This window comes from Peribacillus sp. QJM3NY_7 (assembly GCF_056173225.1).
Genome location: NZ_CM149663.1, coordinates 340,514 through 398,184, shown reverse-complemented (window position 1 = coordinate 398,184; position 57,671 = coordinate 340,514). Strand labels below are relative to the sequence as shown.

The 57,671-nt window shown below is 39.3% G+C and carries 44 protein-coding genes (2 of these 44 running past the window's edge); 9 read left to right on the top strand and 35 right to left on the bottom strand.

Annotated elements, in window-relative coordinates; all coding sequences use genetic code 11:
- The 5 genes from essC to AC0VX1_RS02000 all read right to left on the bottom strand — a co-directional run.
- A protein-coding gene (gene essC, locus AC0VX1_RS02020; protein ID WP_475469689.1) for a type VII secretion protein EssC crosses the window boundary here: on the bottom strand, positions 1 to 2,926 show its 5' portion. It extends 1,556 nt beyond the left edge of the window; the window shows 2,926 of its 4,482 coding nt (coding positions 1-2,926); its start codon is at positions 2,924 to 2,926; the stop codon falls past the left edge of the window.
- 30 nt (positions 2,927 to 2,956) lie between these two features.
- The gene (gene essB / locus AC0VX1_RS02015; protein WP_475469688.1) at positions 2,957 to 4,300 is read right to left on the bottom strand and encodes a type VII secretion protein EssB; all 1,344 of its coding nucleotides are present in this window, start codon (positions 4,298 to 4,300) and stop codon (positions 2,957 to 2,959) included.
- Between the two features lie 70 nt (positions 4,301 to 4,370).
- On the bottom strand, positions 4,371 to 4,610 hold the full coding sequence (gene yukD / locus AC0VX1_RS02010; RefSeq protein WP_053537134.1) for an ESX secretion system protein YukD: 240 nt from the start codon (positions 4,608 to 4,610) through the stop codon (positions 4,371 to 4,373).
- 96 nt (positions 4,611 to 4,706) lie between these two features.
- Positions 4,707 to 4,997, bottom strand: coding sequence for a WXG100 family type VII secretion target (locus AC0VX1_RS02005; protein ID WP_034306171.1), 291 nt, complete (start codon positions 4,995 to 4,997; stop codon positions 4,707 to 4,709).
- A 541-nt stretch (positions 4,998 to 5,538) separates the two neighbouring features.
- Complete coding sequence (locus AC0VX1_RS02000) at positions 5,539 to 6,453, bottom strand: nucleoside hydrolase (RefSeq protein ID WP_413024205.1); 915 nt, start codon at positions 6,451 to 6,453, stop codon at positions 5,539 to 5,541.
- 310 nt (positions 6,454 to 6,763) lie between these two features.
- Between AC0VX1_RS02000 and AC0VX1_RS01995 the strand changes: the two genes are divergently transcribed.
- Positions 6,764 to 6,946 (top strand): hypothetical protein, encoded by a 183-nt coding sequence (locus tag AC0VX1_RS01995; protein WP_413024191.1) that lies wholly within the window; start codon positions 6,764 to 6,766, stop codon positions 6,944 to 6,946.
- Positions 6,947 to 7,027: 81 nt separating this feature from the next.
- Here the strand turns inward: AC0VX1_RS01995 and AC0VX1_RS01990 are convergent, their stop codons facing one another.
- From AC0VX1_RS01990 to hutP, 5 genes are all read right to left on the bottom strand, one after another.
- Positions 7,028 to 8,755 (bottom strand): glycine betaine ABC transporter substrate-binding protein, encoded by a 1,728-nt coding sequence (locus tag AC0VX1_RS01990; RefSeq protein WP_413024190.1) that lies wholly within the window; start codon positions 8,753 to 8,755, stop codon positions 7,028 to 7,030.
- Between the two features lie 4 nt (positions 8,756 to 8,759).
- Positions 8,760 to 9,965, bottom strand: a complete 1,206-nt coding sequence (locus tag AC0VX1_RS01985) for a quaternary amine ABC transporter ATP-binding protein (RefSeq protein ID WP_098185611.1) — start codon at positions 9,963 to 9,965, stop codon at positions 8,760 to 8,762.
- A 993-nt stretch (positions 9,966 to 10,958) separates the two neighbouring features.
- On the bottom strand, positions 10,959 to 12,356 hold the full coding sequence (locus AC0VX1_RS01980) for an amino acid permease (RefSeq protein ID WP_475471684.1): 1,398 nt from the start codon (positions 12,354 to 12,356) through the stop codon (positions 10,959 to 10,961).
- A 325-nt stretch (positions 12,357 to 12,681) separates the two neighbouring features.
- Positions 12,682 to 14,199 carry a histidine ammonia-lyase gene (gene hutH, locus AC0VX1_RS01975; protein ID WP_034306584.1) on the bottom strand — a complete coding sequence of 506 codons (1,518 nt, stop codon included), beginning with the start codon at positions 14,197 to 14,199 and terminating at the stop codon, positions 12,682 to 12,684.
- Positions 14,200 to 14,313: 114 nt separating this feature from the next.
- The gene (gene hutP, locus AC0VX1_RS01970; RefSeq protein ID WP_413010952.1) at positions 14,314 to 14,763 is read right to left on the bottom strand and encodes a hut operon transcriptional regulator HutP; all 450 of its coding nucleotides are present in this window, start codon (positions 14,761 to 14,763) and stop codon (positions 14,314 to 14,316) included.
- A gap of 239 nt (positions 14,764 to 15,002) precedes the next feature.
- On the opposite strand from hutP, the gene AC0VX1_RS01965 reads away from it, so the two are divergent.
- Positions 15,003 to 15,185, top strand: coding sequence for a hypothetical protein (locus tag AC0VX1_RS01965; protein ID WP_475469687.1), 183 nt, complete (start codon positions 15,003 to 15,005; stop codon positions 15,183 to 15,185).
- Positions 15,186 to 15,225: 40 nt separating this feature from the next.
- Here AC0VX1_RS01965 and pbp4b read toward each other — a convergent pair whose 3' ends face one another.
- Positions 15,226 to 16,599 carry a penicillin binding protein PBP4B gene (gene pbp4b, locus AC0VX1_RS01960; protein ID WP_475471683.1) on the bottom strand — a complete coding sequence of 458 codons (1,374 nt, stop codon included), beginning with the start codon at positions 16,597 to 16,599 and terminating at the stop codon, positions 15,226 to 15,228.
- Positions 16,600 to 17,274: 675 nt separating this feature from the next.
- On the opposite strand from pbp4b, the gene AC0VX1_RS01955 reads away from it, so the two are divergent.
- The 3 genes from AC0VX1_RS01955 to AC0VX1_RS01945 are packed head-to-tail and all read left to right on the top strand — an operon-like array spanning position 17,275 to position 21,177.
- On the top strand, positions 17,275 to 18,849 hold the full coding sequence (locus AC0VX1_RS01955) for a spore germination protein (RefSeq protein ID WP_336058552.1): 1,575 nt from the start codon (positions 17,275 to 17,277) through the stop codon (positions 18,847 to 18,849).
- 26 nt (positions 18,850 to 18,875) lie between these two features.
- The gene (locus AC0VX1_RS01950; protein ID WP_475469686.1) at positions 18,876 to 19,979 is read left to right on the top strand and encodes a spore germination protein; all 1,104 of its coding nucleotides are present in this window, start codon (positions 18,876 to 18,878) and stop codon (positions 19,977 to 19,979) included.
- Positions 19,963 to 21,177, top strand: a complete 1,215-nt coding sequence (locus AC0VX1_RS01945; protein ID WP_475469685.1) for a Ger(x)C family spore germination protein — start codon at positions 19,963 to 19,965, stop codon at positions 21,175 to 21,177. Before AC0VX1_RS01950 ends, AC0VX1_RS01945 begins: the two co-directional genes overlap by 17 nt.
- Positions 21,178 to 21,276: 99 nt before the next feature.
- On the opposite strand, the gene AC0VX1_RS01940 is transcribed toward AC0VX1_RS01945, so the two are convergent.
- From AC0VX1_RS01940 to AC0VX1_RS01915, 6 genes are all read right to left on the bottom strand, one after another.
- Positions 21,277 to 24,462 (bottom strand): biotin/lipoyl-containing protein, encoded by a 3,186-nt coding sequence (locus tag AC0VX1_RS01940; protein WP_475469684.1) that lies wholly within the window; start codon positions 24,460 to 24,462, stop codon positions 21,277 to 21,279.
- A 37-nt stretch (positions 24,463 to 24,499) separates the two neighbouring features.
- Positions 24,500 to 25,192: a coiled-coil domain-containing protein gene (locus AC0VX1_RS01935; protein WP_413010938.1), complete on the bottom strand. Its 693-nt coding sequence runs from the start codon at positions 25,190 to 25,192 to the stop codon at positions 24,500 to 24,502.
- A gap of 1,604 nt (positions 25,193 to 26,796) precedes the next feature.
- Positions 26,797 to 28,200, bottom strand: a complete 1,404-nt coding sequence (gene gnd / locus AC0VX1_RS01930) for a decarboxylating NADP(+)-dependent phosphogluconate dehydrogenase (RefSeq protein WP_239860029.1) — start codon at positions 28,198 to 28,200, stop codon at positions 26,797 to 26,799.
- A 77-nt stretch (positions 28,201 to 28,277) separates the two neighbouring features.
- Positions 28,278 to 29,624, bottom strand: coding sequence for a GntP family permease (locus AC0VX1_RS01925; RefSeq protein ID WP_475469683.1), 1,347 nt, complete (start codon positions 29,622 to 29,624; stop codon positions 28,278 to 28,280).
- Positions 29,625 to 29,642: 18 nt separating this feature from the next.
- Positions 29,643 to 31,187, bottom strand: coding sequence for a gluconokinase (gene gntK, locus AC0VX1_RS01920; protein ID WP_057276084.1), 1,545 nt, complete (start codon positions 31,185 to 31,187; stop codon positions 29,643 to 29,645).
- Complete coding sequence (locus AC0VX1_RS01915; protein WP_048687535.1) at positions 31,180 to 31,911, bottom strand: GntR family transcriptional regulator; 732 nt, start codon at positions 31,909 to 31,911, stop codon at positions 31,180 to 31,182. The genes gntK and AC0VX1_RS01915 overlap by 8 nt, the downstream gene beginning before the upstream one ends.
- 1,394 nt (positions 31,912 to 33,305) lie before the next feature.
- Between AC0VX1_RS01915 and AC0VX1_RS01910 the strand changes: the two genes are divergently transcribed.
- A complete protein-coding gene (locus tag AC0VX1_RS01910) occupies positions 33,306 to 34,232 on the top strand; it encodes a cation diffusion facilitator family transporter (protein WP_475469682.1) in 927 nt (308 codons plus the stop codon).
- 610 nt (positions 34,233 to 34,842) lie between these two features.
- Here the strand turns inward: AC0VX1_RS01910 and AC0VX1_RS01905 are convergent.
- From AC0VX1_RS01905 to AC0VX1_RS01875, 7 genes are all read right to left on the bottom strand, one after another.
- The gene (locus tag AC0VX1_RS01905) at positions 34,843 to 35,940 is read right to left on the bottom strand and encodes an MFS transporter (protein WP_475469681.1); all 1,098 of its coding nucleotides are present in this window, start codon (positions 35,938 to 35,940) and stop codon (positions 34,843 to 34,845) included.
- Between the two features lie 307 nt (positions 35,941 to 36,247).
- The gene (locus AC0VX1_RS01900; protein ID WP_475469680.1) at positions 36,248 to 37,258 is read right to left on the bottom strand and encodes a carbohydrate kinase family protein; all 1,011 of its coding nucleotides are present in this window, start codon (positions 37,256 to 37,258) and stop codon (positions 36,248 to 36,250) included.
- Positions 37,259 to 37,311: 53 nt separating this feature from the next.
- Complete coding sequence (locus tag AC0VX1_RS01895) at positions 37,312 to 38,775, bottom strand: glycoside hydrolase family 32 protein (protein ID WP_475471681.1); 1,464 nt, start codon at positions 38,773 to 38,775, stop codon at positions 37,312 to 37,314.
- Between the two features lie 21 nt (positions 38,776 to 38,796).
- On the bottom strand, positions 38,797 to 40,038 hold the full coding sequence (locus AC0VX1_RS01890; protein WP_413024369.1) for an MFS transporter: 1,242 nt from the start codon (positions 40,036 to 40,038) through the stop codon (positions 38,797 to 38,799).
- Positions 40,039 to 40,158: 120 nt separating this feature from the next.
- On the bottom strand, positions 40,159 to 41,007 hold the full coding sequence (locus AC0VX1_RS01885) for a carbohydrate ABC transporter permease (protein ID WP_034306216.1): 849 nt from the start codon (positions 41,005 to 41,007) through the stop codon (positions 40,159 to 40,161).
- Positions 41,007 to 41,951, bottom strand: coding sequence for a carbohydrate ABC transporter permease (locus AC0VX1_RS01880; RefSeq protein WP_034306219.1), 945 nt, complete (start codon positions 41,949 to 41,951; stop codon positions 41,007 to 41,009). Before AC0VX1_RS01880 ends, AC0VX1_RS01885 begins: the two co-directional genes overlap by 1 nt.
- Before the next feature lie 11 nt (positions 41,952 to 41,962).
- Positions 41,963 to 43,261, bottom strand: a complete 1,299-nt coding sequence (locus AC0VX1_RS01875; protein ID WP_475469679.1) for an ABC transporter substrate-binding protein — start codon at positions 43,259 to 43,261, stop codon at positions 41,963 to 41,965.
- A 429-nt stretch (positions 43,262 to 43,690) separates the two neighbouring features.
- On the opposite strand from AC0VX1_RS01875, the gene AC0VX1_RS01870 reads away from it, so the two are divergent.
- On the top strand, positions 43,691 to 44,665 hold the full coding sequence (locus AC0VX1_RS01870; RefSeq protein ID WP_413005020.1) for a LacI family DNA-binding transcriptional regulator: 975 nt from the start codon (positions 43,691 to 43,693) through the stop codon (positions 44,663 to 44,665).
- Positions 44,666 to 45,001: 336 nt separating this feature from the next.
- Here the strand turns inward: AC0VX1_RS01870 and AC0VX1_RS01865 are convergent, their stop codons facing one another.
- The 5 genes from AC0VX1_RS01865 to AC0VX1_RS01845 all read right to left on the bottom strand — a co-directional run bounded on the left by AC0VX1_RS01865 (position 45,002) and on the right by AC0VX1_RS01845 (position 49,422).
- Positions 45,002 to 46,555 (bottom strand): YndJ family protein, encoded by a 1,554-nt coding sequence (locus tag AC0VX1_RS01865; RefSeq protein WP_475469678.1) that lies wholly within the window; start codon positions 46,553 to 46,555, stop codon positions 45,002 to 45,004.
- On the bottom strand, positions 46,524 to 47,135 hold the full coding sequence (locus AC0VX1_RS01860; protein ID WP_475469677.1) for a DUF4166 domain-containing protein: 612 nt from the start codon (positions 47,133 to 47,135) through the stop codon (positions 46,524 to 46,526). The genes AC0VX1_RS01865 and AC0VX1_RS01860 overlap by 32 nt, the downstream gene beginning before the upstream one ends.
- Positions 47,135 to 48,049 carry a DoxX-like family protein gene (locus AC0VX1_RS01855; RefSeq protein WP_475469676.1) on the bottom strand — a complete coding sequence of 305 codons (915 nt, stop codon included), beginning with the start codon at positions 48,047 to 48,049 and terminating at the stop codon, positions 47,135 to 47,137. Before AC0VX1_RS01855 ends, AC0VX1_RS01860 begins: the two co-directional genes overlap by 1 nt.
- 396 nt (positions 48,050 to 48,445) lie before the next feature.
- Positions 48,446 to 48,571, bottom strand: coding sequence for a hypothetical protein (locus AC0VX1_RS01850; protein ID WP_262983613.1), 126 nt, complete (start codon positions 48,569 to 48,571; stop codon positions 48,446 to 48,448).
- Complete coding sequence (locus AC0VX1_RS01845; RefSeq protein ID WP_475469675.1) at positions 48,571 to 49,422, bottom strand: SDR family NAD(P)-dependent oxidoreductase; 852 nt, start codon at positions 49,420 to 49,422, stop codon at positions 48,571 to 48,573. Before AC0VX1_RS01845 ends, AC0VX1_RS01850 begins: the two co-directional genes overlap by 1 nt.
- 291 nt (positions 49,423 to 49,713) lie before the next feature.
- On the opposite strand from AC0VX1_RS01845, the gene AC0VX1_RS01840 reads away from it, so the two are divergent.
- Positions 49,714 to 50,364: a TetR/AcrR family transcriptional regulator gene (locus AC0VX1_RS01840; RefSeq protein WP_063574439.1), complete on the top strand. Its 651-nt coding sequence runs from the start codon at positions 49,714 to 49,716 to the stop codon at positions 50,362 to 50,364.
- Between the two features lie 261 nt (positions 50,365 to 50,625).
- Here AC0VX1_RS01840 and AC0VX1_RS01835 read toward each other — a convergent pair whose 3' ends face one another.
- The 5 genes from AC0VX1_RS01835 to AC0VX1_RS01815 all read right to left on the bottom strand — a co-directional run bounded on the left by AC0VX1_RS01835 (position 50,626) and on the right by AC0VX1_RS01815 (position 54,684).
- On the bottom strand, positions 50,626 to 50,811 hold the full coding sequence (locus AC0VX1_RS01835; protein ID WP_034306238.1) for a hypothetical protein: 186 nt from the start codon (positions 50,809 to 50,811) through the stop codon (positions 50,626 to 50,628).
- Between the two features lie 469 nt (positions 50,812 to 51,280).
- Positions 51,281 to 52,021 (bottom strand): SDR family oxidoreductase, encoded by a 741-nt coding sequence (locus AC0VX1_RS01830; RefSeq protein ID WP_411739393.1) that lies wholly within the window; start codon positions 52,019 to 52,021, stop codon positions 51,281 to 51,283.
- A gap of 52 nt (positions 52,022 to 52,073) precedes the next feature.
- Positions 52,074 to 53,198, bottom strand: coding sequence for an NADH-dependent flavin oxidoreductase (locus AC0VX1_RS01825; protein ID WP_475469674.1), 1,125 nt, complete (start codon positions 53,196 to 53,198; stop codon positions 52,074 to 52,076).
- 236 nt (positions 53,199 to 53,434) lie between these two features.
- Positions 53,435 to 53,809, bottom strand: a complete 375-nt coding sequence (locus AC0VX1_RS01820; protein WP_411739391.1) for a MerR family transcriptional regulator — start codon at positions 53,807 to 53,809, stop codon at positions 53,435 to 53,437.
- Positions 53,810 to 54,234: 425 nt separating this feature from the next.
- Entirely contained in the window at positions 54,235 to 54,684 is a 450-nt protein-coding gene (locus AC0VX1_RS01815) for a CBO0543 family protein (RefSeq protein WP_475469673.1), read from the bottom strand.
- Positions 54,685 to 55,282: 598 nt separating this feature from the next.
- Between AC0VX1_RS01815 and AC0VX1_RS01810 the strand changes: the two genes are divergently transcribed.
- Entirely contained in the window at positions 55,283 to 56,668 is a 1,386-nt protein-coding gene (locus AC0VX1_RS01810) for a cytochrome P450 (RefSeq protein ID WP_369316820.1), read from the top strand.
- Positions 56,669 to 57,288: 620 nt separating this feature from the next.
- On the opposite strand, the gene AC0VX1_RS01805 is transcribed toward AC0VX1_RS01810, so the two are convergent.
- Positions 57,289 to 57,671: the 3' portion of a CoxG family protein gene (locus AC0VX1_RS01805; RefSeq protein ID WP_225989259.1), read on the bottom strand. It continues 52 nt past the right edge of the window; 383 of the gene's 435 nt are visible here — the last part of the coding sequence; its start codon lies beyond the right edge, outside the window — the gene reads right to left on this strand; it ends in the stop codon at positions 57,289 to 57,291.

The following is a 57,671-nucleotide window of genomic DNA, read 5'->3' as shown; positions in this document are numbered from 1 at the left end:
ATTGATTCATCGTCAGGCTTCTTTCAGGGTTTCTTGATAAACGATCTGAAAGAGGCGGCAGCCATGGGCTTGCCAACTTCTTAATCTCCATTTCTTCCTGTATCGCCACAATTCGATCCGCCACGGCTTCAATTTCACTAATCTTTTCTTTCCTCTTATTAGTGACCTGTTCCGATACATTTGAGATTTGAACAAGACCGAGGTCTGTGACAAGTGCCACTTCATCCTCAGATCCAACCGTATCCTCTAAATATGGGGCACCGCTCCATGCAGACTGGAACAATTCATAAACCTCGTTATTTCCAACCTGCAAATATCCCCGTCCAGTGACAGTAATATTTGCTGCATCGCTATTTTTAAGAATTTCCTTACTATCACTGGCATCCTGCACTTTCAAGGAAATTTTAAAACGGGCATTGCTCCAAATCTGGTTATCAATTACACCGCCCGGCTTTTGTGTAGCAAGAATTAAATGAACTCCCAAGCTTCGTCCAATTCGCGCCGTACTAACTAATTCGCGGATGAAATCGGGTTCTTCATTTTTAAGTTCCGCAAACTCATCTGATATCAAAAATAGGTGCGGTAACGGTTCATCCGCTTTGCCTTCTTTGTATAAGTCCGTGTAATCGTTGATATGATTGACTTCGTATCGATCAAACATGCGCTGGCGCTTCTTCAATTCACTATTGATGGATGCTAGTGCCCTGGCACTGAAGTTCTTGCTGCCCTCAATATTCGTAATGACTCCCAGCAGATGCGGAATCTGCCTGAATGGCTGTGCCATTCCCCCGCCTTTATAATCTATAAGCAAAAAGGCAACTTCATGCGGATGATAATGAACGGCTAATGATAGGATGTAGGTTTGCAGTAATTCACTTTTCCCCGATCCTGTCGTTCCGGCAACCAATCCATGGGGGCCATGCGCCTTTTCATGCAAGTTCAATTCAACCCTATCCGTTTTCCCTTTCAATCCAATCGGAACTGCCAAGGATTTGGAAGACTGATTGGTCCGCCAGTTTTGGCTGATAGGCAGCTCTTCCACTTCACGAGCTTTCAATAATTCAAGGAATGAAACCGTTTCTGGTATGGAGTTGTTCATGCCTTTTTGATGGTCTAATGAACGGAGCGTACGTGCATAACGCTCATTTCCTTCTTTTGAATGTGCATCAAGTTTAAATGGAGTATGAACGGCCTTCGTTTGCTGGATGAGAATCTCACCCTCAAAATCATTGATGTACTTCACAAGCGTATGGACATTTTCCGTCAAACTTTCTTTTGCATCCGCTGCAAAAATCGTCGAGATACCTAAATCGTCCGTTTTACCTTCTAAATATTCCAATATGACATGTTCAGCTATTAAATTACGATCCGTGACAATAAAGACAAAGTGGGGAGTGAATCGCACTTTCCCTTTGTTCTCATCCAAATCTCTTTCCCTCAATAGCTGATAAATCGAGGTCAGGAGCTGGTCACGTGATTGCTCATTATATATAAATCCTTTTGCGTAGGCATGCGGCAATTGAAAATGAGGGAGCCATTTCATCCATTCCCATTCCTGATAATCCTTTTCCGGAAAGATGGCGACAAATCGAACATCATGATAACTATGAAAAAAGGCCAGTTGCCCAATCAATTGCTGCAGCTCTCGTTTAACAATCGATTCCTTTCCGACCAGGCCCATCGATCCGCTTGATAAATCGATCGATAACGGAAGATCTTCCAGGTTTTTGTATACATCCACAAGTTCCTGCGACTGCTCAAGTAAATCATCTATATCCCGATTGGACATATCGCTGCTATTTACCGACACTTGATAACTTGAGGGTATGGTCGCCGTTCCGATTTTAAAGTGCAGGGCATCTTCACTTTCCAGAGTTCGTTCCCATATACGATCGCTAATACTATCAGTTAGAAGCTTCATCCTTTCAAAGGAGGGGTAATGATAGAACAGCACATTCTTTTGTTTTTCAGACAGCTCTTGCAGTTCTTCCCTCTTCTGCTCTAGATACCTGGTATATACACGTTGGCGTTTTTCTTCTCTGAATTTTTGCTTCTTTTTGTCTTTAAAGTATTGTACCGTCGAGGTAACTAAAGTCGTCGTGAACATCACAATCGATATGATGATGAAAATGCCCCGCGGCTGAATGACCGTGATGACCCCCATGACGATCAGCATCATTAAAGGCGGCATAAGGATTAACCATAACCCTCTATTATTATCTTCCGCCTCTTGGCTCGGAAAAGAAATCGTCACTTTCTCATCCGGCAATTCGTAGATCATCCTTGGTGTCCGGCGATACTGTGGATAGTTTTTTTTCATTTCAGAGATTGGCTTCTTCATTTTAGCTAAAGATGTTTCATAGCTCTCGGCGCTATGAATCATCAATAAGTCGCCTTCAATCAACCTCAGCACCATATGCGGCCAGCAAACCAGATCACCATTTTGAATGGGAACAGGCTTCGTTACCCTTTCACCGTTCAGGAATATCCTGCTATTTCCCACTGGCATAAGGTGCCACTGCCCTTTATGCAGCACAAGGGAAAAGTCATTGCCGGAAACGGGTCCTTCTTTACGGATAGTCGCTCCCTCCTTGGCCGATAAAGTGATTTCTTTCAAGTTGCCTATATAATAGAGGCTTTCTTCCAATTCCCCTGACGTATAAAAAATCTCGACCGTTTCTTCTCCTTCTTGAAAGGTGAAGCTATGGAATGGCTTTACATCGCCAAGCTTCTTGTCCTCTCTAAACACCTCATATTCATCAAGTCCCTCATTTTTTTTCAGCTTGATAGGACCTTGTTCAAAAGGAATGGAATAAACGGTGATCGTATCCTGTTTTGATGGCCCAATCGAAATTGGACCGTTATGATTATCCTTGATCGTAAAGGATTGGTAGGTCCCACTAGAATAAATCCATAATAAACTCATTAAATCTCACCTCCGCAAAAGGCCCATTGCTCACTCTTTGCTTTTCTCTTTTTCTTCAGTTAATTTTTTGGAGGAATCCTTACTTTCTTCTTTTCCCCCAGAAGCAGGTTCATTTTCCGCTTCTTCTTTTACAGCAGGTTTTGCTTCCTCTGCGCCTTTATCCTCTATATTCGAGTCTGTTGCAGCAGGGTTCTGATCTTGCTGTTCCTCCATTTGCTTATCCAATTCCTTTTTTTCCTTTTCATATTGGGATAGCTCGGTATCGACTTCTTTAATTTGCGTTTCCTTTTCTTCCCCAGATAGGCTATCGTCCAACTTAATCTGTTCTTTCTGGTTTACCAGCCCGTACATAATCAATTCGCGATCCTCCATGATTCTCGCCAAATCGATCGCTTCCTCGCTCATGCCCCTGCCTATATAAATCCAATATAGGAGATACTGACTATCCGTTTGCAACGAGATTGCATTTTCCACATTTTTCCTAGCTACCCCCTCCAACGGTTCATAAGTGACGTAGGACTTCGCCAGTTCATATTGAACGACATATGGCATCTTTTTCGGATCGTAGTTTTCCAAACGGTCAATGACTTCACTGTATTTTTGTTTTAAGAAGCTTTCACCGCTTTCTACATATGCATCCTGCTTAGGTTGGGAGAAGAATAGTGTGTAAATCGCAAACAATAGCAGTGGCACTAGAACGATCACCGTACCCCAAAGTGTATAACGGCCCGTTTTCCATTTCTTTTCAGGAATATGTACAAATGCTTTTTCTTCCTTCTCTAAAGCTTCTATCCGGTTTTGAATGACCGTGGAAAGTTCATCCCAAGTCCCTGATGACAATATACTTTGTGATTCGTTCGATAGTTTCAGTGTTTTATGGTAAAGCAGATACTCTTCGAATGTATGCTGCCCATCCACAAGCGCCGAAATCGTTGCCTTCGTTTCTTTAAATAACTCATCTTGATTATGCTCATAAGGAGGCAAACTGTCTTTTACCCCATAATGCAGGAAATATGGGGTAAAGCTTGAATCGAAAACGATATTTTCCGGACAAACGACTAGTTGCAGGCGATTCAATTCATGATTCCTTATTTTCTTTTGGATCTGATAAGACGATAACCATTTACTCAATGGATTTTTATCTTTAGCTTTGGAAAAAACAAAAAAAGAGGCTGGTGGATTTACTCTGATCTTCACCTCGTCCTCTGTCACTTCTATATGTTTCTGGAGAGCATCATCCGCTTCATGAATAAGCTGTAATTCCAGTGGGTCCTGCATCGGTAGTTTTGCCCGTTGGAAAACGAACGAATGCCCCTTATCATCCTTCATTATTGCAGCTTCTGTTTTTTTCTCCAGATATGGTTTCTCATCCATTTTATGTAACTCCTTTACCCCTGCTAAAGGGCTTTAGACTTTTTTCCTATAAAGAGTCCACACCTATCCATTAGAGGATCTCAAGGCGGTCCCCCGTCGTAATTCCGCTATCAAGCAGGGTTTCATAACCTGAACATACGAACTCTTTATTCTGGACCCGCACCCAATAGCCTTCTTTAGGTGCACTGGCAATATCTTTTACCTGCCATATTATCTCCACAACCTTCTTGATGGAGCGGTAATTTGACACTTGCAAATCAAATACTTCCCCTGTATACCTGTTTAAATCGATCGTTAGTTGAATATATATGGAATCCACCTCTTTTAAAGCAAAAAAGCACCACGATTCTTCAAAAAGAGTCGCGGCGCTTTTTCCTAGAAATTCTTTTTCTCATTTACCTAATGATTATCCGCGAATTTGACTAGCAATCTGATTATCTGTGTCTTCAAGGATTTGAGCTGATTTATTCAATTGTTGAGAAACTTCATTCAACAAGCGAGCCATATCCATGAATGAAGGCTTTAATTCTTCGTACTGACCTACGAAAGCCTCACTGGAAGAACCTTCCCAAATACCAGTTAAATGATCTCTCATTCTATCTAAACGACCAATCATATCAGTTACTTGTTGGCTCTCATTATCATATTGTCTAGCTACATCTTTCAGTTCCGAAGGTGTTACGCGAATTTGTGACATAGAAAAAACCCTCCTTTTATCTTATATAGTACATTTTAATGGAACCATACATTTTCTGCCATATAAATAAGCGCAAAGTCGAAAAATGGTAAATTATAATTATGCAAAAAAACCTAAATATGGCATTATGAAAGTCTATGTACCTGTTTTCCCAAACCTTTAAACCCATTTTTTAATTATTTTTTAATATTTTACTTTTTTATGGTAAAAAAAGTACCTTATACCCAATATTTCTGAACCATTATCCATTAATATGGTTTTCACCATGATATTAGTGACTTTCGACTTTCTTTTCTACGAAATTAATCAAACGTTTGATTAAAGTCTGAAAAGCAATTTTTATGATTGATTGAATATAAACCATTTACAAAACATAATGAATGGAGGACCTTTTTTACCATGCTACTTTCAACTTTATTTTGACAGGTATCCTTGTCATATAGCGAGAATCGATATATCCAACAGAAACAGGCCAGCTCTTGCCAATGATTTTTTTGGAATATCCTTCATGTTACATTCATGATTCAATTACGTTACTTAATCATATAACCCGTTCCAAAAAGTGTTTCAAAAACCGCTCACTTTCCACATTCGTACAGACACGGATTCTAGGTTCGCCATCCTTTTGACCGATTGTCCTGCCTGCTTCTTCACCCTCGGTCACCACCTTGACGTTCATCCATTCTGTCCTGACAAAACTTGAATCAATCGCAACCCCGACTGCAAGTGGATCATGAAGGGCGCAGCCACCCAAACCTGGATGGGAGTTTTCATATGCTTTCATATAATAATCGGTTATTTCCGCTAAAAATTCGGCGCTTTCCTTACCAGTGGCACGCCAATCATCAAGCTTCGATTTCAGTAGGTATGTTTGCAGCGTCACATCAAGCCCCACTAGGGTGATCGGCAGTCCTGAAGTCAATACCTGATGTGCCGCTTCAGGATCTGATATTATGTTCGCTTCAGCATAAGGGGTTACATTTCCTGGTACATTTACGGCACCGCCCATAATTACGACCTCTTTTACAAGCGACATGATCATCGGCGCTTTATTGATCGCCAATGCGATGTTAGTCAGTGGTCCAACTGCAATGATCGTAATTTCATGCGGTCGGCTTTGCACTTGATCGATAATGAAATCTGCTGCATTTCCTTGTGATGCTTTGATGGTTGGTTTAAACCGAAGGGTATTTCCTAACCCGTCTTCCCCATGAACATGCTTGGGATACCGCTTCTTCCTTCCGCGCACCAAAGTTTGGTCAGCACCTTCATATACCGGTATGCGCCTATTTAATTTCTCCAAGACGGCAAGTGTATTACGGGTCGAATCAACAACGGGCACGTTACCAAAGCAAGTGGTGAATCCGAGCACTTCCAATTCAGGGGAATTTAAAGCATATGCCATCGCCATGGCATCATCTATCCCCGTATCTACATCAAATATGATTGGTTTCAATATTTCCACACCTTCCAAAATCACTTTTTGCTTTATCAAATCATTGCTTCTCTTATCTCTTCCTTATGTATAAAGAAACACTGTTATCCACTGAATTTTAACATTCAACAATAGCCCAGTTCCACTGAAATTTAGGAATACTCATAATTCACAAACAAATGACAAGTACAGTCGGTACTTGTATCTACCAGTAAAAATAGTTGACCGTCCATAAATATCAATGATATAAAAAGTGAAAAGAAGATGTTGTGCCACGAACTAGTTATGAATACATGCGTTACGAATTTATGATATCCAAGGTGGAAAAAGGATGAAAATGTTTAAGTTGATTGAAGATGTTCCATCTGCGTATAAAAAAGGAACAAAATTCTTTTTAATATCGCATTCTGAATTCATTGGCGTGAAAAGTTATGTATTACTGGCAGAAGATTTAAAAGGAAAGATCGTAGTAACGGAAGAGGAATTGAGGAGTAAATTCGTTACCATCCATTGATGTTTAGTATTTAAAAGCTCAGCACCCCATCAAATTAAAAAACGAGGGAATTTCATTTCTGAAATTCCCTCGTTTTTCTTATTATTTTAAGTCTTCAATTGAATCAATATCGACGTAATCCGGTACGACCAGACCATTCTTTGTTCCTTTTAAGTTTGGTCCTAGGTCAACCATGTCATCTTTATACTTATTATAGTATTCAAGATGTGTTCCCGGGAGCCATGCAGCCACCATGGCGTCCGCACTTCCGTTGGCAACGCCGGCAAACATTGGTCCCACTTCAACTTGACTTAATGTTACATCATAACCATTCTGCTCCAGAACCTTGCCAATCACATTTGTGCTGGCAATTTCAGTGTCCCAAGCAACATAAACCAGTTTGATTTTTTCACCATTTCCTGATTGTGCACCTTGGGTCCATTTGGATACTTTGTCCTGATTTTCCTTTATCCATTTTTCTGCTGCTTCTGAAGGAGACATCCCATCAGAAACTTGGACCATTACATCTTCCATATCTTTAGTATCCCAGAAGAATTGATCAAGGATTTTATATGCACCGGGTGCATCCTGTTCAAGTCCTTTTCTGGCAATCGAATTAATATTTTCAGCCCCGCCAAAGGATTCATTCGGATCTTCGAGATATTTCAAGTCATATTTCGAGAACATCCAATGCGGTGACCATCCTGTAACGACGATTGGTTCTTTTTTATCGATTGCTTTTTTCAACTCAGCAACCATTGCCGCAGAAGACCCTTCAACCAACTTCCAATCATCCAGCTTATAATCATCTATAGCCGTTTTAGTCAACTTCATCAATCCTGCTCCAGGTTCAATTCCGATGATTTCATAATCGGTTTTGGCAGCAAAACTATTTTTATCCCCGTTCACAGCCGTATCTTTTGTAAAAGTACCGAATAGCGCAGTACCCACAACTAGTAAGGCCAATATTGTAAAAATGATTTTCCTGCTAACAATATGCTCGTAAGCTGGTTTACGAAGGTTTTGCGTGATACGATCAAGTATGATTGCAATGATTACGATGGATAATCCTGCTTCAAATCCTTGCCCTACATTAATTTGGCTGACTGCCCTGTAGACATCCGCCCCAAGTCCGGGTGCTCCAACCAATGAAGCTGTAACTACCATGGATAGTGCCAGCATGATGCTTTGGTTGACTCCTGCCATAATCGTTGGAGTAGCCAACGGTATTTGTACCTTGAATAACTTTTGGCTGGTGGTTGAACCAAAAGCATCCGATGCTTCGATCAAATCATTAGGCACTTCCTGAATCCCAAGATTGGTCATACGGATTGTCGGTGCAATCGCGAAAATGAATGACGCGATGATTCCAGGCACTACCCCTATTCCAAAGAATAAAATCGAAGGAATCAAATAAACGAAGGCAGGCATCGTTTGCATGAAATCCAAGATCGGGGTAACGATATTGCGCACGGTTTTATTTTGGGCACACCATATTCCGATTGGTATCCCGATCAATATGGTGAGGAAGCCTGACAAAATAACGATCGCCAGTGTTTGGATGCTTGATTCCCAATAACCAAGATTATCAATTAATAGTAAGCTGATTAATGTAAATAATCCCAATGTCCATTTGCTTGTATAGGTAACCAGAAGGGTCAGGACGATGATTAAAATGATCGAAGGTCCTGCACTCATTACATCGACCAGGATATCCAGTAGTCCCTCGATCACATTCGTAATAAGTGTAAATAATCCAGCAAATACAATGGTAATCCAATCCACTAAAGAATCGACCCATGCCCCTAGTGGGATTTTCGGCATATTCATTGAATTATTCACTCTCCATTTCATTCAAGGAATCTTTATTTCCGGCCAAAGCACCGATGACGGCACCGCGAAGAAGAATTCCTTTAATTCTGTTCTGATCATCGATGACCGAGATCGGCAAGCTTGAAGTCGCCATCACATCCATGAGGTTTCCAAGTAATTCATCCTCTTTTACAGTTGGGATATCAGTTGTCATCACTTCAGAAATCGATTGATCATTGCTCATTGCCTGACGTGCCTGTTCAGCAGTCACGGCCCCCAATAACTTCTGCTTCCTATCCACAACGAAAATGCTGGAATACCCTTGTTTGCGCATGATTTCCAAGGCAACCCTCGGGCCTCTGTCCACCGCAATCTTCTCTGGGCGTATCATCACATGAGACGCTGTCAATACTTTTGACAGATCAACATCTTCCACAAACTTCTCGACGAATTCATTGGCTGGATTCATCATGATTTGTTCAGGGGTACCCAATTGAATGACGCTTCCATCTTTCATAAGGGCAATTCTATCCCCGATTCTTAATGCTTCATCAAGATCATGGGTAATGAAAATGATCGTTTTTTTGTACTGATCTTGGATTTGAATCAGTTCATCCTGCATATCCTTACGAATCAATGGATCAAGGGCACTGAAGGCTTCATCCATCAGCAGGATATCCGTATCACTGGCGAGTGCCCGGGCTAACCCAACCCTCTGCTGCATACCGCCGCTAAGCTGTGATGGCAGCTGATTTTCGTAGCCTTTCAATCCAACGGCCTCAAGAGCCTTCATCGCATTTTCATGACGTTTTGCTGGATCTACTTTTTGAATTTCGAGCCCAAATTCAGCGTTTTCCAATATCGTTTTATGCGGGAATAAAGCAAAGTTCTGAAATACCATGCTTATTTTCTTTTGTCTGACTTCCCTTAACCGGGCAGCGTTCATCTTCACGATATCTTCGTCATCAATTAAGATTTCACCCAAAGTGGGATCGATCAAACGATTGAACATGCGGATCAAAGTTGATTTCCCGCTTCCGGATAGGCCCATGATGACAAAAATCTCGCCAGGATAAATCTCGAAATTAACATTATTCACTCCGACCGTTTGTCCCGTTTCTTTTAAGATTTCCTTTTTCGATTTGCCTTGCTTCAATAAGTCTGTTGCTGCTTTTGGAGATTTGCCAAAAATTTTCGAGACATTTCTGACTTCTACATACGGCTTCATCAAGTCACCTCATTCTAATAGTTGCCCATATGATATTCAGTTTTGCTGAATTCCCCCGTTTTATGCGAGTGATGATTATTAATGCACAAGTATCTTGAAATAACCGAAATTCTACCCCTTCAAAAAAGCGGAAGTGACACTTATTTAGTGGCACAGGGTGTACGTGTATAGAAAAATAATCTATATTTATTATTTCCAAGAAGCAATTCTTTACTTGGATTATATTTTGTGTGATAAATTGAGCATTTCAAGTAGAAAAAAAGAGGTGCAATCACAACTGAGGAAACTAGCAGGCACAACATATACCAACTGTAATATAAACGATTTCCACTTAGAGTTTTGTCCTGATGATGGACTTACGACTACCCTCTAAAGTACTTCATTTCCTTTACCAGGTGGAATGATACTTGCAGTGCAGTATAACACCAAAACGCATAGAAATATGATTATGGGATTCCCAATAGTCTATTTTAAAGCTTTGCAGGGAAAAGAGGTGCAATACAACTGAGGAAACTAACAGGCACACAGCATATACCAACTGAAATATTATGGTTTTTTATTTTAGGGTTTTGTTCAGTCCCAACACTTGGAATGAACCTGTTTCCCTAAAGTACCTCATTACCTTAACAAAGAATGAATATAAGTTCAAATGATGCGGGACGGAATTCTTGCCTAAAAAGCCCATTTACGCCATCGATTCTAAAGGTTACGGAAGACACCAAAAACCTTGATATACCAACACTTCGGCTTCCTATAATCATAAACTCCCAACATCGGCCACAATTTTTTTTCAGTTTTTTTAATTCTAAAATCATCCAAAAAGTAGGAAAGGTGATTTTCCGCTTAAAAATCACATGGCAAGATTGGGTTTTCACACATCTTTTTTTAATGGTTATGTTTTATGCAGCCATATAAGGAAATGTGTCATATATACAGAGAAAAACCTTGAAACAACCATTTCATTTCAAGGTTCATGCATATTATCGATACAAACTATTTAGCATTCCTATGTTCATCAAAATCAATTTGGCATTCCTCTAGCGGAGTTACTTTCGTTTTCTTTATGAACTTATAACCAAGCCACATCACCAGGAAGAATGGGATGCCAAGATAGGAAGCGAACACACTGGCCCAGTTAATGTCATCGCCAATAAAGGCTTGATAGTTTTGCGCCAATAATACGAAGAAACAAAGAGCAAAGGAAAATATCGGGCCGAAAGGAAACCATTTGGATTTATAGGGGAGATCGTCCAGTGAATACCCTTGAGCAATATAAGCTTTTCTAAAGCGGTAATGGCTTGCCGCTATACCGAGCCAAAATATAAATCCAGTGACTCCAACCGCATTCATAAGCCAAATATAAATGACTCCATCACCGAAAATGGAAGCAAAAAAGGCCAACATCCCTACAAGTGAAGTGACAACCAATCCCCAAATGGGAATGCCGCGTTTGTTAAGTTTGCCAAAAATACGCGGTGCCAGCCCTTCTTTTGCCATGGAGTATAACATTCGGCTAGTCACGTAAAGACTCGAATTACCTGCAGATAATACGGCTGTCAAAATGATGGCATTCATCACGGAAGCAGCGAATGCCAGTCCCACTTTTTCAAACACCATCGTAAATGGACTAACCATGATCGTGTGTCCCTGTAGACTGCCATTCGTATAAGGAACGATCAATCCGATAACCAATATGGCCAGGATATAAAAGAGGAAGATTCTCCAAAAAATACTGCGAACTGCACGTGGTACATTTTTTGCCGGGTCTTCACTTTCACCGGCTGCAACACCGACTATTTCTGTACCTTGAAAAGAAAATCCAGCAGCAATGAAAATACCCAATGTTGCCAAAAAACCACCGGCAAACGGAGCGTCACCAACTGTGAAGTTTTTAAAACCAATCGCCTCTCCGTTCATGATCCCGAATATCATCAATATTCCGACAACTATGAAAATGATGATGGTCGCCACTTTGATGAGGGAGAACCAATACTCCCCTTCGCCATACCCTTTAACGGATACGTAATTCAATAAGAATATCAAAACTAAAAACAATGAACTCCATAAAAAAGACGAGCTGTCAGGAAACCAAAACTTCATAACCATCGTTGCGGCAGATAGTTCCGCAGCAAGAGTCATTGCCCAAGTGAACCAATAGTTCCAACCAAGCGCAAACCCTAATGCTGGGTCGATGAAACGCGAAGCATAGGTACTGAAAGCGCCGCTGACCGGCATAAATGACGCCAGTTCTCCAAGGCTTGTCATAATAAAATAAACCATTATGCCAATTACGGTGTAAGCGACCAAAGCACCGCCAGGCCCCGCAGAGTGAATGGCTGGCCCGCTTCCGAGAAACAGCCCTGTTCCAATTGCACCGCCCAGCGAAATCATCGTAAGGTGGCGTGCTTTTAGCTTCCTTTGTAAAGTATTTGACGGCTGGTTTTTTTCATTTATGACAGGTGGTTGCAATTGCCGATTTTCCAAATTAGATTCCCCTCCAAAAATGCATGTTTAATCTAGCACGAATAGGTAAAGTCGATCATTCCATCAATAGTCATTTCCTGCATTTATTACTATTTCAAGGTCATTTTCTCTAATGCTTAGACCTTTTTTGGATTTCTGGGATCTTTGTAGCATTTACATAAGGGTGTTAGGCTTAAAGCCCAAGTCAAAGGGCTATAAGCCTAGCGTTCATTCGGATATTCCGAGCTTCATATTATGTTGTAGGTAAACTCCTATGAATAAATGAATTCCAGTCAATTTGCAGTAACCAGCTTGCCGTTGCTTCAATATCCTTTGAAAAGATACGATCTTGTGTAATGCTTGGAATGAGCTTTCTTGCTTCCGTATAAAACTCTTTTGTAAACGGGGCCATCTTCTCTATTCCACGGTATTCAACCGCTTGTAAGGCACAAATGAGCTCAATCGCCAAAACACGGCGAACGTTTTGGATGATTTGATGTGCGTGCCGTGACCCAATCGTTCCCATACTTACATGGTCTTCCTGGTTCGCTGAAGATGGAATGGAATCAACACTTGCAGGATGTGCGAGTGTTTTATTCTCAGAGACTAGGGAAGCTGCACAATATTGCATGATCATCGCTCCAGACTGCAAGCCAGGTGACGGACTCAAGAATGGCGGTAAATCATTCAGCTGAGGATTGACGAGTCGCTCAATCCGGCGCTCTGAAATATTCGCAAGCTCGGCAACAGCGATTTTCATGAAGTCCATCGCAAATGCAATCGGCTGTCCATGGAAGTTCCCTCCTGAAATAACCTTTTCCCCATCGTCAAAAATAAGCGGATTATCCGTCGCTGCATTCATTTCAATTTCCAATTTTTCTTTTACATAATCAAGAGTTTGCCAAGATGCCCCATGCACTTGCGGGATGCAGCGAAGGGAATAAGCATCCTGAACCCGCAGTTCTCCTTGCTTGGTGATGAGCTGGCTGCCGCTGATCATGCGGCTAATCCGTTCAGCGACCTCTGTTTGCTGACGGTAACCGCGTGCTAGATGAACATCCGGATCAAAGGCATCTTCAATGCCGCGTAATCCCTCTAAAGTCAGTGAAGCAATCGCTTCAGTTTGATGGGCCAGCTGTTCGGCTTCAATGTAATTTACGAGGCCCATCCCCGTCATGGCCTGTGTTCCGTTAATTAATGCAAGACCTTCTTTTGCTTTAAGTGTCACTGGAAGAATGCCTTCTTTCGATAAAGCTGCGATGGCCTCCATTCGCTCTCCTTTATAAAACACTTCCCCTTCTCCCATCAATACTAGCGCCAAATGCGAAAGCGGCGCCAAGTCCCCGCTTGCCCCAAGAGAACCTTGCTGAGGGATGACCGGGTGGATATGTGCATTCAAAAGATCGATCAAACGTTCAATGACGATAGGACGGACGCCGGAGAACCCTTTTAATAGCGCGTTGGCCCGGAGAAGGACCATAGCTCTCGAAACCACCTCTGGAAATGGTTCCCCGACTCCGCACGCATGGGAATGAATCAAATTCCACTGTAGCTGCTCAGCGTCCTCTGCATCAATCAAAACATCGCTGAACTTTCCAAAACCTGTTGTGATTCCATAGACGACTTTCTTTTGTTTCACGATATTTTCAACCGCTTCGCGGCTTTTTTCCACTTTCTTTACACTCTCGGCTGAAGCAGAGACAAATGCTTCTCCATACAATACTTTTTTCGCTTCTTCAATCGTTAAAGTTTGGCCCGTTAACATAATCATTTCCTGCACCCCTATTCTTTTTTTAAACAAACAAAAGGAGGCCATATTGACAGACTTATCCAGTCTATCAATACAGCCCCCTATTTCACTAAATAACTATAGGCTTTTAATTATTTAAATGTGGTTAATTCCCAAACCGACGGCTTCATGTTCAAATCCCCGAACCGGTGCTCCAATCGTTCCATACACGGCGACAGCAATCCATTCACCTTCGGCCCCGTTTTTAAACGGCCTGCCCCGAACGATTGCAAACCGAAGGCCCGCAGTCCTCAAAAGACCGCCAAGCTCAACTTGCCCGCGTGTCACTCCTTGGAGTGCTTCGATGATCGCATGATACAGCGCATGCATATCACGATACATATCGGGATTGACCAATCCAAGTCTTTTCGCAGATGTCTCAATGGCCGCAACTATTTTCTGCAGCTCCATTGAACCGACTTTACCTTTTCCATAAAGCCAATCCATCCGCTTAAGTTCATTCGTCAATATGACTTCTTCCTCTTCGTCCGCAAATGCGTACATGATTGCATGGCGCCCAATTCTTCTGTCGAATTCCTTTGTCATGCAGGTACCTCTTTTACAATTTTCTAAATACACTAATAACTAAATATTATTGTAAGCGGATACAGGCTGTTCGGTCAATATATTTTTTAAAATAGTTCTTTTAGGGGGATAATTCATCACTCCCGAAAGCAGTCGAACAACCATGGCAATAACGCCCATACAAAGGTCCAATTCGTCCCCCAGATCGTCCCGGATAACTTGATTAATGCCTTCATGAAATTGTTCGGTTCCAAGAATTAGTGACAATTAAACATGCCGATCGCATCATCGTTGTACAAAATAGGGAAATCATCGAACAAGGTGCCCATGATAATTTGCTCCATCAAGACGGAGCATATAAAAACCTGATCCTTGCCCAAACTGTATGGAATAAAGCTTCCAGACATTCTGATAGAACAAGAAAAAAGGCCTCCCGACATTAATGGGAGGTCTTAAACTTTATGGAGATATCCGTATATCCGTTTATTCATTCGTTTCCAATGCTTCATAAATCGCAGTTACAACACTTCCATAGCTTCCTGTTTTGAAGAGGTCGCCAAAAAACTGATTGGAATTGGCTACAGGATTGACGAGCGGAGAGTGCTTTTTATTAGTTAGTAAAACGATCCCTAAATCTATTTCCGGATCAATGATCGTGACCGTCCCGGTCCATCCAGTATGACCATAGGCACTGTCGCTTGCGAGAGGACTGAACATCCACTCCATGCTAGCATCGCCATTTCGTCTCCAACCAAGACCATATGTAGGATTCATCTCGGAAGGTGCGACGAATTCATCGATTGTTTCTTGATCAAACAACGTATGTTTACCGTATCCCCCGCCATTCAGCATCACCTGCAGAAGGACGGCCATATCTTTCGTATTGGAGAAAAGGCCGGCATGCCCTGAAACGCCCCCCATCGAATAAAAGGCTTTTTCATCATGCACTTCCCCTTGAAGTGTGTATGAACGAATGTTAGGGAAATCTATCACGCCATCCCGGGTGTTGCCAAGCAATTCGGTTGCGGCAAAATCCCTTGGCTTAAAGCCCTTTCGCAGAGGATTGAACTTAGTGTTTTTCAACCCAAGCGGCTTGTACAATTCATTTTCAACATAGACATCAAGCTGCTGACCCGTTATTTCTTCAACAATGGCACCAAGCAGCATATAATCCACATCACTGTAGACATTCTGTGTTCCAGGTACATATGTGAGCGGTGTCTTGGAAATGAACTCGATGGTTTTATCCCGCTCCTGGGAATAAAGTTCTTTCGAAACCTTTGGATTATGGTATTGCGGATCGGGTCTAAACCCTGCAGTATGATGTAGAACATCAATAACCCTCAGATTGTCCTTCCCTTTGATCACATCCTCCTCCGTGTCTTTGAATTCAGGAATGTATTGCTGCACTCTTGCCTGGATATTCAGCTTGCCTTCGCTGACTAATTTCTGAATGGCAAAATTGGTTGCATACATCTTCGTGTTTGAAGCAAGGTCAAATAACGTGTCATTTCCCATTTTTTGAAACTTCTTAAGAGGTGTATGTTCATTAAACTTCTGTTTGTACCCGTAGCTTTCATTTTTAACGATCTTTCCGTCCTTTATGACAATCAAGGCAGCACCTGGGAAACCGGCTGTCACTTCCATTTCAATGAGCTGATCCACTTTTTCCAGCTTCTCAGACGAAAATCCCGCTTCATCCGGTTTATTTACTTTCTTTAATATTGGATACTGACTGACAGTCTCCTTACTCACAGCGGCTTCATGATTTGAGTTTTCATTAGCAAAAGACACGGAAGGTGCTAATAAGGAAAGTGCCAGAATTGAACTCAGTGTGCAGCTTGTCCATATATTCATCATTTTCCACTCCTTTGAAATCACTTTTAAAAATAAAGAACAACTTAACCGAAAGATAATATTCATTCCGTTCTTTTTACACCAGGCTTTACAATTTGATAATATGTTCCGGGTTGTGATTTAACTCTTATTTCAAGTTGATTAATTCAGAAATTTCCCAAAATCGGGTGATTTTTACAAATAATTCTCAATTTTCAGTATATGTTATTTCGAACATCATTTCAATTTGATCTTGATATTTTTAAAATTATATTTCAAATCTTGAGCTTAAGTCATCCCCCGTTCTAAGAAGTAAAGCCTATGTTCATTAAAGCTCACTACTATAATCAATGAGTCATTCGGGTAAGTCCCAGACATCGATTTGGCCTCTTCCTTCTCCTCAATTATATTCAAAATCAATTTTTCCACATAGTACATACTCAAGTATAAAGTATGTAAATACGGCTAATTGCTTTTAACTTCATTGCATAAGAAACGTAGAAGATATTAATACTATTTGAGAATTAAAGGAATTTTAGCGGCTACTTGAAACAAGTATAGGGTGATGAAAATGTGGAAAACTATTGTTTCCTACCTTCCAGAATGGCAGGTTTTTATACAAGCTTTTATTGTGTTTGTTATTCCGTATTTAATCTCCAAATTGTTTAATCGGCTTCGCAACTCAAAGGATGAGTGATGAAAATGAAAGAGTGGATATCAAAGATCGGTAAAAAAGGAAAAGGTACCGATAAAGACAAACAAGAAGCAAATACCTCCCAAGATTCAACTGATCAGTTTACAGATAATTTTAATTTAAATCTAGAAATGGTTAAGCAAGAAATTGGACATAATTGGGATGTTCATTTTCGAGAATTTAATATCGGCCGTACCGGTATTCGGTCAATTATCATTTATGCGGATGGATTATCAGATAAAGACATCATTGATAAACATATCATGACATCATTGATGGTTGACTTTTCAGCAGAATATAAACAAGACCTTCCTTACATCAAAGGAAGCATTTCAAAAGAATTCATAAAAAATGAAGTGTTATCTATCAGTGAGGTAGAAGAAGTTGGTTCCATTAAAGAGTTAGCATCAAAAGTATTAACAGGTTCTACCGCGCTTTTAATTGATGGATTAGTGGATGCCCTAATCCTTGGTACAACAAAAATAAAAACAAGGACTGTTGAAGAGCCGGTATCAGAGGCATTAGTCAGAGGTCCACGGATCGGTTTCACTGAATCTTTAGTTGATAATACGTCTTTTTTAAGAAGTAGTGGTGAAATTGAAAATTTATCGTTAGTACAATTCCAAGTAGGTAAGCAGTCAAGAAAAGACTTAGTTGTCGCTTACATTAAAGATATTGTTGATCCCGAATTAGTTCAAGAGGTAGAAAATCGAATTAAGAAAATTGATATTGATAATGTGCCGGAATCAGGTTATGTAGAGCAACTCATCGAGGATAATTACCTTAGTCCTTTTCCTCAGGTACAGAATACAGAGCGTCCTGATCGCGTGATTGCTGCTTTGATGGAAGGCCGGGTGGCCATCTTATTGGATGGGACGCCATTCGCTTTGATCGTTCCAGTTACATTAAGCATGATGTTACAATCACCAGAAGATTATTATGAAAGATGGATTCCTGGCACATTCATACGTTTACTCCGTTATCTCACAGTTGTTTTGGCTCTTTTTACACCGTCTTTATATATAGCTTTCATCTCATTTCATTCAGGGTTGATTCCGACCAAACTGGCCATCTCCATTATAGGAACCAGATCCGGTGTTCCGTTTCCGGCACTTATCGAAGCATTATTCATGGAAATATCCATCGAAATTCTGAGGGAAGCAGGACTGCGATTGCCTAAGCCAATTGGTCCGGCAATGGGTATCGTCGGCGGTTTAATCATTGGGGAAGCTGCTGTACAGGCAGGGATCGTTAGCCCTGTTTTGGTGATTGTAGTAGCGTTAACTGCTATATCATCATTCTCCATTCCGCACTATAGTATTGGGATTACATTACGGATTCTGCGTTTTCCAGCTATGATTTGTGCTGCCACATTTGGATTATACGGGGTCATTCTCTTTTTTCTTTTAATGACCAGCCATTTAGTGAAATTAAAAAGCTTTGGTGTACCTTATATGAGTCCAGCCGTTCCTTATCGCTTAAGTGAATGGAAAGACCTGATGGTTCGCATGCCGCTTATGATGATGAAGCGCCGTCCAAAGATGATGCATACAAAAAATCCCATACGTAAAGGATAACCTATCGGTGAAAGGGTGGTTAAAGAATGATTCTCAATCCGAAAGACCGAATCACGACTCCTCAAACAGCTGTCATTATCATCAACTTTATACTCGGTACAGGATTACTCACCCTACCCAGATCATCGACGGAGAAGGTACATACACCAGATGTATGGATTACCGTTATTTTAGGCGGGGTTATTGCCATTATCGCGGGGGTGATCATGGTCAAATTAAGCCAACAGTTTCCCGAAAAAACCGTTTATCAATACATCAATGAAATTGTAGGAAAATGGGTGGGGAGTTTTCTTAGTTTAGTTATTATATGTTATTTTCTTATGACTTCCGGATTTCAGCTCCGTTCAATGGCTGAAGTTGTAAGGTATTTACTTCTGGAGGGTACCCCTACATGGGCAATTATTATGATTTTCATATGGGTAGGTCTTTATCTCATCATCGGTGGCATTAACCCGATAGCCCGTCTATTTGAAATTATATTACCTTTGACAGTTATCCTTTTTTTGGTAGTTACCTTTATGAGCATCAAAATATTTGAGATTGATAATCTGCGTCCGGTATTAGGAGAAGGAATCACTCCTGTACTAAAAGGGGTAAAAACAACGGCTCTCGCTTTTTCAGGGCCTGAAATCATGTTACTGCTTATTCCGTTTATGAATCAGCCAAAAAAAGCAGTAAAAGCCCTGCTTGTTGGAGTTTCCATTCCATTGATTTTTTATGTAATAACGGTCGTAATGGTTATCGGGGCATTATCTGTTGATGGAGTGGTCACGAGAACATGGCCGACTCTGGATCTGATACGCAGTTTTGAAATCTCCGGTTTGATCTTTGAACGGTTTGAATCTTTTTTGCTCGTGGTTTGGATCATGCAAATATTTGCTACATTTACCATCACATACTTTGCAGCTGCTTTAGGGCTGGCTCAACTTACGAAAAAGAGCATTCACCCATTTATGTTTGGCTTGCTTCCGATTCTATACATCATTGCCATGATTCCGAAAAATATGAATGACCTATTTAAACAAGGAGATTTCGTCGGCAATATCGCACTGTTTTTATTTGGTTTACTTCCGCTTCTTCTGCTTATTATCTCAAGAATAAAGGGAGGAAAATATGAAACAATCACATAACAATATACGCCCCCTCTTCATTTCCCTCTCCGTTCTTTTGTTCTTATCCCTTACAGGATGTTGGAGCAGTCATGAAATCGAAGAGCAAAGTCTAGGTATAGGTTTGGCATTCGATAAAGCCAAGCCGTCCTCCATCGAGAAAAAATTAAACGAACAAGGGGGTGGTTATTCAAAAAAGGACCGGATTACTGCAACCTATCAATTTATCACTCCACAAGTAGCAAGTTCAACAACGAAACAAGCAGGACCAGAACAAAAATCTTATCTTAACGTTTCCGAAACTGGTGATTCCTTCCACCAAATGGTTCGTGAATTATCATTGAGAAGTGAACAACCCGTAACCGCTCACCATATGAAAGTGGTTGTTATAGGTGAAGATCTTGCAAAATCGTATAAGTTGGAACAATTACTTAATCAAAATTTTCGAGAAAGTGAGGTTAGACCAAGCTGTCTTGTGCTCATCAGTAAAGGAAGAGCAAGCAACACACTGGAAACAAAGAAAGATGGAGAAATTCCAGCGTTTCGTCTGGCTGGCATTGTAGAAAATGCCTATCGAACAACGAGGATTTTACCTCCCATGTCGCATATTAAAGTAGAAAGCAAGATCAAATCAGGATCTAGTTTTCTAATCCAAAAAGTTCTATCAGCAGATGGGCAAGTCAAATTTGCGGGTGCTGCCGTGATCGATGGAAAGACACACAAAATGACTGGTTTTTTGAATGAGGAAGAACTGGAGGGCGTAACATGGATAACAGGTAAGGGGAAAGGCGGTGTAGTGAAAAGCTTTGATAAAGAAACCGGTCAGCTGATTGTGTATGAGATAGAATCCATGAAAAGCAGTATCGTACCTCGAGTTAAAGGAGACAACATCTCTTTTGATGTAAACATTGAATCAGTGGGTAGACTGTCTGAAAACTGGGTAGTTTCAGGAGATACTTTTAAAAATGAATTTCTAAAAAAAGCAGAAAAATCCTCTGAAAAAGAAGTGAAACGCTTGGTGAGAAATGTAGTAGAAAAAATGCAAAAAGAATACCAAGTGGACGTTGCTGGCTTCGGAAATCGATTGAGAATTGAGCACCCAAAAGTATGGAAGAAGGTCAAAAAGGATTGGGACCAAACATTTAGTGAAACTCCGATCAACTACGATGTAAAACTAACTATTAATGATTATGGAGCATCAGATGGATCAAAGAAGTGAATCCACAGGTTGAACACTAGCTGTGAATAACGATGAGCATGAAAAGGACTCCCACAGAATACTGTGAGAGACCTTTTCAAAAATTTTTCCATCGAAAGATCAGCTTAATTCCACTTTAGTAATTTCACTTAAATAATTCCCACTTATAATCGAGCCTTCATCTGCAACAACATATTCAATGACAGTCGGGCTTATGGTCCGAATATAAACAAAAGCTGAATCATCTACATGCTCAATTCGAAGCTTTTTCCTCTGTGCCTGCTTAATATCAAGCTGGTTGGTACTAGCTTCCGGCAGGCTTGTGTAATAAATTTCAAAATCTTCTTCTGATGCATCAATGAAAAGATGCCATTTGTTATACTCTTCTTCTTGATCAATCATTGTTTTTAATTTCCCTTTTCTCCCGATGCCAAGAAAATACTTGAACTTTGATTCCCCATCCACCATATCGCGGTCAATAACTTTTATACTTCCGCCTTTTCTGCTTTGTACAAGCCCAAAGGCAACGCCTGTTTTTCCTGTAGGGGCTGTTATTATATCCCGGTTAACCACTCTGTTTCTCTCTTCTTGCTTTAAATAAGCGCCTTCTGTCCCCAGTGGCGGGAGAATCTCAAAAAGGGCACTAGACACTTCTCCCCAGTTTTGAGTGTTCTGCACTTCCCTTTCAATCCATTTATTAAATAGATTCATGACGACCGGGGATTTACTTGAATTACCCGCAAGCAGTATATTCACTTTATTAATTTTGCTGTGTTCTGACCGGGCAAAAGCGCGCCGTAGAGACTCAAAGAAATTTTTAATGCCTTTGTCGATTCTTTCCTCAATCAACTGTTCCATTTCATCTTGATCGATCAATAGTTCCACATTGAGTTTTGCGCGGCCGGCTTTGTCAAATAAATCTGCCCGGATCATGCCTTTTCCAAACTGTTCTTCATACCGTTCATGTCTTTCCCAAAGCGGCCTTAATTTTTCCACCAATTGTTTCGTATTTAAATAGGATTCTTGTGACTCATTAATCAATGTTTCACTTCCGGGAAATTTCACACATTCCGCTGGGAGGGTAAAAGGAATGTTTAACTCACGCATTGTTCTTTGGTTGTTTTTAAACACTTGGAACGCCAAAAGCTCCAGCATGTTCTCACCGCCTAAATACCGGTCCCCGCCCGCTGCAAAATGTTCAATGACATAATCATATCTGCTTTCTTTCAAGCCCGCTTCACGCCAAATCCCAAAATCAAAATCTGTCGTTCCTCCACCAAAATCAAACACACCGTAGTACGTTTTTTCATCCTCTTCCGGTTCAAATCCGTATTCCTGTAACGCACAAACGGCATAGGCAGCAGGTTCACTCGCCCCAGCAGTGACACGAAACTTTTTCATTAATTCTTCATCCTGTAGAATCGGCATAGGAAGTGTCTTTTTTAAACCGCGTTCAAAACACGTTAGAATTTTTTCCCTTACCTCTTTTTCATACGTCACCGGGAAAGAAAGGGTGTAATCGAGGTAAATCCCATTGTTCTGGTTATTGATGTACAAACCGAGGTAGTAGGCGTATAACTCGATTGGGTTGATTTCCTGATCGGTTAAGTCCAAAAAGGAACGCAGTACAACGGCATATCCCCTCTTGTCTTTTAATCGGAGTTTGTTATTCTTTTCTCCAGCCCACTGCTTTAGATTATTCAATATGGAATAATAATGGTCACTCTTTCCATTCATCAAGTTGTTAAGAGCATTGTGGGAAACCGTCACATCCTGCCACCTTGTATCTGGTCTTCCTTCTTTTTCTTGATAAAGCTCCAGGAAATGTTCTAAATCAATAAATTCAATCACGGTTGGATTTTCATAATGCCAGTCTTGTACTTCCGTGTTTAGGTAGCCAACCCCAATACGCATGGGAAGAGTAACATCACTTTCTTCTTGATGGACGACAACTGTACTTTTCGTTCCAAAATCAATGCCGACTATGCCGTCCTCCCTAATATCCATTTTAGGGTTTCTGGCCATTATTTCTTCGTTCAGTTTTATCGTTAAAGGTTTTTCATCAGAGGTGACAGGCCATAAATCCCAATGTCCCCGGTTTGGATCTGTTAACATCTTTTCATCATATGTATCAATATCAGCTCTTACTTTTTCAGAGTTTAAAAGCTTCTCATAAAACGTGTTGGAATCGATAGCGATCGATGGCAATTCTTTAAGAAAACTTTCATGATCTAATTCCTTTAATTGATACAATTCCAGCAAATAATCATACTCCTTCTGGCGTTCTGCACTTAATCCGCTTGGAACTAACCGGTTTTCCAGCCAAAGATGGAGAGCCTTTCGGTCATTGATTTCAAAAGCATTTTCCCCATTTAAACGGAAGACGGGAACGAAAAATCCTTTTCCCAGCAAATTGTTTTTTTGATTTACTACATCGTAGCTTTGAATGTCGTACCCGTTGGATTTAAACGCTATCGATTTAGAAGAGTTAGCCGTTTGATTGGCAAATATCCTTGAAATGGAAGGATTTTTATTCGCGGAGTAATCGTCTAAAGATAGTATTCTCTTATATACAGGGTGATCGGTTGTATTGAAACTTTTCGCAGCCTCTTCCCGTGTCATGACATCACCTTTAAAACCGGAAACGTCCAGATGCTTTTTGTAGTCAAAATCCTCGTCCATTAATTCATAGTATTTTCTATAAGGAAATACCGCTGCGATGTTGTGATCATATATAATATTCCCATTATTCATGTAAACCCATCTGGAACGGAGCATTTTTTTAATGTCTTGAAAGAAGCTCGCCTCATCCTTGAAGAAGGTTTCTTCTGCACTCTGATATAAATGGCTGATTAACGATCTCACTTCTTTATAAGTCATTGAAATGGCAGAGACCGGAACGGTTTGGGAATCAGTTGAGAGTAGAACCTGCTCTTCGTTCTTATTCATTAAGTATATGGAACTGTCTATGTTATTTTTTTCGGCTAAGCTTGTTACGTTCTCAATCGGCTCTTCATCTTCCATCGTTTCTTGTTTTTCAACTTCTTTTAATAATTCTTCAGAAATTGCATCACCAGAATCCAAATAACATATCAGGTCACCAATCTTGACTATAGTGTCCTCCGCTACGTTCAATTCTTTAAGGGTACCTTCTTTTTCTGAAAAGAGGTCAAATTCGATGCCCTCACAGCTGAATTTGGCTAAGCTTTCGCCCACCGTAATATAATCGCCTGGCTGTTTATACCATTGCACAAGAAGGATCTTTTCAATGCCTTCTTCAATCTCTGGGATAATAATCGATGTCATTGTATTTCTCCTTTACTATCATTCACTTTTTCGCCTGCTAGATTCTCACAACAGATTTTTTAATGGTTTTACCATTAATGCTTATATATCCTGGCAGCAGGACTTCCATGATGTTCCCGGATATTTTGCTATTGAGGGCCCTTATGTACAAGTCCTCCCTGAAGACCTCATTCATTTTTACTTCCTGTATTTTATATAAAGGGGTATCGTATGTTTTACTGTACTCTTGAAAGAAATACAGAAAAAGGGCGAGCAAAGTCTCTCTTTCCTGCTCCCGTCCTTCCATAATCTCGTTTTTGATAAAATCCCACAAAGATGAAATGTTTTCATATTGCACGCCACAGACTATAAATTCCTGCACGGAACCACCCTTGAAGATTCCTTTCAAGGAACTTTTAGTGGTTTCGGATAATTGTTGAACAGCTTCGTAAAGTTCTTCTGCTTCCCGATAGTCCGCTCTTCTCTTTTGCAATTCATTATAATAGGATTCCATTTTCTCATTCAGATGGTGGATCATTATTTGGTACTCACTAATTTCTGCTTTTTTCGAGGCAAGCTCTTGTTGAAGTTTTGCTATTTCATTTTCTTTTTCTTTCAGCAGCTCCTTATGCTCCCCCAATTGACTATACGAGCGCGCTTCTGCTATTGCTTGTATCTTTTCAATGACTCTTTCGTCTTGTAGGGAAACCATTAATGCCTCAATAAAACCATCATCCCATTCCTTATTCATCTTTACACTCCTTTCAAAAGTGTTAACCAACCATACTCGCTCTGTATATGTATGAAAATGTTTTCCTTTTTTCGCCATAGAAAAATCCCCTCCCAGATAGACTGTTAGGAGAATACAACCATAACTTATATTCCAAGATATCAGTAGTGAGATTACTTATTTCTTATCAAAAATACGTATATAACGTATTAAAGATGTATGAATAATATGATGCTTACTTTCACTTTTCACTATTAAATACTCACAGTGTTCCATCCTTTTTAAGACCTCTTGTAAAACATCCTCTTTTTTACTACTCAATCCTTTTTTTATTTTCTCCCACTTAACATCAGCGTCAAGAGTATAACAAACATAGAATTCCTTTAACAGGTTAATCTTCCCCTTAAATGCTTAGTTTCTTTAACTGTTTTTATTGTTTATATCTAATCCGAATTCATATTTTTCCTCAATCCGATATACTACCTTATGAGTACCACTTAATAATATTCGGTATGATTATGTTGTTTAAGTGGGTTGAAATGACTAGGGTTAAACCCCTGGATTACTTGATAAGAAAAGGCCTCCCCTCAGTAAACTGTGGGAGTCCTCAGACTGTAGACAAACTCGATGAAAATCGAGTTTGTCTACAGTTTTTTTGCTTGTACAAATTTAGACGTTGATTTCCACTTCAGGCACTTGCGCCTGTGGGGTCTCCCATGGACTCGCTATTCCCGCAGGAGTCTCGCACCCGCTCCAATCAACTATGTTTAAAAATTTGGATAGAACTCCTTTTGCCTACAGTCTTTTTTGTCTTAAAATAGATCTATTAAAACTTGAGGTGATGAGGATGCTTTCGAAACATCATTCTATTCAACGAGATCAACTTGAAATGATTACATATGCTCCCCATTCATCTTTCAATAAAAACCCGAACAAAAAAGCCCTTCTCGTTTGAGATGGCCTTTCGTTATGCTGTTCCAGCACACTCGCTTAACTATTAAATCGCACATCTTGATGCTAGTGGATTCTTGATGGTTCGCATGCATGTTTGTATGGGAGCTTAAACAAATTATCCATAACAGCATTAACACAATCTTCACAATAATAATTGACGAACTCTCTACCTTGTTCAAAAATTGGTGTCATCGTATCTATGTCAGCCCATTTAAAACAGTAAATACACATTTGCCTCATGATATATCACTCCTTTTCCACGCGGAAATAATTTGATAATATCCAAAAGAAGAATATGTGCCACTTGCCGACATTATTCAAGAAACGTTTGCGAACTCCGACTGTAAAATTAAGGTATAAAGGAAATTAAATGCTATAAACCGATATCATTTATATACCACTTAGCCTGAGTATTAAACAACCTCCCCCAAAAATATTATTCGTTGCCCCTCAATCTTTTCCACCAAGACTTTTTCCATTTTGAAGTTCACCTATGGTTCGAAATAACGCAATCAATCTTTTTTCCCTCACTAAAATTCCTTTATCCACTAGCTGCACCTTTTGTTACATACAAAAAAAAGAGCTGCCAAAGCAACTCTTTTTTGAAGTAAAATACCTGTTTCAACTTCATGAACGGTATTACAAATGACTATTTCTTTTGTCACTTTCCATCACTGCCAGTTCGTGTGGAAAACCCCTGCTAAATCACGTCGTTCATAGGTATGCGCACCAAAATAATCACGTTGTGCTTGCAAAAGGTTAGCATTTGAGATGCCTGTTCGATAACTATCGTAATAAGTAAGTGAAGAGCCTAAACATGGAAACGAGATGCCGGAATTTATCCCCTCACAGACTACCTTTCGCAATCCCACCTGGTACTTTGCAACCTTTTCAGCGAAATATGGTGAAATCAATAGATTGGCCAGATTTGGCTGCTCTTGATAGGCTTCGCTAATGACGTTTAAAAATTCTGCCCTAATGATGCAGCCGCCGCGGAAAATAAGCGCAATATCCTTCAAAGGCAAATCCCAGCCGTTAAGTTCAGAACTCATTTTATATTGAGTGAAACCTTGCGCGTATGCACAAACCTTTCCCATATATAATGCTTGCCTAATATAGTCAATCCACTCATTTTTATCTAATTTTTGCTGAACGTTCTCAGGCCCTGTTAGAATGTTTTCCGCATGAACCCGTTCTTCTTTTAGAGCGGAAATGTAGCGCGCAAACAAAGACTCTGTAATGATCGATGCTGGTATTCCGTTATCAATCGCTTGCATGCTGGTCCATTTTCCTGTGCCTTTTTGTCCTGCTTTATCGAGAATCACATCGATCAATGGTAAGCCCGTTACTTCATCTTTTTTCCTTAAGATTTCGGCCGTGATTTCGATTAAATAACTTTTCAGTTCGCCTTGATTCCATGTTTCAAAGATGTCAGCAATTTCATTAACCTCTAAATGCAATTTTTCTCTTAAAAATGTATATGCTTCGGCGATTAATTGCATATCTGCATACTCAATCCCGTTATGTACCATTTTCACAAAATGACCTGCCCCTTTTGGACCGATATAGGTACAGCAAGGAGCATCATTTACTTTGGCTGCGATTTTTGTCAGGATTGGAGCCACTTTTTCATAGGCGTCCTTATCTCCTCCTGGCATGATTGAAGGTCCTTTTAACGCACCGACTTCCCCACCGGAAATACCAATTCCTACATAACTGAATCCTTTAGATTTCAATTCATCATATCTGCGTTCAGTATCTTCGTAATGAGAGTTACCGCCGTCCATGATAATATCGCCCGATTCAAGATGAGGAAGTAATGAAGTGATCACCGAGTCGATCGCTTTACCCGCAGTCACCATCAGAAAAATCTTTCTTGGCGTTTCCAGTGACTGAACGAAATCTTGGATTTCGTAATACGGATGGATTGACTGACCGTCCAATTCAGCAACAAGCTGATCCGTTAAATCTCTTGTGTAATTATAGACAGCTACTTTTTCCCCTTTATTAGCCATATTTAACGCGATATTACTGCCCATTACCCCTAAACCAATGACACCAATTGTATTGAACATTATTTCTGCTCCTTCTTATGTAAGAATAATAGGCAGTAAATCCCTGCCATAAGTCGGGGATTTACTGCCGGGAAAGCCTATACAAATAAGCTTAGTAATAGAATGAATCCTAATCCAGCCACTGATATGATCGTCTCAAGCAAAGTCCATGTTGCGAATGTTTCTTTCATGCTTAAGCCAAAATACTCTTTAAACATCCAGAAACCAGCATCGTTAACGTGTGAAGCGATTAAACTTCCCGCTCCTGTAGCAAGTACGACCAGAGCAAGGTTAACGTCCGTCTGACCTAACATCGGAATAACCAAACCAGCTGTCGTCAAGGCAGCAACTGTAGCAGATCCCAATGAAATACGCAGGATTGCCGCGATGATCCAGGCAAGCAGGATTGGTGATAATGATGTTCCTTTGAATAATTCAGCTACATAGTCACCTACACCGCCATCGATCAATACTTGTTTGAAGGCTCCGCCGCCACCAATGATCAAGAGCATCATTCCGATATTCAGGATCGCTGATGTACAAGATTCCATAATATCCTTCATTGGAATCTTTCTTGCCACTCCCATTGAATAGACCGCAAATAATAAGGAAAGCAACATGGAAGTACCGGCTTCACCAATAAAACGGATAGCGGCCAGTAAACCATTATCTTCAAATCCCATCGTTTTTTGCATCAAAGTGATGATTGTAGCAATTGACATTAATATAACCGGAAGTAATGCAGTAAATACACTGATTCCAAATCCAGGTGTTTCTTCAAGTTTAAAAGATTTTTGTTCCCCTAATGAGGCAATGCTGCCTGTTTTCGTAAATGATTCAGGTACTAATCTTTTAGCTATCTTCGTAAATATCGGTCCAGCTAAAATAACGGTTGGAACCGCAATGATGAAGCCGTAAAGTAAAACCTGACCAATGTCTGCGCCATATTCACCAGCGATGACGGTTGGTCCTGGGTGCGGCGGTAAGAAACCGTGTGTTACGGATAATGCCGCCACCATTGGAATGCCAAGATACAATATCGAAACTTTTAATTCTCTTGAAATCGCAAATACGATTGGAATCAATAATACTAATCCCACTTCAAAAAATAATGCGATACCGATAATGAATGATGCTACCACGACTGCCCATTGAATATTCTTTTCACCGAATTTCTTAACAAGGGTCATGGCAATGCGCTGCGCTCCGCCCGAATCTGCGATCAACTTACCTAACATCGCCCCAAGTCCAAAGATTAACGCTAAGTGGCCGAGTGTTCCGCCTAATCCAGCTTCAATGGTTTTGACAATTCCGTCAAGCGGCATCCCAAGTGCTAAAGCCACTCCAAACGATACAATGATCAAGGAAATAAAGGTGTTTAATTTTAAGCCCATTATTAAAATTAATAATGCGACAATTCCTAAAGCGACAATGACTAATGGCATTGTAATCCCCCCATGTCTTTACTTTGCAGCATTTATTAAGTTTCTTTGATAATTCGCAATCTGTGTATATTCGTTTTCCAATACCCTTGATAGGTTAATGAAAATCGGCAGCAGCTGCCTGTATTCATTTACAGAATCGGCTTTCGGTGTGTGCTTGTGGGTATTGCCTATCATTTCAGAAACCACTTCGAAGGAATCAATTTCCCCAGTTGCATATAACCCTAATATACAAGCACCCAGGCACGAACTTTCGTAGCTTTCTGGAACCACGACTTCCGATTCGAAGATATCGGACATCATTTGCCGCCAAACAGCCGACCTTGCGAAGCCTCCCGTAGCTTGAATTCGGGTCACGGGACCGTCCATGCATTCGGTTAAGGCCAAAAATACGGTGTATAAATTGTAAATGACTCCCTCTAGAGCCGCTCGAATCATATGTTCTTTCTTATGCGACAGCGTTAATCCGAAAAATGAACCCCTTACGTCCGGATTCCATAATGGTGCACGTTCACCTGCAAGATATGGATGGAATAACAATCCATCAGCGCCCGGTCTTACCCGTTCGGCAATCTTGGTCAAGACTTCATAAGCGTCGATTCCGAGTCTTTTAGCTGTTTCCACCTCGGAAGAAGCAAATTCATCGCGAATCCAGCGAAGGACCATCCCCCCATTGTTTACCGGCCCGCCAATCACCCAATGCTTTTCCGTTAAGGCATAGCAAAAGATTCTTCCTTTTTCGTCTGTTTTCGGTTCGTCAATAATTGTCCGAATCGCACCGCTTGTCCCGATCGTGACAGCGATTTCACCTTTCCGGATAGCGTTTACACCTAGATTTGAAAGGACACCATCACTTGCCCCAATGACAAATGGCGTTTTTGGGTCAATCCCGATCTGTTTGGCTAAATCCGCGTCACAGTTGTTAAAGGTCTTTGTTGTTGGTACGAGTTCAGATAATTGATCACGCGTTACTCCAGCAATTCTTAGGGCTTCCTCATCCCAATCCAAGTTTTTGAGATTCAACATGCCCATGGATGAAGCAAGGGAATAATCGACAACGTATTGATCAAAGAACTTTTTAAAGATATATTCTTTAATCCCGATATACTTTTTAACATTGGTTGCGATCTCCGGGTGATCATTCACGATCCAGGTAATCTTGGATAATGGTGACATCGGGTGAATCGGTGTTCCGGTTCGCTTGTAAACTTCATGCCCATCTAATTCATCCTTTATTTTATGGGCCCAAGCTTCACTGCGATTATCTGCCCAAGTGATGCAAGCGGTTAGCGGCTGGTCGTTTTCATCCATAGCTATAACACTATGCATCGCACTGCTAAATGAAATAAATGATGGTTTTTTATCTGGATGCTGCTTCGTTATATTTGAAAAGGCTTTCAGAACAGCCTGGAAAATCTCCTCAGGGTCTTGTTCCGCCGTTGTCATATCCGGTGTGTAAAGAGGATAGCCAATATTCTCTTGCTGGATGACATCGCCTTTTTTCGTGAATAATACAGCTTTTGTACTTGTTGTACCGATGTCTACTCCTAACATATAGCTAGTCATTTTCTTGTTCGACTCCTTTTGAAAGCATCTGTTGAGCCATCCATAAGTCTTCAACTTTTCCTTGAACATCATCAAAGTTTTCATGTAACGACTTAATCATGATGTCTCGATCTTTTGTTTTGATCGCATCAATATACAGCTGATGATTATTTATGATCCGTGTAAAGTCTTCATACTTTTCTTTAAAACGGCTGCGCATGGATAGAAGAATCAAACTTTCCATTACAGGTTTTAAATTATCCCAGATCATCAGGATGTAGGAATGATCGATGGAGCGAATGATCGTTTCGTGGAATAGAACATCCTGATAGGAAAACTCATCCGCATCCAGGTATTTTATGGACACTTTCATCATTTCCAATATTTTACTAAGTTCCATTACTAATTCATTCGTGTTCATCCTCACTAGACGTTCAAATACAAACGTTTCGATGAGAATACGTACATCATAAATTTCTGCATACTTTTTTTCTGTTAAACCAATGACAACCGCACCCATTCTTTCTAATCGGATGATATTTTCAGAGGCCAGTATTTTTAACGCTTCACGAACGGGTGAGCGGCTTACACCGAAATCAGCAGCTAATTTATTTTCAGAAAGGATGGCACCGCTTTCAATCATCCCCGAAATAATACGCATTCTAAGCTCGGATGTAACGCGATCGCCAGCTGAAGCTTTTGAAAGCCATTTTACAGGATAAAGAAATTCCTTTGATTCAGCCATAAATTCACCTTCTTATAGAGTTCAAGTACACTTGTATACAAGTATTTTATAATAATAATAATAAATAATGCAAGCTTTTTGAATTCAACCGGATTTTCGCCAATATAATCAAAGTCGAACGTTTTAGAAGTATTTGACTTTAGCGAACGTTGAAATAAAACCTTTTTCATTATAAAAATCCCCGTTCATAAACGTGTACTTTTAATCCACTATTGAACTGAACTAAACAAGACAGAGATTAACCCCCTATTACAAAAAAAAGCACCACTTTTCCTTAACCAGGTGGTGTCCATTCTATTTTATCCTCCCAAAAACTTACTCAAAGTAATTCTATTTTTATTTGAGGGTGACCTCAGGTAAATATCCTACATGATGTACCGCCAGCATTATACAGAACAACGCCATTAATTATCTATATGGTCATTCTACTTTCTGATGGCCCCATGCCTGTCACCTCTTATTCCGATTAAAAGGACGTTTTACATAGGAGAATAGAAAAATTAACATAGCCTTCCAACCGATAACGATAGCAAATAAAAAGAAAAATCACTCTTGTACCACAGCATTAATCCAATTTAGCATTCATAACAATGCAGAATACACCGATCACTTCAGCATTATCGTCAAAATTGCCCAGGTAAATGTAACCTGATACTCAGAATATACTCTTTGCATCCACTCCCACATAGTTATTCACAATGATTCAATCTCTTGTTTGAACCTGCCTCGTTATTGCCATATGAAAAAAAAGGCTGCATATGCAACCTCTGTTATTAATGTAGAGCACCGCTAATTTGAACAGTTAGTAATATGAAGCTTTTTACCTAAAGAATAAAGGACACACCCGCCTACTTAGTTTTAGTTAAATGTATTTAAATTTCATTGCCAACTTCAAGATTGCAATCTTGACGATCCTTAACTGGAGTTTGAGTTAAATCAAACTCCATTCATGATACCTTAACTCCTTTTATTAATTCGTCTTTTAATTTCATAGGCTCAGCTAATTCAATGCTCCAAGGAACTTTTTGCATACCATGTACCTTTTAGTCAACCAACTCTTCCACTCTATGTCCACTTATGTAATAATTTGTGTATGAAAAATTAACCATCACTGTTAAATCAATGGTTGCACATCGTTTATCAAATTTAAAGTAGTTTTAAGTTATCTCTGTTCGAGGCAAATTAGACTAATCGATTTTTATAAACCAAAAACCAGTCAAGAACACGAAAGTTTTAGGGTGTATAAACTCTGAACCTTAAGACAAAAATGATACTTGAAAGGTTGGGAGATTATATTAAAGAGCAGATAATGGTGATGTTTTCACTTTAAGTAGGCGTCCAGTAGAGGAAACGCTACTACGGCTATTCTGGCTGCAATCCTAGGGGGAAAAAAATTGAATACCGAACAAAGAATACTTCGAGTCTCCATTGGCGTTACTATCTTCGTTGCTTGCTTTGGGATCATTTTCGGCCTGCTATCAGGTTCGTTCTCTATCACCTTTGATGGGTTCTATTCTCTGACCGATGCAATCATGAGCGTCTTGGCGCTCATTGTCTCAAAGTTGATTACCTCGTCCACTGCACCGAATAGGCAGAATGGTAAATTGAGTGAACGCTTCACAATGGGATTTTGGCACTTGGAGCCAATCGTCCTTGGTCTCAACGGTGTCATGCTCATGGGGGCGGCCGTTTATGCATTGATTAATGCAATTGGTAGTCTTATGACGGGCGGCCGCAATCTCGAGTTCGGGTTCGCCATCGTCTATGCCGTTGTGACGATGATCGCATGCTGTTCCATGGCGATTTTCGAAACACGCTTAAACAAGACACTTAGCTCGGATTTTGTTGCCCTTGACGCTAAGGCCTGGATGATGACCGGTGGCATAACCGCTGCGCTCTTGATCGCGTTTTGCATCGGATACGCTTTTGAAGGAACGAATTTGGAATGGCTTACACCCTATATTGATCCTGCAGTACTTGTACTGATCTGTTTGGTAATTATTCCGCTGCCGATTTCAACGGTAAAGCGGGCCTTGGCGGATGTCCTGCTGATCACCCCTCAATCACTCAAGCAGCATGTGGACGAGGTCGCACAGCACTTTGTGAAGCGCTACGGCTTCGTTTCTTACCGAGCTTACGTCGCAAAGGTTGGCCGGGGAAAACAAATTGAACTATACTTTATTGTGCCTGGCGGGTGGCCGGCTAAATGCCTTGAAGAGTGGGACGCAATCCGTGATGAAATCGGTAATGCCATCGGCGAGGAAAGTACTGATCGATGGTTAACAATTGTGTTCACGACCGATGTTGAATGGGCGGACTAAAAATAGGGTAGTGAGCCGGAGAGCCTGGCGATATGCTCGTACGGCGGCAGAATGTTTGTTTAAAGAGCCACCGACATGTGGATTAGGGGTAACCACCAGCAAAATCGCGTCTTTTTTTCAACTTACTGCCCCGATAGTTGCATAAAAAATGCTGCCTTAAAGACTGCTTCAATCATCAGCTAACGCAATACAGAATCGCACCAAATACTTGAATAAACTTTTTACTTATCTTAGCTGTAACATGTTTAGTTTCTAATTCATACTCCATCTTTCTATTAATATAGGAATGTCAAAAAAACAAAAATAAAGGTAGAGCTAAAGATAATCCAACGGTAATATGAGATAAAAGACAAATCCATATTTATAAATACCAAGAAAACAGCACATGAGATTAAAAATCAACTGCAAAAAAGGCCGATATCGTGTTAGTGAATAATAATTCCATTAATAAACCTAAATCAAGTCCATTATCCTCTTTAAAAACCTAGCTATCTTCACATGAGTAGAATAGCTGGGTTTCTTTATTATATACGTCCAAGCACTAAGCTATTTCGTGCAGCTTCTACTACTTCGGTGGTAATCGATGTAAGATGATTGATTTCGAGGATGCTTAAAATGCTTTTGAGCTTTTATCTTTCCTCGTTAATAAATCATTCTTTGTCAGTAAGGTATTTAATTTTTCTGAACTTAGGAGCATTGCTGCAACAAAAACAGCAATACACAATGGAAAGATTCCTATTGTTGAATGAGATGCAATGAAGCCAAGAAGAGGTGGTATGAAAGTACTACCTGTATAAGCAACAGCCATTTGATAACCCATAATTGTCTGGGAATGCTTCTTCCCAAAACGTGTTGGAGTTTCATGCAACATACACGGAAATATCGGTGCTAATCCCAGTCCAACCATAATAAAACCTACAAGCGAAAAAGTGGAAGGCAATGGTAGGAATAGAAGTGTGGCACCAGCTAATGCTATTATTTGCCCCATCCGAATGAGAGTACGGTTACTCATTTTAAAGGTAATGAAGCCTGTAATAAATCTACCCATTGTTATCCCTGCGTAATATAAGGAAACCCATTGTGCAGCAACCGATACGGGTAACTCCTTGACATTTACCAGAAAGCTACTTCCCCAAAGACCCACTGTTGATTCAACCCCACAATAAAACAAGAAGGAGATCAGAGCCAGTTTAACTCCTTTAATTTGTAAAGGTTTTACATGTTTAGCATCTTCATTATAAAATACACCTTTTGAATCTTCCTGCTCTTCATTTATTGTTATATTGCTTTTCTTTTTCACTCTATTCCATAAGGGCAAAGTGAAGAGAAGGATTACAGTTAACGTGAACTGAATTACAGAGATTGCAAGATATCCATTTCTCCAAGAATTTTGTTCTGAGATAAACTGAGCCATAATGATAGGACCAAAAGTGGCTCCGACTCCCCAAAAACAATGTAACCAACTCATATGGTGTGCCTTATACTGTGTAGCAACATAATCGTTTAATCCTGCATCAACAGATCCTGCACCTAATCCAAGTGGTATGGCACATACAATTAACCACACAAGCGATGGAGCAAAATGAAATCCCAACAAAGCACCAGCAGTCAGTAAGCAACTGACAAATGTGACATTGCCAGTTCCAAACCGTTTAAGTACCATTCCGCTAGCTAAACTGGAAATAATTGTACCACCAGCTATCGTCATAAAAAGTAATCCAATATTTCTTTATCAACTTCATCGTTACAAAAAATGATGGAATGCCGGTTAATGATCGCTACAAACGAGGCCACACCTGCTAATGCATCAATCTCATAATGCTCACAGATAGCTACTTTTTTAGATCCACTCGATTTTCCAAGACTTTTATAAAGTTCCAATAATCATACTGGGACGAATCAAACCTCTCCTGAGAAAAAGCAACTTCCTCGCACCACGTCTCCACATATCTTAATTATATAAGAGATTGATTGTCCTTATAAATAATGAACACAGTAAGGGATTTTAAAACTTTTTACAAAATTTCTTTCTCCCCCCTCTTTGTTGTTTCCCGTTGAGTAGAAATAAAATTTAATACATGGCGTTTTCCGGGTGCTTCCTGAATAGCCCCTTTTACGGAAGCAGTCAGTGCTCCACTTGCATTTGCAAAAGTAAGTAATCGTTGATGATTTTCACTCACTCTTTCACATAGATTTTCATTAGTTACTTCAAGTGACACTAGTTCGGATAAGAAACCTCCGATAAATGCATCACCTGCCCCTGTTGTATCCGAAACAATTACTTTAAATCCTTTGTCTTCATATACCTTTCCATTTTTCAAATAAATATTTGCGCCATCGCTTCCTTTTGTATATACGACTACTTTCACGTTACCGACAAAAAGGGATTCAATCGCTTCTTTTTCCGTATGAATATTTGTTATAAAATATAATTCTTCATCAGATACTTTTACAATATCCGCTAGAGGCAAGAAGTTTAGTATGGTACTCCGACAGCTTTCTTCATCTGGCCATAAAGGAAGCCTGACATTAGGGTCAAAACTTACAATTCCACCCATTTTATTAAATCTGTCTATCACTTTTATATGGGTTTGTTTCATTGGACTTTCAACTAAATCCACTGAGCAAAAGTGAAGAAGATCTCCTTGATTAAACCACTCTGACTTCACCTCATCTGGTGAAAGTAATAAATCAGCTGCATTCTTTCGGTAAAAATTAAAACTTCTTTCTCCGAAATTATCTACAGATACAAATGCTAATCCAGTTTCACCTTCATCACTTCGAATAATATAGGAAGTGTCTACATCATTTCCTCGAAGCATGCCCTCTAAATAATCACCAAAATTATCATTAGCTATCTTGGTCAGCATGACGGAATTCCCACCGTATTTTGCAATTGCAATCGCAACGTTCATAGGAGCTCCACCGGCAACACGTTCAAAACCAGTAACCTCTTTTAAAGATTTTTCTTTTTGAATCGGAATAAAATCGATTAATGTCTCACCAATACAAAAAACCTTTTTCAATGTTTTCACCCCTAAACAAGGAACAAGTGTGTAGACACTTGTTCCTTGTTATTTTATTTCCAGATATCTTGCAGGTTCCAATAGGTTATTTCCTTGACTTGTACATCACCCTTCTCAGCAAATAACTCAATTCCTAGTCTATCTTCATTCGGATAGATTCGACTTGTCATGGTCGTTTGTCCATCGTTCGCAAAGATTTCAATGGAAGATCGATCAATAAATACACGCAGGGAAAGCTCTTTATTTGTCTCAAGCATTGTGCTTCTAACACCATCTTCCACTTTTCCTGACTTGGAGCAATCAAGTGTTAGTTGTTGTTTATCTAAGTGATACGTTAATACTGTTTCTTCTTGGTTAACTCCACGAATCTTTAGACCTACAGATTGAGCGCTACAATTAATTAAATCAAACACTGCTTTCACTTCAAGTAAATCCTCTTTCGTTTCTATCAAATAGCTTTCAGAAATGGATTGATTTGTACACTCAATGTGTTCAGAATCCCGTAATAAGATTAATTCCTCAACAGGATTCATTAAAATCTTGTTATGATCCCCTAACGTTATTTCGCGTGGCAATGTTAAGGCTCCACACCATCCATCTGCTTTAGTTGGCATGTTTGACTCCCACATATCCATCCAACCAATCGCAATTCGACGCCCCTTATCATCTAACAGTGTTTGAACTGCATAAAAATCATGTCCATTATCCAGTTCAGTAAATGATCCATGAACAAACTCGTTTGTTTCGTAATTATAATCTCCAACCAAATAACCTGTTTGGAATAGATTATTATATAAATCTCCATTTGATTTAATACCTTGAGGAGAGATCATTAAAATATATTTTCCATCTAATTCAAAGAAGTCCGGGCATTCCCACATATATCCAAGGGATCCATCACTTTGTGCAAGAACGCCAATGTATTCCCAATTCAGTAGATCTGAAGAACGGTATAAAATAACTCTTCCGACATTATCCTTCGTCGAATTTCCTAAAACCATGTACCAGGTATCATTGTGCCTCCACACCTTTGGATCACGGAAGTGATGTGCACTATCTACTGGTGGTTTAGCAATAACCGGATTTTCCCCAACCTTCTCAAATGATATTCCATCCGTACTGACCGCAATATTTTGATTTTGATAGAAGAGATCTTTTTCCTTGTCTGTATAGTGATGTCCTGTATAGATCAGGGTTAGCTCACCATCATTATCAACGGCACTTCCTGAGAAACATCCATCTGTATCACAAGCATCCCCGGGAGCTAAAGCAACAGGCAAATGTTCCCAATGAACGAGATCTTTACTTTTTACATGGCCCCAATGCATAGGTCCCCAATTTGCATCATATGGATGGCATTGATAAAATGCATGATATTCCCCTTTATACTTCACGAAACCGTTCGGGTCATTCATCCAGTTAGCTGGAGCCATGATATGGTAACCTAATCGATAACGATCATTTATTTTTTTCTTGTTATTCTTCAGTGCCTCTTCAGCCTGTTTAATTCTATTAATTGTTAACATCGTAACATCCTCCTATATTATCTTTCGTAACCTTTCCAGATTGCCATTTAAGCCTTTTCTTTTTTTAGAACCTTTTAAAGTAAAGATAGAAATAATGGTAAAACAAAACACCATGATTCCCATGATGAGATAGGTTTTACGAAATCCTACACTGTCATATAATCCACCTGCAAGTGGTGAAAGAATGGATGCACCAACCTGAGATGCAAATTGGAAACCAACTAGATAAAGCACAGAAGATAGACGGGTATCGAAATTCGCTGCTAAATATTTAAAAATAGCAATTAGCATAATAGGCAATTCAAGGGCATGAATTAATTTCATCGAAGAAATTCCGATTGGTCCAACAACAATTCCAGAACCGATGATTCGGAAGGCCATTAAAAATCCTGCTAGAATTAAACTATTCTTTACACCAAACTTATTTACGATAAACGGAGCAAGAAACATCATTCCGGCCTCTAAAAATACTTGGAACGAGTTTAGATATCCGAATACTTGATTGCCTAACGATTCAGTCGGAAATAATGAGGCGTAATAAAGAGGGAATTGCTGATCATAAACACTGTAGACGCATGTCACCCCAATAATGTACATCATGAAAAACCAGAAATCTTTTAATAAAAAAAGTTGTCCAACGTCTCTTAATTTAATAGAATCGGCTCTATTCATCTCTTGATCCGTCATTTCTATTTTCACAGACATAATAATGGCCACTAATATGATCGCTGAAACAGATGCAACCCAGAAATTGATATTTGGATTAATATTAAACAGCTGTCCTGCAAAAAATGTAGCTGCCGCCCACCCTAGAGATCCCCACATTCTCGATTTTCCATATTCGAAATCATATTTACGGCTAATCTTCTCAATATATGATTCAATCGCTCCAATACCAGCTAGAAAAGCTACGGCTAAATAGATTCCTCCAACAATCGCGCCCCAAAAGACATTGTGTTTTAATAATGGTCCATAGATGAAAATATAAAATGGTCCTACAAATACGAGTAGCAAACTAATGAAAGATAATATTTTTTTCTTTAAACCTATTTTGTCAGATATATAACCATATAGTGGCTGCATACATAAGGCGAAGATAGCGTTTACAGAAAAGATAATACCTGTAGCTGCCCCACTTAAATTTATTTCTTGTCCTAACCAAATGGAAAATAAAGAGTAACTTGAAGACCAAGTAAAAAAGAAAAAGAAAAAATACGCACTTAACTTCCAATACAGAATTTTTGAAACTTCCAATTTAATTGCTCCTTTTACTAGACATGTGAAAAGAAATGAATCACTAGTTAACGATATGAAAAAGAAGAATCAGAAATGTGAATTTAAGTCCATACATGGTTGTTAATGATGATACACTCTCTATTTAATGCCTGTACCTGAACCACCAATCCCCTCTAAAATATAACGTTGAGCCACAATATAGATAATAATCAATGGAACGGTGGATATCGTCAGAACAGCCATGACTTGGTTAGTATAAACCGGATCTGTACTATTAATTGCTGTAATCGCTACCTGGATTGGAAATTTCGACTTGTCTGTCAAGACCATCAGAGGCCAGATGTAGTCATTCCAACTTCCGATAAAAGCCAATGTCCCAACAGTGGCAACGGCCGGTTTGGACATCGGCAGCATGATCCGCCAGAACACTTGCCATGTATTTGCCCCATCCAATTTAGCCGATTCAATAATCTCTTTTGGAATAGCCATAAAAAAGTTCCGGAACAAATAGATATTGAATGCCCCTGCCAACGCTGGCAAAATAACCGCAAGACGTGTATCCACTAATCCAATGCTATGAATAATGGTAAATTGAGAGATTAAGATGGTTTCAAATGGCACAATCAAAATAGCCAATAAAAGTCCAAACAGCACTTTTTTTCCACTAAAATTAAGTTTAGCAAATGCATAGCCCGCCATCCCATTGATAATTATGGAACCAACTGCTACACACAAACCATAAAACAAACTGTTGCCTATATAACCTAGTAAATGAAACCGTAACAGAACTTGCTTATAGGATACAAACCAGTCTGATGGATGAAATGATGGCAGAAAAGCCTTAATGTTACTCATATCGTTATAAATTTCCGCTTCTGGTTTCATCGAGGATGCGACCATCCAAAACAGCGGAAAAATAAATAGCACCGCGAGCAAAACCAGGCATATGTATTCTAAAATTGTTAGAGGCCCGAATTTCCGTCTCATCAATCTTCATCCTCCTTCACCAGTTTACGCTGCGTAATCGTAACCAATCCGATAATCGTCCCAAACAAGAGAGCAATTGAACTGGCATAACCAACCATACGGTCCGTAAAACCAGTTTGATAAATATAATAGACAACCGTCATGGTGGAATTCACTGGTCCGCCTTGCGTCATAACCATTGGTTGAACCAACAGCTTGAATGCGCCAATTAATGTGGTAATAAATATAAAAATTGAAGTTGGTTTCAACAAAGGTAACGTAATGTACATGAAACGTTGCCATTTATTTATTCCGTCTAACTGTGCCGCCTCATAAACATCACCGGGAATATTCTGCAGTCCTGCTAGAAAAATCAGCATCTGAAAGCCGGCTCCTTGCCAAGCTGAAACCACAACAATTGTAAATATCGCCTGCTTGGGACTTGTCAAAAACGGTTGCGCTGAAATGCCGAAGTATGTGAGTACGTTATTAATAATCCCTTCATTTGGATTCAACAAATACAACCATAGAACAGAGATAACGACAAGTGACATGACAACTGGACTAAAGTAAGCTACTTTAAAAAACGTGTTTGCTTTACGTTGTTTATTTAACAGGAGGGCAAGCCCAAGAGCTGCCCCTATCTGTAACGGAATCACCCAAACGACAAATTCCAGTGTGTTCACCAAGCTTTTCAGAAAAATTGGGTCTTGGAATAGATTGATGAAATTGTCCAATCCGACAAATTTACGCATATCTGGTGTCAATAAATAGTAATCCGTAAACGAATAATAGACTGACATAATAGACGGAATAACAAGGAACATCGATAAAAGTAACAACGCCGGTCCCAAAAACGTATATGCTACTACATTTTCTTTCCACCGAGTTTTATTCTTGGTTCTTTCCTCTGGTCTCAGAAATGTATAGACACTCCTATTTTCTTTCCATCCAATTTTACTCATAGCTCCTCCTTCTAATTGGCCTTATCGATAGCTGATTGCATTTCTTTCGCATGTGTATCCAATACTTTTTGGATATCTTTATTTTGATCATAGAAGCTGATGTCATCGATTGTTTGTTGGAAAGCACGCGTTACTTGCGGATAAGCCGGTGTAACGGGTCGTGCGTGTCCTGTTTCTTTCAATTGTTTCAAGAAGACATTCATTTGATCTGAGAACTCTTTTGCCATCACTTTTTCAGAAGAATATCGGACTGGCAGTGCTGCAATCGTACGGCTCAGTTCCACATTCGAATCTTTGTTTGTCATCCAATCGACTAATTTTGCAGCCCATTCTTTATTTTCGGACGTTTGTGTCATCGCAAATTGCCAACTACCTGAAGGAGAAACTAGTTTCTTTGTTTTTGGTGATACAGGATATGGGATAACGCCATAATCTACCTTTTGGTAGTTTGTTTTCATATCAGTTACAGTCCATACTCCACTAAACTTCATTGGATATTTTTCCGTTTCAAACGCTTGTTTGACTGGTGTTCGTGTCGTATAACCTTCTTTCAACATAGTTTGAATAAATGTCAACGCTTCAACAGTAGGTTTTTTATTGAAGACACCTTCTGCCTTCTTTCCATCTTTCGAGATGATATCCCCATCAGCTGACCAGACAAACGGAGTTAGCGCATACGTCAACATTTCGTCTTTAGACTGTAATTGCATATCAATAGCTGGTTTGTCGTATTTATCTTTCAACGTTTTACAAAGAGCAAGGAATTGGTCCCATGTCCATGGATTATCAACTGTTGGCAGCGTATTCAAATCGACGCCCGCTTCTTGTAACATCCTTTTATTGTAGTAAATCCCAACAGATGATTCACTAACACCAATTGCATACAGCTTGTCTTTATAAGTTCCTTGTTGCTTAATACTTGGCAGCAAATCCTCTTGATCTTTTACATACTCATCCAATGGTGCAATGACACCAGATTTCGCGTAAGCAGCTGTATTGGGGCCATCCAAAGTAATAACATCCGGCAACGTGCTGGTTGTAAGGGCCGCGTTTACTTTGTCTTCATAACCACCGCCATTTCCGCTACGTGGAATAAATTCAATTTTAGCTTTGATATTGTCAGGAGCATAATTCTTATTGAAGGCTTCTACCCGTTTTTTATACACTTTTCCTTCTTCATTTTCATCAGATATGTGCACCCACATCGTAACCGTCTTTTTACCATCACTATTTACGCTTTCGCTTTTGCTGCAGCCCACCGCAGCAAACATCAGTAATAAAGATATACTTACAAGTAGCCATTTCTTCATACCTTTCACTCCCTCCTCATATCTTTTAAAAAACTTATAAAAGCGCTTTCAACAGTAGTTTATGTCAACCGGTTACATATGTCAACCGGTTGACAGTCATTTTTTTGAAAAGTCAGACATTAAATTCATGTAAGTCTCTAACTCTTGCACCTAGTAGTGCTTTTCTCTAAAATAGGTGCGTGATCAGACTAATCTGAAATTATTTTATTATAGGGTTTTCCTAGTAGGTGACAGTTTATGATATGCTATTAAACAGTTAATTATGGATTTTCATTTTTATAACCTTCGCTCTTTATAAAATATTGATGCCAATGTTTAATAACTCTGTGAACCAACTCAAAAAGTCTCAGTTTCCAGTCAATGGACAAAAACATGAAACTTCATTTTAAATAATAATGGATGTTTCTTAATGAGGTAGGAGGACATGAAATGAAGCCTAACATTCACGATGTGGCAAAAATAGCAGGTGTTTCATCAACAACAGTTTCCCGTGTATTAAATAACCGCGGTTACATAAGTGAAAAAACAAAAGAAAAAGTTTATAAAGCGATGGAAGAGATTAATTATTTTCCAAACGATTTAGCCCGTTCTTTATTTAATAAACGAACTAATTTAATAGGACTAATTATCCCAAACTCAAGTAACCCATTTTACGGTGAACTTACCTTTCATATTGAAAGTATCTGTGCTTCATTAGGCTATAAATTGTTACTTTGTAACAGCTTAAACCGCATAGATAAAGAAGAAAAATATTTAGAGATGCTCATACGTAATCAAGTAGATGGAGTAGTCGTTGTGACATATAACCGAGGTATACTAAATTATGAGAAGCAGAATCTTTCTGTCGTGGCAATTGACCACTACTTATCGAAAAACATCCCTGTTGTTGGCTCTGACAATTATAGCGGAGGGAAAGAAGCTACAGAATTATTAATATTGAAAGGCTGTCAGTATATCGTTCATATAAATGGACCAATTGAGCTGCAAACACCAGCAAACTTAAGAAGAAAAGCGTATGAGGATGTTATGAAGGAACAGGGTAGACTTCCAATTACATATGAAGTTTCACCTCTTCAAAGTCATAAAGAAGTAATCTCTAAGCTTTTTGATGAACATCCAGAAGTAGATGGGATCTTTGCAAGTGATGATTTAATCGCGGCGTCTGTTATAGCTGAATCTAAAAAACGCGGAAAAGAGATACCAACGCAATTAAAAGTTGTCGGTTATGATGGAACAGAAGCAGTTCAAGTTTTACTGCCAGAATTGACAACCATACAACAACCAATTGATTTAATTGCCAAGTCAGCAATTGATATTTTATTAAAACAAATTGAAGGTGAATTTAACAATTTTCCGTTAGAGACATATCTGCCTGTTAAACTTTTAGAAGGTGGAACGACTTAATTTATTGTATTTATATGATGGGTTTTGAGGTGTCAAAACCGATTTTGTGCAAATGCAAAGACGAATAGAAAATTATTGTAGATTCGCTCTAAATAGATAGGTATATAAAATAAACTGTTTTAATTGGGGAGTCAGTTCACGTACTTTGTCTGAAAATGTGTACTTTTAAAAAATATATGTAAAACCCCTTAGGTCTCAAGGGGCGATCCCTATTAAAGAATCGCTCCCTATAATGGAATAAGTCGTATCAATGATTGTATAAATAATTAGAAAAACTATTGTCCTCCAATTATTGAATTTCAGGTCTTTAAATCCCCCAATAAGCATTAAACACCATCATTTTTGATTTATGGTGTAATCAATATGTAAGAAAGGCATGCCAAAGATTCGCATTTTGTGATGGGCTGTGAGTATTCCCGCAATTGTTTCATTAATTAAAAAGTGCTCGGATAATGGAAGCTTGAAAAGCGCTTTGCCAGCTGCTAAATAAATACCAGAGTCACTTTCTCCCTCGCTCGAAAGAATAAGAGAGCCATCGATAGCGTCAAGCTGTAAAATACCAATCATTGACGAATAAGGAAGAGGAAGTGCTATATTCATATACGTCCTGCCCTCCGTTTTATGCTGAGAATAAATGGCCACAAATACGGTATTCTCCTTCACCTGGCGAATCCATGCGCGTGGATTTTCCCTCCCATCTAGCGTTTGATCAACAGCACGTATTTTATATGTCATTTCAGTACGTTTACTTGAGATGGGCAGGTTCAACTGCTGTAGTTTTGTACTTATCAATTTATAGCACACCGCAAACGGTATAAACCAAGTGGCCCATTTTACAGAAGCAAATAACCGATACTGATCTGTGTTCTCATAAAACTGGACGATTGTTTTTGGTAAAGTTTTGATATCAACAAAATCACTTAGTTCATCCACTAGTCCTGGGTGTTGCTTGCCTGCTCCTTTTAACGCACCTCGAATTCGGCTCACTGGGAAATTCCAGACATCCTGCTTCGTTTTAGGAGGGACAAGCACCCAACCGAGTACGCCTAACATACCAAAAATTAAACAGTTAAATAAGCCATGAAATTTCAGCATAAAATCAATACTAACAAACCAAAGTCCAAACGAATTATTTGTCGCATAAAGCAATGAAAATAAGATTGTGATGCCTAGTGCACTGAATGATAGCCGTATTAATATCGTCTGCAAGTGTGAAAGGAAGCGTGTTCGGTATGCAAGTACGATTAAGGTGTAAATGGCAAATATGTAAAGCAACACAGAGATGAATTCCAGTAACGGCGAAAATGAAATGCCAATGGCGACGAGTATGGGACCCGATAAAATAATTGGCACAATTAATCGATACCATGTTGAATCGTGTAAGCGTCCAAAAAACCCAAGAGATATGGGCAATAAGAAGGCAGAGTAATGAAAATGAATAGCTGTTAACCAAGTGATTAGTGGACTAAAACCTGTATCAATTCCCGCAATATAAGCAAAGAACCATAGTCCGCCTACAAATAAATACATCATCCCGATATCAATCGATATTTCTGCCCAGTTTGTAAAACCACGCTGAAAAAACCGTTTTAGCCCATGACATGCCACAAAAAAGGTTAAAATCATATAAATGAAAGCGAGTACCATCTGTCCTGTACTTGATGGGATAACTTGCAATAAAAAGATGGAGAGCATAGCAATACAATTGAAAATAATATGTTTCCTCTTTGTTTCTAATAGTAGCTGGAGCATAAGTGGCACGAAAATCAACTGTGCAGCTGTCAGCATTAACAAATAGGGTTCAGATGTCAAAATGCTGCTTGCTATGAAAAAGAACACACCTGCAATGGTGATTGAACTAAACAGTCTGCTCCTTAAATTCGCCTTCATAAGCCATCAACCTTCCTACGATTCGGTTTCGTATATCGACTTGAATCGTAAATACTTCTCGGGCATCATCGTACCCTTCCTCAACGTTCACAACTCCTTCTAATAACCGAAGAATTGGAAACTCTAGGTTACCTATAACGATACGTTGAGGCCCAGAGCGAATGTTTATGCGCCCTTCAGGTGTCACCGTAAACTTTAAATCCGAATAAAATAAGCCCGGCTCCCCTAAATAATCCTTCACAACACCACGCTTTGTATCAACCGTCATAAACGCATTAAAATGCCGAGTAATCTCTTTAAAATAAAAAGTACGCTCCCAATATATTTCTGCCTCACCAGTCGGCAATGATCTACAGGTATTTTTGATTGAAAACGGTACATCCTTCCCGTTTTCGGGAAAAAGAAATTTCCAGCGTGTTGCTAATTTAAAAAAGGGTTTTAGCCAGAAAGCCCCCGTTTCAATTTTTGACATCATTCCGACCCCATTAAACGGTTTATCAATTGGTAGGGCATAACGCTCTTGCAGCTTAGGATGAAGTCTTTGAAAATCCTCACCTAAGAGGTCTTGGTAGATTGTCATTATGATTCACCCTTTCTCGTACGCTTGCAACTTGTTGCCGATGGCAAATCAGTTGCGAGTAAGAAGCTAATAATGGAAAGAACCCACAGACTAGCATTAAATGTAAGAGGGTTAAACGGGTGTAATGAGAATGAAGGACTAGCGATCAAGGCACTAATGGTCAATACTGGAAAAGCAATCATCTGCAGAACAAGTAAATGTCTTTTCTTACGATAAAGAAGCCATACCACTGCAAATAAAATCTCGAGAACGCCTATTATCCCTACACCCTTTACAGCAGCAGTCCCCTCCAAGGAAGTTAAACTAGATAGCATCGATACTTCCTCAGGATGTTTGGCAATAATCTTCGGTATTAGCCCATGATAAAGCCAAACAAAGAAAAAGAGCATTGTTACTATAGTGTTAATAATGAAACGTACATACTGTGATCGTGGCGATTCCCCCTTTTCGATCCAGCGTTTTAGCACATCAAAGCTTAGAGCTGTTGCCCACCCCATGATTGGCCGAAAAAAGATGTCTAAAAGCCGTCCAAAGAACCCATAACGTACATCATAGTCATATTGGGTGAGAAATGTGGTTCCGTTATCTGTCGGAATATACTGCCAATATCCTTTACCTTCACAAATTGGCGAAATTTTTTGATCGGTACCAAAGTGAAGAGAAGATGTCTTTGAACCATCCTTCTTATTATGCGTACCGATGCTTTTACCCCAGCCAGCGACTTTTACCCAACATCCCAATTTCGTTTCATATAAAAAGGATTGCGGATCATCTTCTGATTTTTTCGGTAAATAGGTAATAGAAGAAAAACGCAAATCCCATTGTTCATGTAGTTCAGGCTTTTGAGTCATACGCCATACTTCGTCTATAGTTGCCTGAATTGGAATTTCCACATAGATCGGTTTGTTTTTCATAAATGTCACCTCCATTAATAAAGTAACATAAGTTTCATTACACAATGTTAGAATTTATGAAATCGCTGTAAGAGTGATAGAGTTTGAAAGACAATCTAATAACTTATTTTATTGCTCAATTATCTGACCCAATTGCTGAACAGAGGTTAAACAGGACTCTCTAACTATCCTGCCCCGTTCGTACAATTGGTTACTCGATGTACTTCCACCTCTTTATCCTACTAGTAATTCAATCAAACTCCACCCTCTTTCGAGGTGTAGCTTTTAAATAAAGTTTAATCAAAGATATCTCGCAAACCCACATTTTACGATAAATAAAAAGAATCTATTTTGAAAAAAGATTGATCAAAATAGATTACTATTCAGAATATTCCAGTTCAATTTTTATAAAATATTTTAATCAATTTCAGTGTATCTAAAGTTTATTCTGCCTTCTCGAATTGAATGTGCCAGCTTTCCATGACTTTCCCGGATGGGTTGATGGACAGAAGCATTAGCTGAAATATTTGCCGATTTAGCCATCAGTGCACCTCCTCGATCATCCATCCTGCAAGATCGGACGGACCGGCCGACTTCTTATTGTTGGCGGAGCCGTCGCGTGGACGAAGCATGCCGCCAACGAGACGAAGTCCCTGTTTCCTCGTCATGAATCGTCCGATCTGCGTACCTATATAATTCTGTGTACCCGGAACGACATACAGTTTCCCGTCCTTCAATGCCCGAAGCGCAACTTCCACTACCCGCTCCGGTGTGTCTTTCTTTCCGACGGCGGCTTCTTCCGCGCCTACGACGTTGAAGAAGCCGGTGTCCGTCGCTCCGGGACAAAGCGTGAAAAATTGGACGCCACTGTTGCGGTTTTCCCACCACAAGGCTTGGGTAAACGACAAGACGAAGGCTTTCGTTGCTCCGTATACGGCCATATAGGGAAGGGGCTGAAATCCGGCGGTCGATGCGACATTGATAACGGCCCCGGAGTTTCTACACAACATATCCGGCAAGAACAAGTGCGTCATATCTACAACAGCGGCAACATTGAGCATGACTTCCTCATGCTGGCGCACGCCTGACACTTGTTCAAACAAACCGTGCGTGGCAAAGCCGGCGTTGTTGACTAGCAATTCGATCTCTAAATTCAGAAGTTGACATTGCCGATATAACTCGCCTGGCGCGCCCTCTTTGCCAAGATCGGTAGGAATCACCTCGACCTTGACGCCGTATTTCTTTCTAAGCTCCGATGCCAGGCTCTCCAGCTTGTTTTTCGATCGGGCTACGAGTACAAGGTCGCCACCCTCTTTGGCCAATTGTCGGGCGAATTGCTCTCCGATGCCGGATGAAGCTCCCGTGACAAGCGCCCAATTTCCTTTTATGTTCATTGTGCAACTCTCCTATCCACTTTTTTATAATTAGGAAACAGTGTTACCTTTCCCTTAAAAATAATTCCTGACTCTCATAAGAGTCAAGAATTATGATGTATTCTGGTAACACTGTTTCCAATTGAAATCATTGTAACTAAGCTTTTTAAGAAAGTCAACATCGTTTTTTGAATCGTTGGTTTTTGGCATCCCTTGCAACATTGACAACGCTCCGACAATTATATTAAAATTCCTGTTAAGAGCTGGAAACATTGTTTCTTATTAAAAATGTATTAATTGAGGATGATAGCGATGACAGACCAAAATAATTCCTTCGATGCAAATACGAAAAAGTTGGAAACGTATCAGGAGGCTCGCTTGAAAAATATTGAAAATCTTCGAAAGCTCGTCGTCGATGCTGCGGCAACGATTTTGTACGATGAGGGTCCTGAAGCTGTGACGGTGCGTAAAGTTGCGCAGAAGATGAATTGCTCAACCAAAATCATATACAACCTGTTTGTCAATAAAGATGGACTGGCTCAGCAGCTTTATCTCGACGGCTGCAAGCTTCTCGCCAACGAATTCGAGAGAACGCCGCGCGCTGACGATCCGATGCAGCAGCTGTTTAATTTAGGCGAAACCTTCTGGCAATTCGGACAGCGATATTCCGGTTATTACAAGCTGATGTTCGGAGGAGCCTTCGCGGATTTCAAACCAGACGAGGAGAGCATACACGGCACCGTAACAGCCATGCGGCAATTGTTGACGGTAATTGGTAATGCGCAAGAGCAGGGACTGATTACCGGTCCGTATGACACGGAAACCGTCGTCCGTATCTTCTGGGCGTCGCTTCACGGTGTTATCCATCTTTACATGTGCGGACATTTTGGTGATGTGCAGACCGCACATGCCGTTTACGAGCAAACGTTGTCTTTGGTTGTCGGTTCGTTATTTTCGAGTTGAGGCTTCTAGAGAGGGAAAAAGCACCTTAGGGTGTCTTTTCTTTATTTTTTAACACGTCGCAACTTTATTTCAAAACGACACGAGGGTATTTTTTTAATACAAGCAACCTTGATAAATGAATAAATAGAAAGGGCATGTTTTGAAAAAGATTAATCAAAACATGCCCTTATACTATTTAATTGGATTCTTCTTTTATAATAAAGATTGAACATATTTATGTTCCTTATTCGCTGGTGCATAACTCCAAGATTTTACCGATTTTCATTTAGTACGCTCACGGGAAAACCAATACTTTGTTTTGATATTTCGATAAGTCCCGATGTCCTTGATCAGCTCGGCAATAAGATCATAACCGCAATATGTGTGCCTCAGCGTGCTAAATTCATCCAATGTGACATAATCATCACTCTTTAATTCAACGTGACACTCTCCACAACAAATCCCCATATCCAACACCTCCAAAAAGTATATTAATATATTCGTCGAAACTTGGTGGCCATCCTTCTTTCGTACAAAAAACAGGTCTATTGACGGTCCTTTAATGTTTGTTAGTTTTTCAAAATTATCTAGACCTAATTATAAAAAACCTTAATAAATAAAAGAGAGTACATATTAGCCATGTCTAATATGTACTCTCCTTTTTTCTTTTAGTGAACTAACGCAACCGTTAGTTTAAGTACAATGCTTCACAAACTTAAAATTTAATCTATTTTTTAATTTTATTAATGAATTAATTTCCATTTAAACATTAAACGTTCAAATAAAAGTATATTATCTAATCACGTACAATGGGAATAAGTCCTATTGCAAATGTATCTGAATATAGCATTTTCTCAACCTTTCATTATTTGCAAAGTATAAGGTAATAAACAAGCAGCCCCAAAAAAGTGGGGCTGCCTCATTACAAAAGTTTCTTTTAGAGTTCTTGAATGGTTGGACGAACAATCATCTCATTAATCGCTACATCTGATGGTTGTTCGATTGCAAATCCAATGGCACGAGCAATGCTTGCAGGTTCGATTCCAATTTTAGTATCTTCCACAATGGCAGATTTCAATTCTGGATCTGAAATAGTTTCAAGCAATTCAGTAGTAATAGTTCCAGGCGAAATAATCGTTGTACGAATATTGTTGCTAGCCTCTTCTATACGGAGACCTTCAGTGATAGCACGTACAGCAAACTTTGTACCGCTATAAACTGAGCTCGCAGGGAAGACTAAATGACCAGCGATAGAGGAAACGTTAATAATATGCCCTTCTTTTCTTTCTCTCATTGACGGAAGCACAGCAGCAATACCATAAAGTACACCCTTTATGTTCACATCAATCATCGTATTCCATTCATTGATTTTTTTCTGATGAACAGGTGATAGAGGCATAACACCAGCATTATTGACTATTACATCAATTTTCCCAAACTCTTTAAGAGCAAATTCAGCTAACTCTTCCATTTGTTCATGTGAAGCAACGTCAGTCACCTTAAAAATAACTTGACCGCCATTCTGATGAATTTCTTCTTGTAATTTCTTTAAACGTTCTTGTCTACGAGCTGCCAGAACCAGCTTCGCTCCTTTAGATGCAAGTTCTCTAGCAGTAGCTTCTCCAATCCCACTAGAGGCACCCGTTATAATGACAACCTTATCTTGGATATTTGACATATAATTAATTCCTTTCTATACGTAATAAAGACAGTAACTTTTCTTTTCGATTTTAATCTTCGATATTAAACCATGGACCTGAAGCTTGAATTATGCCCCAAAGTTTTTCTGGAAGCATAAGATCGTCCACTTGTGAAGTCTTAATGGTTGTCTTAATTTCAGTTTCTTTTCCATTCTGAACCTTTTCTACCCAGTCTGGATTCATGATTAACGTATGACCAACTGCTGCTAGAGATAGACCCTTATCTAATGCAGATGCAACTTCATCAGCAGTTACCATCGAGCCTGCGGCCATTACAGGAACTCTGCCGTTTACATGTTCAACAATTAATTCAAGTCGTGTTTTTCCATCTTCAATACCTCGTGGTTTTGAAGATACATCATCAAGCGAAGCATGAATATAATCCAAATCCTGTTCAACCAGACGGTCAATTAATTCATACGTATCTTCCATTCCATAACCACCTTGTTCTTCAGGTGATATTCTGTAACCAAAAATAAACGGGCTTTTCGCACGATTCTTAATCACATTTTTCATTTCCTGAATGACTGCCAATGGGAAACGTAAACGATTTTCTAAAGTTCCACCCCATTCATCCTCACGTCTATTGAAGAAAGGAGAGAAGAAGTTTTGAAGTAAAAATCCGTGTGCGCCATGAATTTCAACACCATCAAATCCAGCTTCAATGGCTCGCCTTGTTGTTTCTCCAAATGCATAAATCACTTCCATTATTTCTTCATGTGAAAGTTCTCTAGGTAATACGGAAGGAGCAAATGCAGTTGTTTCAGTCTCTACAGCACTGGAACTTACCACTTCACCATCTGGAGTTAGAGTAGGAAGTGCTTTGTTTCCTGCATGGAAAATTTGGAGTATTGCAGGAGCTCCCCCGCTTTTGGCGGCATCAGCCAATTTCCGAAGACTTGGAATGAATTTATCGTCATAAGCTGCGAATTCATGAGTGAAACCAATACCGTTTGGTTGCACATGAGTACATCCAGATATAACAAGTCCTACTCCATTAACTCTTCTTTTATAATATTCTACTTCTTCATCTGAAATGGTGTAATCATCATTACTGGACCAAGTTGTCATTGGTGCCATAACTACTCTATTATTAAGGGTAATGCCATTTTTAAAAGTGAAAGACGCCAATAAGTTGGTGTATTTAGGGTTCATTTTTATCACCTCTTTATACATATTTAGAAATATTTTTCTAGTTATTTCTTGCACCAATCTATAAAAGGATAATTACAACCTTTTTATACTTAATGTTGTAAAAAATAGTTTACTCCTTTGAGTACACTCAAAAGCAAGCATTTTTTATTTTAATTTTCCCCAGTAATATAAAACGATAATAGAAGTAGTATTCTAAAGCAGATTAAAGATATGCAAAACAAAGAACAACTGGCTAGTTATTTTTGCTCGAAACAGTCACCTAATTCATTTTCATAAAACTGTATTTTATTATCCAAATGCTCTAAACTATGATGAAGTTTCTCCAATTCTTCCATTACTTTTTTACGATGATTTTTAAGTAGGTCTAACCTATCTCCCATTGTTTCTTCCCCAAGGTGGCCCCACATGGCAAATTTTTTCATATCTTTCAGAGACATTCCCGTGTTTTTTAAGTGGAGCAAAGATTCCATCCATGCTTTATTTTCATCTGAGTATATTCTTACGTTGTTAACGTCTCTATTAACCTTAATTAGCCCTTCTCTTTCATAAAACCTCAATGTATGTGCACTTACTCCAATGATTTCAGAAAATTCACTAACAGAATATGTCATTTTATTTGCCTCCAATAATTACTGATTACCGATTCTTCTAATTTAGTTTGAAACACAAGGAAAGTTTAATACTTAGAGTATGCTCTAAGTCAAGAAGTTTTAATTCTTCTGCATATGATGATTAACGATCTTTTAGATTTATTTCGTTAGAAAAATTTTAAAAAGGAGACATAAAGAGTAGAATAAAAAAAGTCACTTATTTGACTTCGTTATTTTCAAATAAAAAAGCAAACTCGCCGCAGTTTTGGCGAGTTTGCTTTTTTATAGCTATCACGTTCCTTATGCAACTAGACTGCCCCGTTAGTGCCATAAGAAAAAGGCTGCCTCAGCAACCTTCCTTAATGAAGGAAAGCACCCGTTAGTGTTCCACAAGGGTATTTTTTTCTAAAGTAGGATAATGCTTTTATGTAGAATTAAAGGACCCTTTATTTAAATAAAATCAATTTTCGGACTAATTTGTAATAACCATAAAATATTAAATATACCATCAGATAACTGACCGAAGACCAATATATATTCCATTCATTCCGGTATTCTAATTTACCTAATAATACAATTAAACTTTCCAAAAAGCTTGTACCTAAGGTAAAGACTAAAAAAGTAATTAGAGTAGAAATTTTTTTATAATGAATGCTACAAATAAATAAACAGCACAGTATAGGATAAAGACCTAGATTATAGGGAATTGAGGGTAACGATAAATCTTTAAAATTTTTATCCATCTCCCAAAAATAGTTAAATCCAATATCATTTATTAAAGTGGCTACAGCCACACCAATAGGAAAAAAAGTAATAAAAAGCCTTGTCTGATTTCTAAACAAATAAACCCCTAGGACCCAAGGAAGTATAAAACCAACAATGATATGAAAAAGCATATTTTACCCCTTTTAAATCTTTATATAATTATCCTGTCCATTTAGTTGTAGATGAAAACAACACAATCACTAATTAGAGAGGGGCTTATTTAGTGGAAATTTATGAAGATCGCATAACAAATAGTAATTCTTTAACTTCGGATTCAAATCCTTCTTCAACTCCCTCAGTTTGATGCGAATATCTCTCGAATGCTCACTTATTCGCAGGATTTCATAACCCTTGATTGTAAGGTCACGGTTAAATGGAGTGATTTCAGGAGATGAAGATTTCGTGAAGGCATAGTTAAATAAAGGAATTGTACGAGACTCCACATTTTACCATATAATGATACATTCTCCACACCGTCCCTGGAGGCTTTCCCTCCCATATCTCAACGGGTCAATTGCCCTATCATTCCTTCGTCATGCCTATCCAAGGGGTGGAGGCCAGTTATGCTAACCTGATGGGTCAGTGCCCTTTTGTTGAAGAAATATGGTACTCCGTACATATTTGAAATCCTACGAATAAGTTTTCTTATTAACAACTTGTCCAAACCAATCAATACTTTCCTCATAGAATGAATACAAGTAATTATACCGAAATGGAGGAAACAAACCCATGAGTGACACAAATTTTTCAAATGATTCTCCAGGCCCAAAAGGAAAATTAATTACTGGCCATTCAAAGGAGTTTATTTCAGATACACTTGGCTTTCTTACCCGTTTAGCAAAAGAATATGGAGAAGTGGCTAAAATTCGTTTTGGACCTTTCCATAATGTTTACCTTATTTCAAATTCAGATTTAATTAAGCAGGTACTTGTAACAAAACAAAAATCCTTCTTGAAATCAAAGGACTTCTCTGCTTTAAAACCAGTACTCGGAGAAGGCCTTCTTACAAGTGAAAAAGAAATTCACATGCGCCAAAGAAGGCTTATTCAACCCTCTTTCAAAAAGTCTCATATTAGCAATTATGGTCAGGATATGATTGATATAACAATGGACTATATTTCCACTTGGAAAAACAGAGAAGAAAGGATTATTACGGAGGATATGATGAGCCTTGCACTGGGTATTATCAGCAAGACCATGTTCAGCATGAACCTCAAAGAAGGATATGGCATGCTCGGGGAACCTATAGAGGCCTTCATGAGAATTGCCGTTAAAAGAATGCGAACACTTCAAATGCCACTATGGGTTCCAACTAAAAACAACCGTGAATATAACATTGCGAAACAGAGACTTGATAAGGTGATTTATAGCTTTATTGAAAAACGTAGAACAGAGGCAGAGAGACATGAGGATATGCTTGGGATTCTAATGGATGCTCGAGATGATGAGGATGGCTTAGCTATGACAGACAAGCAGTTACGTGATGAGTTAATGACCATTTTCCTTGCCGGTCACGAAACAACAGCAAATGTGCTTTCCTGGACCTTATACTTGCTTTCCCAACACCCTGATGTGGAAACTAAACTTTTCAATGAAATAGATAGCGTAATCGGCAACCGTAATCTAACAACTGGCGATTTTATGAAATTAACATTCACACAAAATGTTATCTATGAATCAATGCGCATATACCCGCCTGCCTATATCATACAACGGGAAGTGGCGGAGGATGTGGTAATTGGAGGGTATCTTTTTAAAAAAGGCGATATGATCCTGTTGAGTCAGTATGTGATGCACCACAAGCCTGAGTATTTTGATAATCCCGATTCCTTTAAACCTGAGCGATTTGAAAACAACTTTATGAAAACCCTACCTCCGTTCGCTTACTTTCCATTTGGCGGAGGTCCGAGAGTTTGTATCGGTAATCATTTTGCAGTGATGGAAGCTGTGCTTGTCCTAGCATGCATTGCTCAACGATATCGGATAAGGCTGGCGCCTGACCATCATGAAGTAAAGCCACTTCCGTCTATTACACTCAGACCGAAGCGTGGATTGCGCATGGTAGTCGAAGATAGAAATATAGGAGGTTTCCAACCAGAAGCTTCTGAAATTTAAATGAATATAAGTTGTATTAATGAACAAAATTGTCACTCTACACCTAAGATAGATCCCCCCTTTAGTTCCATAAAAAAGACTGCAGCATCAACCCTATTTTTTGAAGTAAACCAGCTAACAGGATGTCAATATCTTTCTCTGAAATTTCCATTTCCCTTATGATATACTATTTCTGGCCATGCCAAATACCCCTCCAAAACCCTTTGGAAGGATTTTTCTCTGTATCAGAATCAAAGGACCGGTAAGTAATAAAACCCAATAACAAAGATACGATAGGAATAATTATATACTGTGGCCCAAAAATAAAGGATGCTAGACCTAATAATAGAGTTAGCATCCCATAAGGATTTTGTCCTTTTATAGTATTTAACTGCACAATATCCTCCGGGGTTTTAAGAAGCCAGTTTTCGCCCTGTAATTCAACTAACGCACCTGTTGGTTCATTAAGAAGAGCGATTCTGGAATGTTGAAAAAAGGAGGCCCTCCTTTTGGACAGCCCCATTTCCGCTAATTATAAAATTTCTAGTAGAGCTCATCATTATATTGGTTACTTCAGAATGTTACCATCTATACTTCAGAGAAGGTATCTCCAAAATAAATTGGCTTTTAATCTTTGAATACTATGAGAATACTGCAATTTTACGTGCGATAGATTCCGTTAAACGAGATGCTACTTTTGGAACAGCCCATTTAATAATTGGTGTTAACACCGCACCGGATAATCCGCCTGCATGGATTTCCACCGTACAAGTCATTATTGTTTTACCATTAACATCTTCTGCAGTAAAGTGACCGCTTCCTGTAAAATTATCTGATAAACCTTTTAGTTCAAACTTAATGTTTGAAGGTTCATTCCATTCGGTAATATCTACCTGCGCTTGTATTGTTTTTTTAATACCTTTCACACTACCTTCAAATGTCCAAATAGATTGCTTGTCATTTATGATTTCATGTTCTTTATAGGCTGGTACTGTCGTTGCCCATTTTTCGAGATCACTGACAT

Coding starts and splice junctions, on each gene's coding strand:
- gntK (WP_057276084.1), bottom strand. CDS start 31,187: ATGACTAGCTATATGTTAGGAGTAGACATCGGTACAACAAGTACAAAA.
- AC0VX1_RS01945 (WP_475469685.1), top strand. CDS start 19,963: ATGAAACAATCACATAACAATATACGCCCCCTCTTCATTTCCCTCTCC.
- AC0VX1_RS01915 (WP_048687535.1), bottom strand. CDS start 31,911: ATGGCTGAATCAAAGGAATTTCTTTATCCTGTAAAATGGCTTTCAAAA.
- AC0VX1_RS01830 (WP_411739393.1), bottom strand. CDS start 52,021: ATGTCAAATATCCAAGATAAGGTTGTCATTATAACGGGTGCCTCTAGT.
- AC0VX1_RS01925 (WP_475469683.1), bottom strand. CDS start 29,624: ATGCCATTAGTCATTGTCGCTTTAGGAATTGTCGCATTATTAATTTTA.
- AC0VX1_RS01875 (WP_475469679.1), bottom strand. CDS start 43,261: ATGAAGAAATGGCTACTTGTAAGTATATCTTTATTACTGATGTTTGCT.
- AC0VX1_RS01835 (WP_034306238.1), bottom strand. CDS start 50,811: ATGGGGATTTGTTGTGGAGAGTGTCACGTTGAATTAAAGAGTGATGAT.
- AC0VX1_RS01810 (WP_369316820.1), top strand. CDS start 55,283: ATGAGTGACACAAATTTTTCAAATGATTCTCCAGGCCCAAAAGGAAAA.
- AC0VX1_RS02005 (WP_034306171.1), bottom strand. CDS start 4,997: ATGTCACAAATTCGCGTAACACCTTCGGAACTGAAAGATGTAGCTAGA.
- AC0VX1_RS01825 (WP_475469674.1), bottom strand. CDS start 53,198: ATGAACCCTAAATACACCAACTTATTGGCGTCTTTCACTTTTAAAAAT.
- gnd (WP_239860029.1), bottom strand. CDS start 28,200: ATGTTCAATACAATTGGTGTCATTGGTTTAGGGGTAATGGGCAGTAAT.
- AC0VX1_RS01885 (WP_034306216.1), bottom strand. CDS start 41,007: ATGAGACGGAAATTCGGGCCTCTAACAATTTTAGAATACATATGCCTG.
- AC0VX1_RS01905 (WP_475469681.1), bottom strand. CDS start 35,940: ATGACGATAGCTGGTGGTACAATTATTTCCAGTTTAGCTAGCGGAATG.
- AC0VX1_RS01820 (WP_411739391.1), bottom strand. CDS start 53,809: ATGACATATTCTGTTAGTGAATTTTCTGAAATCATTGGAGTAAGTGCA.
- AC0VX1_RS01855 (WP_475469676.1), bottom strand. CDS start 48,049: ATGAAAAACAAACCGATCTATGTGGAAATTCCAATTCAGGCAACTATA.
- AC0VX1_RS01950 (WP_475469686.1), top strand. CDS start 18,876: ATGATTCTCAATCCGAAAGACCGAATCACGACTCCTCAAACAGCTGTC.
- AC0VX1_RS01850 (WP_262983613.1), bottom strand. CDS start 48,571: ATGGCTAAATCGGCAAATATTTCAGCTAATGCTTCTGTCCATCAACCC.
- AC0VX1_RS01940 (WP_475469684.1), bottom strand. CDS start 24,462: ATGACATCGATTATTATCCCAGAGATTGAAGAAGGCATTGAAAAGATC.
- AC0VX1_RS01845 (WP_475469675.1), bottom strand. CDS start 49,422: ATGAACATAAAAGGAAATTGGGCGCTTGTCACGGGAGCTTCATCCGGC.
- AC0VX1_RS01815 (WP_475469673.1), bottom strand. CDS start 54,684: ATGCTTTTTCATATCATTGTTGGTTTTATACTTCCTTGGGTCCTAGGG.
- pbp4b (WP_475471683.1), bottom strand. CDS start 16,599: ATGAATATATGGACAAGCTGCACACTGAGTTCAATTCTGGCACTTTCC.
- AC0VX1_RS01995 (WP_413024191.1), top strand. CDS start 6,764: ATGAAAATGTTTAAGTTGATTGAAGATGTTCCATCTGCGTATAAAAAA.
- AC0VX1_RS01955 (WP_336058552.1), top strand. CDS start 17,275: ATGAAAATGAAAGAGTGGATATCAAAGATCGGTAAAAAAGGAAAAGGT.
- AC0VX1_RS01980 (WP_475471684.1), bottom strand. CDS start 12,356: ATGATTTCGCTGGGCGGTGCAATTGGAACAGGGCTGTTTCTCGGAAGC.
- hutH (WP_034306584.1), bottom strand. CDS start 14,199: ATGATTATGTTAACGGGCCAAACTTTAACGATTGAAGAAGCGAAAAAA.
- AC0VX1_RS01990 (WP_413024190.1), bottom strand. CDS start 8,755: ATGAATATGCCGAAAATCCCACTAGGGGCATGGGTCGATTCTTTAGTG.
- AC0VX1_RS01880 (WP_034306219.1), bottom strand. CDS start 41,951: ATGAGTAAAATTGGATGGAAAGAAAATAGGAGTGTCTATACATTTCTG.
- AC0VX1_RS01840 (WP_063574439.1), top strand. CDS start 49,714: ATGACAGACCAAAATAATTCCTTCGATGCAAATACGAAAAAGTTGGAA.
- AC0VX1_RS01865 (WP_475469678.1), bottom strand. CDS start 46,555: ATGAAGGCGAATTTAAGGAGCAGACTGTTTAGTTCAATCACCATTGCA.
- AC0VX1_RS01870 (WP_413005020.1), top strand. CDS start 43,691: ATGAAGCCTAACATTCACGATGTGGCAAAAATAGCAGGTGTTTCATCA.
- essB (WP_475469688.1), bottom strand. CDS start 4,300: ATGGATGAGAAACCATATCTGGAGAAAAAAACAGAAGCTGCAATAATG.
- hutP (WP_413010952.1), bottom strand. CDS start 14,763: ATGACAAAGGAATTCGACAGAAGAATTGGGCGCCATGCAATCATGTAC.
- AC0VX1_RS01860 (WP_475469677.1), bottom strand. CDS start 47,135: ATGACAATCTACCAAGACCTCTTAGGTGAGGATTTTCAAAGACTTCAT.
- AC0VX1_RS01985 (WP_098185611.1), bottom strand. CDS start 9,965: ATGAAGCCGTATGTAGAAGTCAGAAATGTCTCGAAAATTTTTGGCAAA.
- AC0VX1_RS01935 (WP_413010938.1), bottom strand. CDS start 25,192: ATGAATAAGGAATGGGATGATGGTTTTATTGAGGCATTAATGGTTTCC.